General features: G+C 50.1%; 37 protein-coding genes (2 of these 37 cut by a window edge). 4 read left to right on the forward strand and 33 right to left on the reverse strand.

What is annotated here, in order from left to right:
• The 3 genes in view from B153_RS0105940 to B153_RS0105950 are tightly spaced (at most 25 nt apart) and all read left to right on the forward strand, a layout consistent with a single transcriptional unit that may run on beyond the window.
• Nucleotides 1-872, forward strand: the 3' portion of a protein-coding gene (locus tag B153_RS0105940) for an efflux RND transporter periplasmic adaptor subunit (RefSeq protein ID WP_020595767.1). The gene continues 208 nt to the left of window position 1, outside the view; the window shows 872 of its 1,080 coding nt (coding positions 209-1,080); the start codon falls outside the window, past its left edge; it ends in the stop codon at nucleotides 870-872.
• A gap of 25 nt (nucleotides 873-897) precedes the next feature.
• Complete coding sequence (locus B153_RS0105945; protein WP_020595768.1) at nucleotides 898-4,101, forward strand: efflux RND transporter permease subunit; 3,204 nt, start codon at nucleotides 898-900, stop codon at nucleotides 4,099-4,101.
• On the forward strand, nucleotides 4,094-5,527 hold the full coding sequence (locus B153_RS0105950) for a TolC family protein (RefSeq protein ID WP_020595769.1): 1,434 nt from the start codon (nucleotides 4,094-4,096) through the stop codon (nucleotides 5,525-5,527). The genes B153_RS0105945 and B153_RS0105950 overlap by 8 nt, the downstream gene beginning before the upstream one ends.
• 108 nt (nucleotides 5,528-5,635) lie before the next feature.
• On the opposite strand, the gene B153_RS0105955 is transcribed toward B153_RS0105950, so the two are convergent.
• The 23 genes from B153_RS0105955 to B153_RS34730 all read right to left on the reverse strand — a co-directional run bounded on the left by B153_RS0105955 (nucleotide 5,636) and on the right by B153_RS34730 (nucleotide 46,542).
• Complete coding sequence (locus B153_RS0105955) at nucleotides 5,636-7,171, reverse strand: sulfatase family protein (protein ID WP_020595770.1); 1,536 nt, start codon at nucleotides 7,169-7,171, stop codon at nucleotides 5,636-5,638.
• Between the two features lie 82 nt (nucleotides 7,172-7,253).
• Nucleotides 7,254-8,594 carry a Gfo/Idh/MocA family protein gene (locus B153_RS0105960; protein ID WP_020595771.1) on the reverse strand — a complete coding sequence of 447 codons (1,341 nt, stop codon included), beginning with the start codon at nucleotides 8,592-8,594 and terminating at the stop codon, nucleotides 7,254-7,256.
• Nucleotides 8,595-8,774: 180 nt separating this feature from the next.
• Nucleotides 8,775-11,051, reverse strand: a complete 2,277-nt coding sequence (locus B153_RS0105965; RefSeq protein WP_020595772.1) for an alpha-L-rhamnosidase-related protein — start codon at nucleotides 11,049-11,051, stop codon at nucleotides 8,775-8,777.
• 137 nt (nucleotides 11,052-11,188) lie between these two features.
• A complete protein-coding gene (locus B153_RS0105970) occupies nucleotides 11,189-13,486 on the reverse strand; it encodes a DUF7133 domain-containing protein (protein ID WP_020595773.1) in 2,298 nt (765 codons plus the stop codon).
• A gap of 8 nt (nucleotides 13,487-13,494) precedes the next feature.
• On the reverse strand, nucleotides 13,495-14,322 hold the full coding sequence (locus B153_RS0105975) for a ceramidase domain-containing protein (protein ID WP_020595774.1): 828 nt from the start codon (nucleotides 14,320-14,322) through the stop codon (nucleotides 13,495-13,497).
• Between the two features lie 12 nt (nucleotides 14,323-14,334).
• Nucleotides 14,335-15,879, reverse strand: a complete 1,545-nt coding sequence (locus B153_RS0105980; RefSeq protein ID WP_020595775.1) for a hypothetical protein — start codon at nucleotides 15,877-15,879, stop codon at nucleotides 14,335-14,337.
• Between the two features lie 13 nt (nucleotides 15,880-15,892).
• Nucleotides 15,893-17,899 carry an NPCBM/NEW2 domain-containing protein gene (locus B153_RS0105985; protein ID WP_020595776.1) on the reverse strand — a complete coding sequence of 669 codons (2,007 nt, stop codon included), beginning with the start codon at nucleotides 17,897-17,899 and terminating at the stop codon, nucleotides 15,893-15,895.
• 191 nt (nucleotides 17,900-18,090) lie between these two features.
• Nucleotides 18,091-20,337, reverse strand: coding sequence for a DUF7133 domain-containing protein (locus B153_RS0105990; RefSeq protein ID WP_020595777.1), 2,247 nt, complete (start codon nucleotides 20,335-20,337; stop codon nucleotides 18,091-18,093).
• A gap of 14 nt (nucleotides 20,338-20,351) precedes the next feature.
• Nucleotides 20,352-22,358 carry an NPCBM/NEW2 domain-containing protein gene (locus B153_RS0105995; RefSeq protein WP_020595778.1) on the reverse strand — a complete coding sequence of 669 codons (2,007 nt, stop codon included), beginning with the start codon at nucleotides 22,356-22,358 and terminating at the stop codon, nucleotides 20,352-20,354.
• A gap of 151 nt (nucleotides 22,359-22,509) precedes the next feature.
• Complete coding sequence (locus tag B153_RS0106000) at nucleotides 22,510-24,030, reverse strand: alpha/beta hydrolase-fold protein (protein WP_020595779.1); 1,521 nt, start codon at nucleotides 24,028-24,030, stop codon at nucleotides 22,510-22,512.
• 27 nt (nucleotides 24,031-24,057) lie between these two features.
• Nucleotides 24,058-25,533: an alkaline phosphatase D family protein gene (locus tag B153_RS0106005; RefSeq protein WP_020595780.1), complete on the reverse strand. Its 1,476-nt coding sequence runs from the start codon at nucleotides 25,531-25,533 to the stop codon at nucleotides 24,058-24,060.
• 24 nt (nucleotides 25,534-25,557) lie between these two features.
• Nucleotides 25,558-27,147: an arylsulfatase gene (locus tag B153_RS0106010; protein WP_026261938.1), complete on the reverse strand. Its 1,590-nt coding sequence runs from the start codon at nucleotides 27,145-27,147 to the stop codon at nucleotides 25,558-25,560.
• A gap of 32 nt (nucleotides 27,148-27,179) precedes the next feature.
• A complete protein-coding gene (locus B153_RS0106015) occupies nucleotides 27,180-29,510 on the reverse strand; it encodes a GH92 family glycosyl hydrolase (protein ID WP_020595782.1) in 2,331 nt (776 codons plus the stop codon).
• Between the two features lie 187 nt (nucleotides 29,511-29,697).
• Nucleotides 29,698-31,290: a glycoside hydrolase family 28 protein gene (locus B153_RS0106020; protein ID WP_020595783.1), complete on the reverse strand. Its 1,593-nt coding sequence runs from the start codon at nucleotides 31,288-31,290 to the stop codon at nucleotides 29,698-29,700.
• Nucleotides 31,291-31,295: 5 nt separating this feature from the next.
• Nucleotides 31,296-32,996, reverse strand: coding sequence for a hypothetical protein (locus B153_RS0106025; RefSeq protein ID WP_020595784.1), 1,701 nt, complete (start codon nucleotides 32,994-32,996; stop codon nucleotides 31,296-31,298).
• A gap of 99 nt (nucleotides 32,997-33,095) precedes the next feature.
• Complete coding sequence (locus B153_RS0106030; protein ID WP_020595785.1) at nucleotides 33,096-34,610, reverse strand: 3-keto-disaccharide hydrolase; 1,515 nt, start codon at nucleotides 34,608-34,610, stop codon at nucleotides 33,096-33,098.
• Nucleotides 34,611-34,783: 173 nt separating this feature from the next.
• Entirely contained in the window at nucleotides 34,784-36,655 is a 1,872-nt protein-coding gene (locus B153_RS0106035; RefSeq protein WP_020595786.1) for a RagB/SusD family nutrient uptake outer membrane protein, read from the reverse strand.
• A 27-nt stretch (nucleotides 36,656-36,682) separates the two neighbouring features.
• Nucleotides 36,683-40,024, reverse strand: a complete 3,342-nt coding sequence (locus B153_RS0106040; RefSeq protein ID WP_020595787.1) for a TonB-dependent receptor — start codon at nucleotides 40,022-40,024, stop codon at nucleotides 36,683-36,685.
• A 100-nt stretch (nucleotides 40,025-40,124) separates the two neighbouring features.
• On the reverse strand, nucleotides 40,125-41,225 hold the full coding sequence (locus B153_RS34720; protein WP_020595788.1) for a FecR family protein: 1,101 nt from the start codon (nucleotides 41,223-41,225) through the stop codon (nucleotides 40,125-40,127).
• Between the two features lie 41 nt (nucleotides 41,226-41,266).
• The gene (locus B153_RS34725) at nucleotides 41,267-41,986 is read right to left on the reverse strand and encodes an RNA polymerase sigma-70 factor (protein ID WP_157634587.1); all 720 of its coding nucleotides are present in this window, start codon (nucleotides 41,984-41,986) and stop codon (nucleotides 41,267-41,269) included.
• Between the two features lie 499 nt (nucleotides 41,987-42,485).
• Nucleotides 42,486-42,911, reverse strand: a complete 426-nt coding sequence (locus B153_RS0106055; protein WP_020595790.1) for a response regulator — start codon at nucleotides 42,909-42,911, stop codon at nucleotides 42,486-42,488.
• A 115-nt stretch (nucleotides 42,912-43,026) separates the two neighbouring features.
• Nucleotides 43,027-43,509, reverse strand: coding sequence for a response regulator (locus B153_RS0106060; RefSeq protein ID WP_020595791.1), 483 nt, complete (start codon nucleotides 43,507-43,509; stop codon nucleotides 43,027-43,029).
• 303 nt (nucleotides 43,510-43,812) lie between these two features.
• On the reverse strand, nucleotides 43,813-46,542 hold the full coding sequence (locus B153_RS34730) for a PQQ-dependent sugar dehydrogenase (RefSeq protein WP_020595792.1): 2,730 nt from the start codon (nucleotides 46,540-46,542) through the stop codon (nucleotides 43,813-43,815).
• Between the two features lie 380 nt (nucleotides 46,543-46,922).
• On the opposite strand from B153_RS34730, the gene B153_RS0106070 reads away from it, so the two are divergent.
• The gene (locus B153_RS0106070; RefSeq protein ID WP_051097228.1) at nucleotides 46,923-47,609 is read left to right on the forward strand and encodes a CAP domain-containing protein; all 687 of its coding nucleotides are present in this window, start codon (nucleotides 46,923-46,925) and stop codon (nucleotides 47,607-47,609) included.
• Between the two features lie 347 nt (nucleotides 47,610-47,956).
• Here the strand turns inward: B153_RS0106070 and B153_RS38190 are convergent, their stop codons facing one another.
• The 10 genes from B153_RS38190 to B153_RS0106120 form a co-directional block, all read right to left on the reverse strand.
• Nucleotides 47,957-48,271: a hypothetical protein gene (locus B153_RS38190; protein ID WP_020595794.1), complete on the reverse strand. Its 315-nt coding sequence runs from the start codon at nucleotides 48,269-48,271 to the stop codon at nucleotides 47,957-47,959.
• Between the two features lie 284 nt (nucleotides 48,272-48,555).
• Nucleotides 48,556-48,765 (reverse strand): hypothetical protein, encoded by a 210-nt coding sequence (locus tag B153_RS0106080; protein WP_020595795.1) that lies wholly within the window; start codon nucleotides 48,763-48,765, stop codon nucleotides 48,556-48,558.
• A 326-nt stretch (nucleotides 48,766-49,091) separates the two neighbouring features.
• The gene (gene recG / locus B153_RS0106085) at nucleotides 49,092-51,200 is read right to left on the reverse strand and encodes an ATP-dependent DNA helicase RecG (RefSeq protein ID WP_026261941.1); all 2,109 of its coding nucleotides are present in this window, start codon (nucleotides 51,198-51,200) and stop codon (nucleotides 49,092-49,094) included.
• 161 nt (nucleotides 51,201-51,361) lie between these two features.
• Complete coding sequence (locus B153_RS0106090) at nucleotides 51,362-52,789, reverse strand: DUF5723 family protein (protein ID WP_020595797.1); 1,428 nt, start codon at nucleotides 52,787-52,789, stop codon at nucleotides 51,362-51,364.
• Nucleotides 52,790-52,950: 161 nt separating this feature from the next.
• On the reverse strand, nucleotides 52,951-53,553 hold the full coding sequence (locus B153_RS0106095; RefSeq protein ID WP_020595798.1) for a NifU family protein: 603 nt from the start codon (nucleotides 53,551-53,553) through the stop codon (nucleotides 52,951-52,953).
• A 181-nt stretch (nucleotides 53,554-53,734) separates the two neighbouring features.
• A complete protein-coding gene (gene rpmA, locus B153_RS0106100) occupies nucleotides 53,735-54,034 on the reverse strand; it encodes a 50S ribosomal protein L27 (protein ID WP_020595799.1) in 300 nt (99 codons plus the stop codon).
• 74 nt (nucleotides 54,035-54,108) lie between these two features.
• Nucleotides 54,109-54,426, reverse strand: a complete 318-nt coding sequence (gene rplU, locus B153_RS0106105) for a 50S ribosomal protein L21 (RefSeq protein WP_020595800.1) — start codon at nucleotides 54,424-54,426, stop codon at nucleotides 54,109-54,111.
• Between the two features lie 68 nt (nucleotides 54,427-54,494).
• Nucleotides 54,495-55,562 (reverse strand): peptidoglycan DD-metalloendopeptidase family protein, encoded by a 1,068-nt coding sequence (locus B153_RS0106110; RefSeq protein WP_020595801.1) that lies wholly within the window; start codon nucleotides 55,560-55,562, stop codon nucleotides 54,495-54,497.
• 107 nt (nucleotides 55,563-55,669) lie between these two features.
• Nucleotides 55,670-56,635 carry a thioredoxin-disulfide reductase gene (gene trxB, locus B153_RS0106115; RefSeq protein WP_020595802.1) on the reverse strand — a complete coding sequence of 322 codons (966 nt, stop codon included), beginning with the start codon at nucleotides 56,633-56,635 and terminating at the stop codon, nucleotides 55,670-55,672.
• 177 nt (nucleotides 56,636-56,812) lie between these two features.
• A protein-coding gene (locus tag B153_RS0106120; protein WP_026261942.1) for an OmpA family protein crosses the window boundary here: on the reverse strand, nucleotides 56,813-57,671 show its end. It continues 1,139 nt past the right edge of the window; the window shows 859 of its 1,998 coding nt (coding positions 1,140-1,998); its start codon lies off the right edge, out of view; the stop codon is at nucleotides 56,813-56,815.

Here is a 57,671-nt window from a genome sequence, read left to right on the forward strand (position 1 = left end):
TCTTTGTCGATGAAGGGCAGTATGTGAAGAAAGGACAGCTAATGTTCCAGATTCTGCCCATTCAATACCAGGCTGAACTACAAAAAGCCGAAGCAGAAGCCAATTTCGTTGGGGTTGAATTTAAAAATACAAAGGCGCTGGCCGACAGTAACATCGTTTCGAAAAACGAATTGGCACTGGCGAAAGCGAAACTAGACAAGGCAAACGCCGAAGTATCCTTAGCTAAAGTACACCTGGGCTTTACGGAAGTACGAGCGCCTTTCGATGGCATTATGGACCACTTTCAGGTGCGGCTGGGGAGTCTGGTCGATGAAGGGGATCTGCTGACGACCCTATCCGACAACAGCCAGATGTGGGTGTATTTCAATGTGCCGGAAGCTGAGTATCTGAATTATAAAACCCATGCCCAGCAGGAAAACCTGAACCATGTGAATCTGCTCATGGCCAACAATCAGGTGTTCAACCATCCGGGTGTGGTGCAGACCATCGAGGCCGACTTCAACAACGAAACGGGTAATATCGCCTTCCGGGCTACCTTCCCCAATCCCAACAGTCTGTTGCGGCATGGCGAAACAGGGAATATTCAGATGACCTTGCCCCTTCGCAATGCACTGATTATTCCCCAGAAGTCGACCTTCGAAGTGCTTGAAAAGAAATACGTCTATGTGATCGATAAGGAGAACAAAGTTCGCTCACGGGAAATTGAAATAGCCGCCGAACTACCCCACATTTTCGTGGTTAAATCGGGATTGAAAAAAGATGACAAGATTCTTCTGGAAGGCTTACGCCAGGTTCGGGAAAATCAAAAGATAGCATACAAATTCGTTCAGCCTGAGGCCGTTATTTCTCATCTGGAATTATATGCCGAATAACCAGCAACACTAAAAACCAGAAGACATGTTTAGTAAATTCATACGAAGACCCGTATTCGCTATTGTAATATCGGTAATGATCGTCTTCATAGGTGTATTGGCTATTAAGAAATTACCGATTTCTCAGTTTCCGGATATTGCGCCTACCACTGTAAATATATTCATTGCCTACCCTGGGTCTAGTGCCGATGTATTGGTGAAGTCCACGCTGATTACGCTGGAACAGGCCATCAACGGGGTTCAGGACATGCGCTACATCGCAACCGATGCGACCAGCGCCGGTGAAGCTACCCTACGGATCATTTTTGAACCCGGCACCGACCCCAACGACGCCGTTATCCGGGTAAAAACCCGGGTTGACCAGGTCATGCCGCTGCTGCCTGAACTGGTGCAGCGGGAGGGGGTTATCATTACCCCGATCCAGCCGAGTATGTTGATGTACGTCAATCTCTATTCCAAGGAAAAGAGCATGGACGAAAAATTCCTGTTCAACTACGCGACCGTTAAAATGATCCCTGAAATTCAGCGGACCAGAGGGGTGGCTCGGGCGCAGATATTGGGAAGCCGTCGGTATGCCATGCGGGTCTGGTTGAATCCAGAGCGTATGCGGGCTTACAGCATCTCCGTTGAAGAAGTGATGAAGGCCATTGGGGAGCAAAGTATCATTGGGCGACCGGGCCGGATTGGTCAAAGCTCGGGTATTGCCGCTCAGTCGCTGGAATATGTACTTACGTATAAAGGCCGCTATAACAAGCCGGAAGAGTACGAAGGAATTATTATCCGGGCCAACGCACAAGGTGAAAGTATCCACTTACGGGATATTGCCAAGGTGGAGCTGGGTAGTGAATTCTTCGATATTTATTCGAATCTGGATGGCAAGGCCTCTGCCGCTATCGTGTTGCGGCAAAACTACGGTAGTAATGCCAGCGACGTAATTGAAGAGGTGAAGAAGAAACTGGAGATCATGAAAACGTCGTTCCCTCCGGGTATGGATTACCAGATCAGTTACGACGTATCGAACTTCCTGGATGCCTCGATTGAGCAGGTAATTGACACCCTGCGCGATGCGTTTATTCTGGTGGCGCTGGTGGTGTTCATCTTCCTGGGCGACTGGCGTTCTACCCTGATTCCGATTCTGGCGGTTCCCGTATCCCTTGTCGGGGCCTTCTTTGTGATCCAGGCGTTTGGGCTTTCCATTAACCTGATTACGCTCTTCGCACTGGTACTGGCTATCGGTATTGTGGTCGATGATGCCATTGTGGTGGTGGAAGCGGTACACGCCAAGATGGAGGAAAAGCCGCATTTAACTCCCTTTGGGGCCGTCAGGCAAGTATTGGGTGAGATCAGCGGGGCTATTATCGCGATTACGCTGGTGATGGTGTCGGTATTCCTGCCGATCTCCTTCATGTCGGGTCCGGTGGGTACCTTCTACCGACAGTTCTCAATTACGATGGCGAGTTCCATTGTGATTTCGGCCCTGATCGCTCTGACGCTGACGCCCGTGTTGTGCGCCATGCTCCTGAAAAATCATCATGGCCACGCCAAAAAGAAAAACCTGTTTACCCGGGCACTCGACAGCTTCAACAACGGGTTTGAAAAAATGACGGGGCGCTACGTGGGCCTGTTGAAATTGATCGTCAACCGTCGGATCGTTACGTTCCTGGTTCTGGCCGTTTTCTGTTTAGGAATTGCCTACGAAAACCAGATTCTGCCAGCGGGCTTTATTCCAAATGAAGACCAAAGCACGATTTACGGGATCATCCAAACCCCTCCGGGTTCTACTCTGGAAAAAACCAATGAGGTTTCCCGACGACTTCAGAAAATCTGTGAAGAGGTGCCGGGCATCGAATCCGTTTCCTCACTGGCCGGGTATGAGATCATGACCGAAGGGCGGGGTTCCAACGCGGGTACCTGTCTGATCAACCTGAAACCCTGGGGCGATCGCGATAAGAACGTGAAGGAAATCATGGAGGAGCTGGAAGCAAAATCGAAAGGTCTTGGCGCAACCGTCGAGTTCTTTGAACCACCAGCCATTCCAGGTTTCGGTACATCGGGTGGTTTCTCGATGCGTTTGCTGGACAAAAACACCGATACCGACTATCACCTGTTTGATAAAATCCAGAAAGAGTTCATGGATAACCTGGCCAAACGGAAAGAGCTGACCGCTTTGTTTTCCTTCTTTGCCGCCAACTATCCCCAATACGAACTGGAAATCGATAACAACCTGGCTATGCAAAAAGGGGTGTCGATCGGAAAGGCGATGGACAACCTCAACATTATGATCGGTAGTACCTACGAACAGGGCTTTATCAAGTTCAACCAGTTCTTTAAAGTGTACGTACAGGCCGATCCAAGTTTCCGCCGGTTGCCCTCCGATATTTTGAAACTGTTTGTGAAAAACGAAGCAGGCGAAATGGTACCTTACTCGTCGTTCATGACCTTGAAAAAAGGACAGGGGCCCAACGAAATCACCCGGTTCAACCTGTATAATTCGGCGGCTATTCAGGGGCAACCCGCTAAAGGCTATACAACGGCCGAAGCGATTGCGGCCATTCGGGAAGTAGCAGCCAAAACGTTGCCCAAAGGGTATGACATTGCGTTTGAAGGTCTTTCGTACGACGAGTCGATTCGGGGTAACGAAACGCTGTATGTATTCCTGATCGTGGTTGCCTTCGTATATCTGGTACTGGCCGCTCAGTATGAGAGCTTCATCATTCCGCTGGCTGTACTGACCTCATTGCCGGTTGGGATATTTGGATCGTTCTTCCTGCTGAAAGCGATGGGGCTGGAAAACAACATCTATGCCCAGATCGGTCTGATCATGCTTGTGGGTCTGTTGGGTAAAAACGCCGTACTGATTGTGGAGTTTGCCGTTCAGAAACGCCAGCAGGGCGAAACCATCCTGAATGCCGCCATTGAAGGAGCCAAGGTTCGTTTCCGACCAATCCTGATGACCTCCTTCGCCTTTGTGGCTGGTCTGATCCCGCTGATTCTTGCCAAAGGGGCAGGGGCTATTGGTAACCGTACTATTGGTGCATCGGCTATGGGTGGCATGGTATTCGGAACCATTTTCGGGGTTATCATCATCCCTGGGTTGTACTACATCTTTGGTAATCTGGCCGATGGCCGCAAGATGATTAAGGACGAAGAAGACGATTCGTTAACCGAAAATCTGGTTCATTCAGTCGATAAGTTTCCCCAACCTGAAGAAAGCGAAGTCAATGAGTAATAAGCGAATATGGAGTTACGGCGGGATACTACTCTCTATCCTGATCCAGTCGGCCTGTACGGTCCCCCACCTGGTTACGAAAACAGAAAACAAAGCAGTACCTGCGAGCTACAACGGCTCGCAGGATTCCACCAACACGGGCAAGAAACCCTGGAAGGAGTATTTTAGTGATCCGTATTTAACGGCCCTGATCGATTCAGCGCTGTATAACAACCAGGAGCTGAACATCACCTTACAGGAAATTCAGATTGCCAACAATGAAGTACTGGCCCGGGCGGGGGCTTATCGGCCCTTCGTCAGTCTGGGGGGCGGTGCCGGCGCTGACAAAGTGTCCCGCTATACGAGTCAGGGGGCGGCCGATGAGGTTTCGGAGATAAAGCCGGGTGTACCCACGCCAGCCGTTCTGCCAAATTTCTATTTTGGTGCTACGGCCAGTTGGGAAATCGACATCTGGCATAAACTACGGAATGCTAAAAAAGCAGCCGTATCCAATTACCTGGCATCCATCGAAGGGAAGAACTTCCAGGTTACCAACCTGGTGTCTGAAATTGCCAACTCGTATTACGAACTGCTGGCCCTGGATAATCAGCTCGACATCATTCAGCGAAACATCGTTATTCTAAACAATGCGTTGGGCATCACCAAACAGGAAAAAGAAGCGGCTAAGGTGACCGAACTGGCTGTCCGCCGATTTGAGGCTGAGGTAGCCAAAACGGTGAGCCTCCAGTACGAGATTCAGCAGCGGATTGTAGAGACCGAAAACCGGATCAATTTCCTGGTAGGCCGATTCCCTCAACACGTTCAACGAGATCCGCAAACATTCGTCAATCTGACTCCTTCTATAGTGCAGGCTGGGTTGCCTTCGCAGTTGCTAGCCAATCGGCCCGATATTAAGCAGGCGGAATGGAATCTGGAAGCGAATAAACTGAGTGTTGCGGTAGCCAAGGCGAACTTCTATCCATCGCTGACACTTCGGGGTTTTCTGGGGATTATGGCGTATAACCCTCTGTATCTGGTCTATACACCTGAAGCCTTGGTTGCCTCGCTGGTAGGGGATATGGTTGGGCCCATCGTAAATAAGAACGAGATCACAGCCACCTACCGAAGCGCCAATGCCAAGCAGATTCAGTCGGTGTATAACTATGAGAAAACCGTCCTAAATGCCTACATTGAGGTGGTGAATCAGTTGTCGAATATCGATAACCTGCAAAAAAAGTACGACTCGAAGAACAATCAGGTGCAGGCGCTCACGCAGTCGACCAATATCTCGCTCAAACTGTTTACGTCGGCCCGGGCCGATTATATGGAAGTTTTGCTAACGCAACGGGATGTGCTGGAAGCTCGAATGGAGTTGATCGAAACCCGAAAACAGCAGATGAATGCTCAGATCAATGCTTACCGGGCACTGGGTGGTGGCTGGAGATAAAAACCTTAGTCAAGAAAACTAGAAGCTAAAAAAGCCAGTCGACCGAACGTCGACTGGCTTTTTTAGCTTGGTGCCAATCCAAACAGATCCATTGTCAAAAACTTCAGCTTAATGGCTCGTAAGTCTCGTTTTGCTCTGTTTAATGGCCGTCAGCAATTCGGTCAGTTCCCTGACTTTCTCAGGATGCTGCTGGTAAAGATTCGTTGTTTCGAGCTGATCGGTGGCCAGGTTGTAGAGCTGCCCAATGGGTTCGCCGGGTTTAGGCTTAACATCTCTAGGTTCAGTGAAACCGCCGGAGCCTAGCCCTTCGATCAGCTTCCAGTCTCCTTTGCGAATAGCGTAATAACCAATGGATGAGCTATGTACCACGGCGGGCTGGTTGCGAACCTGCTTGGCCTTACCCTGCAAAACAGGTAGTATGCTGTAACTATCTTCAGGCGCAAATTTTGTGTCGGAGCTACCGAGTATATCGGTGCAGGTAGCCATCAGATTGGCGAGTGTTGTGGTGGCTGCACTGACAGTTCCGGGCTTCACTTTGCCGGGCCAACGCACAATAAACGGAATTCGGTGCCCACCCTCGAAAGCGTCGCCCTTCATGCCCCGAAACTCTCCGGCTGCTTTGTGGTTAAACTGCTTCACGAAGTTTTCGCGCCAGTAGGGGCCGTTATCGCTGGCAAAAATGACAATGGTATTGTCGGCCAATCCTGAGGATTCCAATGTGCGTAATACCTCGCCAACAGCCGCATCGACTTGCTGTACGAAAGCACCATACTCGCCCGCTTTCGATTTTCCGGTATATTCCTTTTTGGGTACCCAGGGAGTATGTGGGGCGGCAAAGGGTAGGTACAAAAAGAAGGGTTTGGCCGATGTTTGTCGCTTGAGAAACGCATTGGCTTTCTGAACAAATGTGGGCAATACCTCATAAAAGTCGAAGGACGGCGCCATTTTGCCCTCACGCCAGAACGGTCCTGTGTAGCCCGATTCCAGTTTGTTGCCGTTGGTATAAGCCGTGGGCTGATCGGTTAGCTTCTGGTTTTCGAGGTAGCAGTAGGGCGGCATGTCAAGCGAGGCTGGCAGAATATACGAGTAGTCGAAGCCGATGGTGTTAGGCCCTTGGGTTGGCTTTTGCGAAAAGTCGATAACGGCGGTGTCCATCTCGGTTTTGATGCCGTAATTCTCGGTCGCCAGCAACTGCTCGTTGCCTTTTTTCGGAACCCAATCGAGTCCTAAATGCCACTTACCGATGACTCCGGTTTGATAACCATTCTGTTTCAGAAATGAGGCCACCGTTGGGCGGTTGTTTTCGATCAGAGTCCGGCTGTAGCCACGCAATACGCCAACAGGCAGGCGGCTGCGCCAGGGATAGCGGCCCGTCAGTATCGCGTAACGCGTTGGCGTACAGACTGATGAAGGGGAGTGGGCATCGGTGAAGCGCATACCCTGGGCAGCCAGTTTATCAATATTGGGCGTAGCGACTTGGCCGTCAGGATTATAGGCCGATACATCGCCGTAGCCGAGGTCGTCGGCCAGAATATAGAGAATGTTGGGCCGTTGGGTCTGTTTGGATTTTGTAATTAGAGCGATACAAACAACAAGGCAGGCAAGGGTAGTAAAAGCAAAGCCGAGTCTGGCGAATCTGTTCATTGAATGAGGGTTTCGACACAGTGATGCAGCGCGTACAGGATTTCTTTAGGCTGTACGCGCTGCACCTGTATTCAGTAAATACTTAAATCTTGATGGCCCATTCGTTTTTCATGGGACGGCCAAGTAAGGCGTTGGCTTCGGCATCGCCCTTAAACTGCTCCTTCTTCGGATTCCATTGCAGCGCCCGGTTCAGTCGGTAGGCAATGTTACCAATGTTACAAACCGAAGCGGTCCGGTGACCAACTTCGACGTCGCAGATAGGCTTGCTGCGTTTGCGCATGGCGTCGAGGAAGTCTTTGTAGTGGTTCTCGCTTTTATACACATGCTTTTCACTGTCGCCGATGACTTTGGTTGCCAGCGAAGCAGGCGTTGTTTCAAGCTTTCGACGTTGTACCCGGATTTCGCCTTCAGTACCCGTAAACAAAATGGCGTTGCTCCAGTCCCATTTTTCGTGGGTCATCACAATGCCGTTGTCGTATTTATAGGTCAGGAAGGGATGGTCTTTGCCGTCGGGGGCAATTACCTCAACCGGGCCGCTGTTGTCCATATCCAGCGCCCATTGCACGATGTCGAACATGTGAGCCCCCCAGTCGGTGACCATGCCCCCGCCAAATTCCCGGTAGTTCCGCCAGTTGGGGAATACATCTTTAGACGTCGGTGGGGCCAGTTCGGAGTTAAAGGCTACGGGCTCGTTGGGGCCTAACCAGGCTGGCCAGTCGAGTCCTTCGGGGATGGTTTCGGCGGGAAGGTCGTAGGGTTTTGGCGGAGGGCCCACATTGACTTTTATGCTTTTGATCTGGCCGATGTAGCCGTTGCGCACCAGTTCGGCCGTTTGCCGGAATTCGGGCCATGACCGTTGCATACTGCCCGTCTGGAATACGCGGTTATGCTTGCGGGTAGCATTCACCATTGCCCGGCCTTCTTTCACGGTCAGCGAAAGCGGTTTTTCGCAGTAAATATCCTTCCCGGCTTCGGCGGCCCGAACCGCAACGGCCGCATGCCAGTGGTCGGGCGTCGCAATCACGACGGCATCAATGTCTTTACGGTTCAGCAGTTCCCGGAAATCATTGTACACCGGAATGTCCGAATACTTACCTGCATCCGGGGTCTTTTCGTAATGCGCCTTGATACGGTCCAGTGTCAGTTGCGCCTTGGCTTTATACACTTCGCTGATGGCGATGATCCGGGCCTCGTTGGTGCCCAGAAACGACGATGTCAGGCCACGACCTTGTTTGCCGGTGCCAATAAAGCCGAGGGAAATCATGTCGCTGGGGGCCAGATACTTGGAGCCATCGGGCTTTTTGCCGCCCAGCACAAAACGGGGAACGATCATGAAGCCAGCCGCTGCAGCAGTGGCTTTGCCGAGAAAGTCCCGACGGGTAAGGGGTTGTTTTTCTTCCATAATGGTATTGGGTTTAGTCATTGGATGCTGGTCATTAGGTGGCACAACCGTGGGCTGTGTCCTCACAGCCCACGCGACCATATGGTTTTGGTTTATAGATAGGTGAGCTGTGAGGACACAGCCTACGGTTATAGTTTTTTTCTAATGGGACCAACAACCAATAGCTAGTGACCAATGACCAAATGCCCAATGACGGATATTTTACTTCAGTTCTACTACATGGTTACCAGCACCTACAGCCGGTAACTGGAAAAAGCCATTACCAGCCTGACTCCTAATCGGTTTTCCGTCTAAAAGTAACCGTGTTTTTCCCGCCAATTGTGGCATATAAACCGTAGCCTGGCTACCACCCGGCACATGGATTGACATCGTTTCGGTAGCTGCTGTCTTTTTTATGGCAACCGTCACCGCACCTTTAATCGTCGGAATGGTAGCGGTGGCTTGTGTCAGACGGCCTAATTGGGGTTTTATCTGAAACGTGTCGAAGCCCGGTGTCAGGGGTTCAACGCCCATCAGCTTTCGGACGATCAGATTGGCCGGAGCCGCTCCCCAGGCATGACTAAGATCGAGGTTGGGCTTAAAGGCGATGTCCCAGGCTTCCATCGAGATGGTTGAGCCAACCCGAATCATGTTGTACCAGCTTCGCTGGGTCGTGGCTGTCAGAAGATCGAAGGCGTAATCGCCCATACCCGAGTCGTACAAGGCATCCATTAGAAACTGAGAACCGTACACGCTGCACGCCATCCGGCGGCTTTTGACGAATTCCCGAACAGCTTTTACATCCTCGGTCGGAACCAGCCCAAAGGCCAGTGCAAACATGTTGCTATGCAGCGAGCAATGGCTGGTTTCATCGCCGTCTTTGATCAGGCCCGTTTGGGCATCTCTAAATACACTTCTGAATGCCGAAAAAACCTCCTGCGCCTTCGCTTTATAAAAAGCTGCGTCGTCGGGCTTGTGCAGGGCTTCGGCAATCTGTTGCATCAGTACCAGATTTCGGTAGTAGTAGGCGTTGATGACCGAATTGTAGGTTGTGAAGACAAAACCGTCGGTTTCGCCTTTATGCTCTTTTTCGGGGCTAATGTACTCGCCGTTCTGGGGCCAGTCGACAATATCGTGCAGACCACGCCGACCATCGAAAAGCTTTGTAATATGGATTGAGGTCAGAAAATCGTCGGTTTGTTTGTTGGTTCGGGTACTGATGAGTCCGTTTGGTCCGGCCAGTGGCATCAGGATTTTCTTCTGAAGTTCAGGGTAATAGGTTTGCAGGAGCCGGTCGTCGCCCGTATAGAGGTAATCATTCCAGGCAATCAGCACGTTTTGCAAACTCCATTCGGTGGGCCAGGTCGGGTGGTAGAGCAGGTAGGTCATGCTGCGTCGGGCCATGCTGTACTCGGCATCGACGGCGTAGTGCGAAAGCTGGTTAATGAGCGCGTCGGCCTCGTACGGTATCCGTTCCCGGTCGCCATCGACGTAATAGCCCGTAAAACTGGTAGCCTTTATGGAATATTTACAGAGGTCCCAAATCTGGTTCAGTATCGTGTCGCTGGAAGTGAAACTTGCCGCTGTTTCGTCGAACGGATAATGCACCATCGTCCGCTCCACCGACGACTGATCGAAGGCCCCTTTTACGTTGGAAACCGTTACGTAGCGGAAGGGATACACCTCACCGATGTAGGCGGGCATCAGCACCGGGTCGCGGCTGTTGCGTTTGGCATCGACGGGCCAGTCAATCTGGTAGGTATGAGTTCCCTTTTTTACAGGCAAAGCCGTTTTAAGGTAGCGGATGCGCTGTCCAGCTTTAGGGTTAATGGTGTAGGGGGCGGCTATGGCTTCGCCCACGGCTACCCAAACCGTATCGTCGGCGGGGCTGTTCAGGTGAAGCGTTAACTGGCAGAGCGCGTCTTTGCCAAAATCCAGAAAATATGTGTCTGGGGCTGTTTTGTGAATCAGTTTCGGCTGTTGTGGTTCGGCTACCAGCGGGTAATGCGCAAAACGTTCGGCGGGGTCTGGTTCGCCATGGTAAAACGAAGTGGCTGGCGCAAACGACGTCAATTGCCCTTGAGCGTTCCAAACCTGAACCGTCCAGTAATGGACAGTACCCGCCACCAGCGGCTTACCGGTATATGTTGCTCTGGTCTGTGCCGAAGCCTGCCGGTTCGAGTCCCAGTAATCGGCCTTGCCGGGGATTAGCAGGGCAGGCGAGGAGGCCACTAAAATCCGGTACGCCGACTGTTGTGGTACTTGTTTCGCCAGTTCCCAGCTAAACGAAGGCTGCTTGCTGGTGATGCTGGCAAACTGGTACTGTGTCGACTGTTTAGCGGCCTCTTTTAAGCTTGTTGTTACGGGTAAACCTCGCTGACTGACGGCCTGGGTATTTGCCAGCAGGTCGCACCGCAGGCGTTGGGGCGCAGGCAGGGATTGGCTGTAGGCGAAGTTTATAATACCTGAGATGAAAAAAGAGAATAAGGCTCTAAGCATTTAGTATAAGTTATTTAGCACATTTTGTCATCCCGACGCCAGGAGGGATCTCACTGGTTTCTACCTTGGAATAGCCTAAGATCCCTCCTGATGTCGGGATGACAAAGCAAGGTAGTATCAGCATATTTTCTTACTACTCATTTGACTGCCGTTGGGGGTGGAATGAGCGACTTCTCCAGTTCGTCAATCGTCCAGGCTTCCCGACCGGAAGCATACATAGCCCTGACTTTTTTGACATCGTCGGGCTGAACCACCGCCGACTGCCGCCCTTTAATGCCCCGCGACGAGGTGCCGACAAATTCGTAGCGGATGTAGCTCAAGACGGAGGCAATCCATTCGTCGGAGTTATCTTTCATCGACGCCATTTCGCTGGGAAAGGTTTTGCCGTCAATCGGCCCTTTCAGGCCGTGTAGCAAAATCCGAATGGCAAAATCCCGGTCGTTATTGACGTGTTTGGCACCGCGCAGGGCCGGAGCCGCATTGGTGGGCAGTCCGTTGCCATCGCCACCATGACAGGGCGAGCACATACCTTTGTAAATCTCGCTGCCAGCCAAAATTAGCTTACGGTCTGGAGCCGGAAAGCTCCCCAGTTTCATGCCGTATATTTTGGAGTCTTCGTTGCGGTCGATGCTATTTTTGACCCGCTTTATCATCTCATTGTCAGGGTTTCGGGTCAGAATTTCCTGGGCAATCTGCTGAGCCTGCGGGTGCTTATTAGACCCTGTCGACAAGAGTAACTGGGTTCGGACGTCGTAATTTTCGTCGTCGATCAACTTTCCGACGTGGGTCAGCATGTCGGTGTCATTTTGTTTAAGATACCGTTCGCTGATCCAGATGGCGGCTCTGCGTATTTGGGCGTCGGTATCGTTGAGGGCAGTATTGATGAGGTCTTTGTCAACGGCGTCGAGTCCTTCGAGTGTCCAGAGGGCATGGAGTCGACCCAGAGCAGGGGCATTTTTCTTGCCAGTAGCCATTGCCCGCAACTCAGGAATAACCGATTTGTCGCCAAGAAGAATAATCTGTTTCTGGGCGTTGTCGCGCCACCAGCCATTCGGATGGGCCAGGTACTTCACCAGATCGACCGCCGGGATATCGAGCATTTTAGGTTTGGGGCCGGGCTTGAAGTCATCGTGTACCAGTCGCCAGATTCGTCCACGCTGATTGATTTTGGCCAGGCCGTAATAGTCGATTTTGTTCCGCAGAAACGTGCCTTTCTGTGTCCAGTTCGACTCCTGAATAATACCCCGGTTCATATCAATGATGTAAAGCAGTCCGTCGGGGCCGGTGTACGTATTTACAGGCCGGAAAAAGAAGTCTGTGCTGGCAATAAATTCCTTGTGGTTGTAGACGTTTTCGAGGTAAGTCTTCCCGGCCCGATTAACCACCTTCGCCCGCCGGATAATACGTGCTACGGGTTCATTGATTAGATAATCGCCCACTAAATCAGCGGGTAAGCGGTCGCCCCGAAATATGGACTGCCCATTGCCTGATGTGAAGTGATTGAGCGTGCTATCGGGCCGTAAACGCATAGGGCCTCCCTGTACTTCGGGGTTGGAAATCCGCGACCAGACGGGGCTGAACGTGGCTTCGTCGTAGGCATCGGCAAACTCCAACGCTCCATATTTTGGATTGATCTGAAAGCCCGAACCGGCGTTTTCACCCCCTCCGCGACTAAAAAACAGTCGTCCGTAATTGTCGTAGGTTAGTCCCCACTGTCCGTTGGAGCCGCTATGCAATGAGTCGGGCTTCAGCACGCCATTGACGTACCGAAACCGGATCGGGTCTACCGTCTGGTAAATGTAATTGTCGAGGTTCCAGACCAGGCCACTGCGTTGGTGTTCCAGATTGCCGGGGGCTACTTTGCCCACGACGTAAACGGGGCGTTTCTGGTCGGCCACACCGTCGCCGTTGGTGTCTTTGTAGCTAAAAATGTCGTAGGTATCGGTTTCGTTGACCAACAGTTCATGATTGACGCACAGGAGCATACGGGGCAACAGCATGTCTTTGATAAACACGGTGCTTTTGTCCATTTTGCCATCGTTGTTGGTATCTTCCAGCAACATGACCCGGCTCTTTTTGTCCTTTGTACCCGTGCCATCGGCATCCTGCGTGTAGGTTTCCATCTGAGCCACATACATACGGGCGTTGCCATCCCAGGCAATGGCTACGGGTTCGGTAATCATCGGCTCGCTGGCTACCAGTTCCATGTGATAGCCAGGTGGCAAAACAAACGCTCGCTGGCTTTGCTCGGGGGTAAGCGGAGCAATCGAAAAAGGGGCCAACGGCTGGGTGGTGTCACTATCAGCGTTTTGCCTGGCAACCTGGCTTATGGTTGTGTTGGTGCTGGCCGGAGTTCTGGCGTTCATCTGCACTTTACAGGCATAAATCAGTGCGGATAAGGCCAGAGTGCCGAGGAGTAATGAGTTGGTTTTCATGTCGGAATTCAGGAATCAGATCTTGTAAAACGAAAGAACGCATAACTACAAAAGCTACTCAGCCCCGTTAATAAATGCCAGATGGCATGGCCCTGTACCAGTGAATGGGGGTTACAGCCAAACTTGTGCACATCCAGTGTGCGAATCTTTATGGCAACGACAATCAGGATAAAACTAGCAATGGCAACCCAGCCGTAGCGTTCCTTTCGGAACTGGAAATAGTTGATTCCGGTCAACAGCAGCAAACTGAGAATCAGGGCGGGGAGCAGAATGCCGCTTGGAATCAGCAACGAAATTTTTAAGAACAGAATAATCAAAACCACTAGCACAACCAGCGACCACTGTTTGGCCGACTCGCTGAAACGGACTTTATGCAGCACCTGATAAAGAGCGATACCTACCAGCGTGAGGGTAAGGCCATACGTGCCGTTCATATCGACGCGCTGACCGATGTACGTAAGTGATGCATGAAAAAAGGCACTCCCAAAGCTTAAATAAATAAAACAAATACCTGCCAGGGCCGATAACAGGGGAAAGCTCTTCAGTCGGTTACGTGATTGTAAATCCCGCTTTTTGTAATCGCTGACGGCAATTTGCAGCACCAGTATACCCAGGAAGAAATAGGCCAGATTCGAGTACGTATTCATCGGCTGATGAAAAAAGCGGTCCGTATGGTTAAACTCGCAATACTCAACCGTCAATGCCGATTTGCTTACCTGCATACCCGCCCAAACGTCACCTTTCAATAATGTGTTTAAATTAATCCAGCCAGCAAACATCCAAAAAGTTGCAGTAGCAGAGCGGAGAAGCATTCGGGTCATGAGCGGCAGGGGCATAGTCGTGGAGGATTAATTGGAGGGAGAAATTTCCAATAAAGGCTTCGTTTGATCCCAGTCGGCTGGTATTTCGTATCGTACTCTAATAATAGTCGGGTAAGCCTCGGCTACCGCCAAATCTTTCTGGATCGATTTGGGGTCTACCTGTTCAACAGCTATTCGTTTCAAGGTAGTTTGGGGGCGTAGCATCATTGGCGAGAGAGTCCACGACGCTTCCGAAAATGCTCCAATTGCTGCGTTGGGGGCATACACATACAGGTCAAGGGTAGTCGCTTTGGGGTCGGCACGATACACCGACAGAGTCGTTACGTTGACCTTAACATTCGTCTGACCGTTGCCGGGAACCAGCAGCCAGCCGATGTCGCCGTTGGCGGTTTTCCAATGGATGGTGCCCGTTTTAATCTGATTCCACACCCGCCGGTTACCCCAGATACCCCCCATCATCCAGTCGCGGTTGATTAGGGCCGTTACTTGTTTAAGGGTATCACCCACGTAGTTGTTGGGTACTTTTTGGCTAATGAGGTGCGAATTCGTAAAAACTTTAAGGGCTGCCAGATCGGCCTTGGGAATCGATAACCCCAGATTGAAAATGGGCGCGAGGTTACCCATTTCGCCGTATTTCGGAGCTTCGGTAGTTGGTGGGATAGGGGCCTGCTTTTCGTTGTCGACCGCAATCGCAATCCAGATGCCCATGATCGACAGGTACTTGCGCATGTCCATGCCATAGCCCCGAAAATAAGGGCCTACCATGTTTTTGAGGTTCGGGTTATAGGATGTAGTCGCTTCGTGCCAGAATTCGCGTTCGAGAATTTGGCCCATTTGCTTCAATTCGGGCGAAAAAGCCAGTTCGCGCCATAGCGCAATCGCAACCAGGGTAACGCCGTAATAGGTCGGCGAATTGTATTCGCTAAAGGTATGGTGCCGCTGATACAGGTTGAAAATGTCGTGCGCTTTTTTGAGGCCTGCCTGCCTTAATTCATCGATTTGAAATTCTGTGCCGACGTATTCCATCAAAAACGAACTCATGATCGAGATGTTGGTGTAGTCGGGCGCGACGTTGCGTTTCAGGGCACCTTTGGCCGCATGAGTTAGGCCAACTTCGATTTCCTTCCGAATGTCGTCGGGCAGTAAATGGCTGTATTTTTTGCGGATAATGATCAGGTCGCAGCCGATAAACTCCCGCCAGTTCTGGTCGAGGTTGTCGCCGTCGATAGAGGTTTTCCAGATGCCGTAAATCTTGGTGCTTTCGTCGCGGTACTGATTTTTTAGAATCCAGCTCAGAATTTCAGCCGCATTCTCTTTGTCGCCGGAGTGGTTGCGGAACAAAAGAGCCTCGGCCAGCCGGGTTTTATTGCGTAGGCTGGCGCGGTTGGTCAGCACATCGGCCACTTTTTTGCCCGCCGGGATTTCATCGGCCAGAAAGTCATCAAACAACTGTTTCTGGTACGGTGAAAGGGTTTCGTAGGTGTATTTTTGGGTATGAAGTGCTTCCGTCTGGGCCAGCAACGGGCTTACGCCGATTGTGAACAGGAATAGGGTTAAGGCGAGGGTTTTCATGGTTTTCAGCGGTTTATTTCGCTATCCGTAACAGCACTACCCCGTGATGCCAAATCTCGGTTTTAAACGAGCCATCGAAGGTGCCGAGGTCCTTTTGCCGCCAGACATCGCGGAGCTTGTACTTGCCTTTCAGACCGATGCTGGCGAAGTCGAAGGTATAGGCGTTGGGTTTTTCATTGTCCCAATGAAAATAGGATGCCGGGGTTTTGCCGTAGTCCGCTGTGTTGAACAGGCCGACCGCATAGGAGCCATCTTCCAACGGTTTTACCCAGATTTCGACGCCGTTTTGCTGGTGTTTCAGCCGGGCCGCTTTGCCCAGCGGGTCCTGGTTGATGGCAATGACCTCGTCGTTGGTGAGCAGGTTCAGCGTGAAGTCGTCCAACTGTTCCAGGGGGCAACCAATGAGCATAGGGGCCGGTAGCAAACTGAAAATACTCACGTGGCTGTATTGTTCGTCGGGCGTCAGACGAGTGTCGTGCATGACCGGGCCGATAGACACTTTGCCCAGAATCATCATGTCGGGGTCACCCCAATGGCCGGGGCCGGTGTAGGGTGCCCATTTGTCCAGCGTGAAGGAAGTCCAGTAGAGGCTCGTCCAACTGTCTTTGATGTCGGGGCCGGTTCGGTAGAGTTGCGACAACCGTGCCCAATCCGTCACTTTCTCGAACGGGGCGTTGTTGGATAGGCTAAAGACAATATCCCGGCCCGACTGCTTCAGGGCGGTCGACATGCGCTCGGTTGAGTTCACGTCGATACGCCAGTCGTATTTCAGGAAGTCGAAACCCCATTCGGCCATTTGTTTGGCGTCTTCAGTCTCGAACCGATACTTGCCGATGTGATTGAACGCCCGACGATTCACCATGATGGTCTCGTGGGTTTCTCCGCCCTGTGCCGAATCCGACGAAGCCCCTACGTAACCGCCATAACTCGAGATGTACGGCGTGGAATAAAGCCCTGCTTTGAGGCCCAGCGAGTGGATGTAATCGACCATTTCTTTGAAGCGGGGAAATTTGGCATTGGGTTGCAGGGCGTTGAGCGTTCCGCCCCGCTTGCCCTGCCAGGCATCGTCGATGTTGATGTACACCCAGCCATGATCGCGCAGTCCTTTTTTGACCATCGCATCGGCGGAGGCAATCACCTTTTCGCGGTCAATATGGGCCTCCCAGGAATTCCAGCCGTTCCAGCCAATGGGGGGCGTCAGGGCGATGGTATCACCAATTTTGATGGTTAGTTTTTGGGTGGCGGTCCCCAGTGCATTTTTCGCGGTAAGTGTTACGGGATAGGTGCCGCGTTGGACGACTTTGCCCGTGATGATGCCTGTTTTAGGATCGAGCGAGAGGCCCGCCGGTAGCGGATCGGCGGAATAGGTCATGGGTCGCTTGCCGGTGGCCGCGATGTAATACAGGAATGGGTTGCCGGGCGTAACGCCGATCACTTTGGCCGAGTTGATTTTGGGGGTTGGCTTCGGGGCTGGCGTCAGCAGGTAGGGCTTATCGGGATTCTGGATGTGTTCGGGCATGGCGCTGCCGAGCATCTCCAGCCGCGCATCAATCCAGTTGCAGTACGTCCGCTTGTTGCCGACCCCGCCCACTTTATCGGTGACCAGCAACCCAAGCCGTTGAATGCCTGTCAGATCGACGTCGACGGGTACGGGAGCGTCGCCTATACTCATTTCCCGGCTTTCAAAAAGCACCTTACCATCGCCCAGGACGTAGAAAGTCAGCGCAATATCTTTATTGCCCATATCGTCGGGGCCAACCAGGGCTGTGAACCGTTTGGCCTGTTTATTCAGCGCAAACGCCAGTACGCAGGGCGATTGGGCACCTAATCCCCGCGAATACCTGACGCCTTTGGTCCGTAGGGTATCATCCTGGTAGTTGTGTTTGGCTTTCACCGGGCGAAGGCCCTCGGAGTAGGTCTGAATTTCCAGATCGTCCAGCCAAACGGTGTTGGTGGTTTGGGCAAAAGTGCTGTTTGTAAGTAGTAAAAGGAAAAGGAAGACAGTAAAGGGCTTAGGCATTTGGTAAAAGTTATCGTTTGGGTTTAGGAATCGTGTCAGTAACCTCACCCCCGGCTCCTCTCCTGAAACCAGGAGAGGGGAGTTGACAACGCCAGCCTTGCTTAATTAAAGGGCGCTTTGAGGTGATTAGTTAGTCTAGTAAGCACCCCTCTCCTGAAACCAGGAGAGGGGCTGGGGGTGAGGTCGTACACTTAGTTTTCAAAGTCAGTTTCCAGCAGTTGTTTTTCGGTGAAAACACCACTGCCGGCCGGTTTTTTGTCTCTCATCTTTTTGACATCATTGTTCGAAATACCTTTCCCCTGTTTGGCAAAAGCGTTCTGCGTAAATCGGATGATGTCGGCAATGTCCTGGTCGCTAATGTCCTTATTGTTGAGCAGCGCGGGCATTTCGTTATTCAGTTGATATAATTTCCCGTCCACATGAATCGGTCCGCTAACCCCGTGTAAAATGATTGCAGCCAGCCGCTTCATGGAGCCGTCGATGTATTCAGAGCCTTTGAGGGGGGGCGCTAAATCCTGAATGCCTTTGCCGTCGGCACCGTGGCAGGTTGCACAAATGGTCCTGAACAGTTTTAGGCCCCTTGTCCGGTTATCGACCTCATTCTTTTCGACAACATAAATGGAGTTCATCTCTTTCCGTTGTCGCTTGCCGATGGTATTTGTCAGGCTGTTTTTCAGCAGGTCGGATGGGTTCATTGAGGCCAGATATTGTTCTTCTTTTCCATCGAGTGCGCTGGTAATGGCCTCCTGAACAACGCGTTGCGTCGCGTATTTTTTCTCAATGGCCGATAAGATGGGCATGAACGTAGCGTCGGACAGGTTGAGCCAGCCTGTTAACGAAGCCGCCAGATAGAGATCAATCGTTTCGTTGTTTTGCGCAGTCAAGTTGTCCGCAATCGCTTTCATGCTGGCTACCCGCTCTTTTGTAGCAAAACGCTCCAAAAGCCCTACGGCATGGGCGATGGTTTCGGGCTGCTTCGATTCGGCGATGATGTTATTCAGGCGTTCAAACGTCAGGGCGTTGAGTCCGTCGAGTACATAAAGCGCGTGAATAGCCGTTAAAAACTCATTCTTGCCTTTGGCCAGCGTAATCAGTTGATTGACAATCGTAAGGTCTTTTCGCTGAATCAGCAGTTGCTGCGAACGGTCTCGTAACCAGCCGTTTGGACTACTGAGTAAAGTCACAAGGTCTTTGGTGGTCGCCTTCGATAAGTCGGGTACGGGAGTTGCTTTTGCAGTAGTGCTGGTCACTTTCAGAATGCGCCCGGCATGTTGTAAGGTATCCAGTTTTTTGTTGGCAAGCTGCTCGGTCAGGTACTGCGAAATATAGGCTTTGTGCTGAATGATACCCCGGTGCATATCGACCACATACATGGCCCCGTCCGGCCCAACAAACAGATTTACAGGGCGGAACCCTTCGTCGGTAGAGGCTATAAACTCTTTGTTCGGTACAGCCTGACGGGCACTGGTCTGAAACGGTTTAAATTCCAGCACGTTTCGTTTAATCAGGTTGGCTTCGGGGACGCAGACAAACGCATTTAGATTGTACGCTTCGGGGAAAGCACCACCCCGATACACCAAGGGGCCACAGGCTGCTGTCACATCTTTCAGTAGCCCTTTCTCATCCAGAACGCCCGGTTGATAACCCCGATTGACCGACGTCTGGTGGATTGGGTACACTCGGTTGTTGCCTAAACGCTGATGCTCGGCAGCGAGAGGCTTGAAATACTTATTCTGAATGACCTTGTTCGGCAGCACAAAATCGCCCTGTAGGTTGGTCGAATTGTTGTTGTAGTAGAGCCGCCCAAAGTTGTCGTGGGTGACGCCCCACTGCCCCCGGTCGGTAGTTGGTTCTTTAATCCATTTACCGTTTCGGCGCTGATACCGGAAATTATAATTGGCATTGTAAATCCAGTTGTCGACGTTCATCATCAGGCCGTTGGACGAATGTTCGACATTGCCCCCTTCGGCATAGACCGGATCAACCAGGGTTTTCTTGCCGGGTTTATCGTTGACGATTTCGACAAACCAGAGTTTGGGCCCATCTACGTATAACAACCCGCCGTAGACATGCGCCAACCCTCTTGGTAGTACGAGTTTATCTAAAAAGATTTTAGCCTGGTCGGCCACGCCATCCTTGTTGCGGTCTTCCAGAATAACGATCCGGCCGTTGGGCTCCTCCTCGCCGATGCCTTCCAGATTGGGCATATAGCCAATCATTTCGACCACCCACATCCGGCCTTTGTTGTCGAAATCCATGCTTACGGGCGCGTTCAGTAACGGCTCCGAAGCAATTAAACTCAATTTGAAGCCCTCTTCAACCTGATAGTCGTTGAGTGAAAATCTAGGTTCGTTGAGCGATAGGTTTTGAAACCCTGCCATGAAGGCAGCAAGCACTACGAGTACAGTAATAGCTAATTTGAATGGTCTTTTAGCCATGTTTGTTTTTGATTTTATTTGCCCGGAAACATTCGGAGCATCACCAACCCATGATGGCGGATAGCCGTTTTGAATGCTCCCGTAAAGTTACCAAGGTCTTTTTGTCGCCACACATCCCGTAGATTAAAACGGCCATGAAGACCAACTTTAGTAAAGTCAAACGTGAATGTTTTTTCCGTTTCATCACCCCACCGAAAATACGATTTGGGCGTTTTGCCAAAGTCACCGACATTGAACAGCCCCACGGCATAGGAACCGTCTTCGAGTGGTTTCAGCCAAATCTGCACCCCGTCGGTTTCCTGCACCAGCCGGGCTGACTTACCGAGTGGGTCCTGGTCGATGGCAATGACCTCGTCGTTGGTGAGCAGGTTCAGCGTAAACGGATCGAGTTGTTCAATCGGGCAGCCGATCAATAAGGGAGCAGCCAGTAAGCTAAACAAACTCACGTGGCTGTATTGTTCGTCGGGTGTCAGGCGGGTGGGGTGTAGTTGCGTTCCGGTGGTTACGTTGCCGACGATCATCATATCGGGGTCGTTCCAGTGGCCGGGGCCGCCAAAGGGTGCCCATTTGTCGAGCGTGAAAGCCGACACAAACAGCGAGTTCCAGCTATCGCGAATGTCGGGGCCGGTGCGGTAGCTGTTGGTGAGCCGCGCCCAGTCCCGGACGTTGGTAAAAGGGGCTGAATTGGAAATACTGTAGTGAATATCCCGTCCCGACTGCCTGAGCGCCACCGCCATACGTTCGGTAGAGGGCACTTCGATGCGCCAGTCGTATTTGAGGTAGTCGATGCCCCACTCGGCAAACTGCTTAGCGTCGTTTGCCTCAAATCGGTATTTGCCCACGTACCGATACGACCGTTTGTTGGCAATAATCTCGTCGGTAATATGCCCATCTTCAAAATCCGACGAGCCCCCCACGTAACCGGCGTAACTGGTAATCATGGGCGTAGAGTAGATGCCGGTTTTCAGCCCCAGGGCGTGAATGTAGTCTACCATTTCCTTGAAACGCGGAAATTTCTCATTCGGCTGAATGGCGTTGAGCGGCCCTCCGCGTTTGCCCTGCCAGGCATCGTCGATGTTGATGTAGGTCCAGCCGTGGTCACGCAGGCCCATCTTCACGAGCGCATCAGCGGAGGCTATCACTTTTTCCTGATCGATGTTGCGCGCCCACGAATTCCAGCCATTCCAGCCGATGGGGGGCGTCAGTGAAATGGTATCACCAATCTTGATTTTCAGGATTTTGGTCGCGGTGCCGAGCGCGTTTTTAGCCGTAACGGTTGCCTGATACGTGCCGCGTTGGGGTAGGCTGCCCGTAATTCGGCCCGTTTTACTATCCAGCGATAGTCCCTTGGGCAAACCCTTAGCCGAAAACGTCATGGGGCGGTCGCCGGTGGCGGCAATGGTGTACAGGAACGGATTGCCGGGTCTGGCTCCGAAAATGCCGGGCGAGTTGATGCGGGGCGTTTTCGGGGGCGTTGGCGTCAGAATATACCGTTCGTCAGTGTTGGGAATGTTTTGGGGCAGGTGGTTGTCGAGCATCAGCAGTTGCGCGTTGGCCCAGTTAGAATACACTTTGGTCCGACCCGCATCGTCTACTTTCACGAGCAGGCCGAGTCGTTTGATGCCCGTCAGGTTCACCTTCACAGGTTTGGGGGCATCGCCCAGGCGCATTTCGCCACTGTCGAACAGTATTTTACGGTCGCCGATGACGTAGAACGTATGCGGCAGGTCGCGGTTGCCTTTATCGTCGACCCCAACCAGAGCTGAGAACTCCGTAGCCTTGCCGTCCAGAAAAAACGCCAGAATGCTGGTGGCGTTGACCCCCACACCATGCGTAAAATAGTGTCCCTTAATCAGCATGGAATCGCCAGCCGCGTTGGTTTTGCCCAATACTGCCGGAATGCCCTCCGAAAAGGATTTGATGTTGATCTCATCCAGCCAGATGGCGCGGGTTTGCTGCGCGTAGGTGGCTGAGGTCAGTCCGCAGATTCCTGCCAGTAAAAGTTGGGTTAAACGCTTCATTTATTTACCAGAAACTCGTTCAGTAATCATCTATTTCCGTGGTCTGTGTCCTCACAGACCACATATTTCATCTCGGTCGGTGGTCTGTGTCCTCACAGACCACGGAAAAGAAAAGTCTATGAGGACACGGACCACGGAAAAGGTCAAGGCTTCATTTTATTTTCTGTGCAACTCGTTCAGCAATCATCGTCAATACGGCTTTGTCGCTCCATTCCTGCCCATGCCCCGCCATGGCCGTAAACCGGACGGTCGCGTCGGACTTTGGATTTTCGGTTTTGTCGAGAAACTTTTGCAGGAACCGGGTAGCTACGTTGGAATACAGGCCGTCCATGTCGCCCATCCAGATATAGATTTTGCCCTGTAATTTCGGGCCGAGGGTGGTCCAGTTGTGTTCCAACACCTTTTTGAGGTCGTACTTTTCCCACTGTTTGGCAATGGTGTGGTCAATCTCACCCGTAACCGGGTCGAACATCAGGGAGGGCAGGCCATCCTTTCCTTTTGGCCCGAAAACGGCATTGTAGGCCCCAAACTGCCCGCCCGAAATGAGGTAATTGCCCGTGCGACTAGCCAGATTCTCGCCCGCAATCCAGTCTTTCATCGAGAACGTTGGCTCCCCGTAAATCGTCCGGCGACCGGGTTGTAAGTAGCCGTACCGATTGTAGAAAATGGTTTTGTCTTCGTAGATGTTGATAAGCCCGTAATGTTCAAAATCGACCGGGTCGGGGCTGTACGACCAGGTGCCATCAAAAAAGTCGGGATAGAAAACCTGTAAGCCCAGTGATACCCAACCGCCCGTCGAATTGCCCGTCAGGAAGCGCATTTTTGACGCGGATTTGTAGCCAACTTGTCGTTCAATTTCGGGAATCAGTTCTTCGGTCAACGCCCGACCACAAGGCCCGTTATTCTCCGAATCGACCTGGTAGGTGTCGCCATACGGGCCCTGCGAATCCAGAAAAACGTAAATCACCTGCGGAGCCGTTTTGCTAAACCACCAGTCGGCAAACTCCTTGTTACCCAACACCGTATTCACTGCCGTGTAGCGCCCGTTCAGACCCGGAATCCGGTAGCAAATGGGATAGGTTTTGCCCGGATTGTCGAAGTAGCCCGATGGTAGGAGCACAGCCGCTTTCAGGTAACGCGGCCGACCCGAAAATGCCGAGAGCAATTGACTTTTGATTTCGACGGTTTTAACAAACTTATTGCTGACGATGGTCCAGGGCGGAATCAGGGTGTTGAGCGTCAGGTTCAGGCTGACGTTGGCCGAAAACTGTACGGAGTCGATGTTGCTGTACAGATTCCCCGGTACATTTTCCTGAGCATCGTCGGGGTTCTGCTTGTAGCCAACCTGGAAATAATACATACCCGACGGGTTTTCGCCCAGCTTATCCAGACCCACCGACAGGGCTTCTTTGGCTTGCGTATCCAGCAAAAAGGCGTTGTTGCCATCCCAGTTTTGTGGGGTAATGCCCACTGTAATTTCGGAGCGGGTGCGGGGCTCGCGTTCCTTCTGTTTGGTCACGTGTAGCAGCAACCGCCCACCTTTCAGAAATGACTGCCGGAGGGCCGGAGCGACCGAAACCCGGACTTTCCAGGACACTGGAATCTGAGCCTGTATGCCGTTTGCGACCAGCCAGCAGGCAAGCAGCAAAAAGGTGAATTGTTTATTTTTCATGGTTGTAGTGGGTAAAAGATATTGTCATCAAACGGAGCGTTCGGTTTGCCATTCGTACACAATTTTGCCCATGACATCGTGGTGATGAAACGTAATCTGGCTTTTGCCTCCGAGCCGCTTAACATCCACCGACATAAAACCACCTTTGACCAGATGAAAGTGGTGATAGGCTTTGTCTTCGCCGGGGGAGCCGCTTGCGTGTTCGTCGCTGGCTGGGCCAATGCTGAATTCGTGCAGGCCGGTTTTAGGGTGTACCGAATGATATTGCCAGTGACGATCTCCGCAAATGACAAAGAAATTGTCCGGTACATTCGCTTTCAGCCAGTTTCGGATTTCGTCGCCCTCGTGCGTAAAGCCGGTGTTGGCGTGGTTGTCGTTTTTCTTGCCACGATCGGGGCCAACCAGCGGTGTCGGGCTAATTAGGATTTTCCAGGTGGCCGTGCTCTCACTCACGGTTTTCCTGAACCAGGCTTTTTGTTCGTTCCCCCAGATGGTTTTGTCGGGGCCATCGGGCATGTCGTTGTCGGAGCGGAAATCCCGGCCATCGGTCAGCCAAATTTGCAGGTCTTTGCCCCAACGGACTGTCCGGTAGCTAAGGCCGGCGGTCATGGGGGCTTGCTGGTGAAAAATGCGCTGGCCTTCGGCAAAGGTAAATTCGCCCATTGTGCCGCCGGGGCTGGAATCGTTGTCGAGCGTGTCGTGATCGTCTTTGAGCCAGTACGTGCCCACATGGCGGTTGAATTCGACCAGCCGGGGCAGGCTGAACATACGCTCCCAGTGGTAGCGGGCCAACCGGGGGGTATAGGCCCGTGGCATATCGTTGTCGTAATAAACCAGATCGCCGGTAAGGCAGGCAAAATCGGGGTTAAGGGCCTGCATGGCTGGGTAAATGTTGTGGCCGTCTTTATGGTCGCGGTCGGGGTAGCCCTGGCAGGTCATCAGGCAGAAACGTACCTCACGGGTCGAGTCGGGTAGGGGGGCGGTTCTGAATTTGCCGTTTGCCGTTGTAATGGGTTGTTTGCCCTTTTGTGCGGTCGATTCGCTGGCGTAGTAGTAGGTAGTGCCTGGTTTTAAGTCGTTTAATGAAAATTGATGGATAAAATCGGTGCTTTCGGCTACGCTGGCCCAATCGGTTGTTTTGGCCTTGACCAATGCGGCATCCGTACCGTAACGAAGCCTTACAAAACCACTGGCACCAGGGCAGGCTCCTTCTAACTGCTCTACCGGCACTTTGACTTCAGGCAGGTTGCCGTCTTTATAGTTCTGTGCCCTACCGGGAATTACCACGCCCGCATTGTTGCGGGTTTTGTTGGCTGTGAGCCGTGTCCAGACAATGGCCGAATGGTCGGTAACATCGCCCACCCGCGTGCCCATTGCCTGATACGCAGCGGTTTCGGTCGCTTGAAAGAGCCAATCAGAAACGGAAGCTGCACTCAGAGCCAGCGAGGCACTCTTCCTGACGAAGGAACGGCGGCTTTCGGGTGAAGGGTGAGTTAGGTTCATGGTTCAGGAATGTCTTGATAGTCTTTATTCACTTTTACCAGCGGGACGTTCCCGAACGCCAACCTGTTGGGCCCAACGGTCGTACTCGGCTCGTAGTTCGGCTGCTAACTGCGGTTGTTTCTGGGCCAGATTGGTCATTTCGCAGGGGTCGGCTTTCAGGTTGTAAAGTTCCCAATCAGCATCTTCGGTGTCTTTCTCCAGCTTCCAGTCCGCTTTCCGAATAGCTTTGTTGCCTTCGTGTTCCCAGCAATAGGTGCGCGAAACGGCTCTGTTTTTACCCCAGAGGTACGACAAACTTTTTCCCGGCAACTCCTTATTCGATAAGCCTGCCAGTTCAAGGCTGGTCGGCACCAGGTCCATGATGTGCCCGATACCTTCGACGTAGCCAGCCTGAGGGCGGATGCCGCGTGGCCATTGCATGATGCAGGGCGTAATCATCCCTCCCTCGTGAACAAAGCGTTTATATTTTCGGAAGGGCGTGTTCGAGACGTTGGCCCAGGGCGTATCGTAGGTAACGTATGAGCCTTTCTCGCCAATTTTCTTGTTGGGGTCGTTGAGTTTGCGACCCTCTACATTTTCGTTCGAGCTACCATTGTCTGACATAAACACGATGAGCGTATTTTCGTACTGCCCGTTGGCTTTCAGGGTTTTAATCAGTCGGCCAATGTTTTGATCCATCCGGTCGATCATGGCCGCATATACCGCCATCTTACGAACCCATTGGGCTTTGTCGGTCACGCTGTTCCAGTCGGGGATATCGGCTGGGCGTGGCGTAAGCGGATAGCGTTTGTCGGCATAGCCCAGTTTTTGCATCCGTTTATAACGGTTGGCCCGAATCACATCCCAGCCTTGTGCATACAGCTTTTCATACTTGGCAACATCGGACTCGTAGGCATGAAGCGGGAAGTGCGGAGCCGTGTAGGCCACATACAGAAAAAAAGGATTGTCGGCTCGTTGTTGCTTTTGCTCGTTTAGGTAATTTATGGCGTGGTCGGTAAAGGCGTCGGTCATGTAAAAACCGTCGGTAGGTGGGGTAAACTCTTTGTCGTCTTCAACGATAAATCGCTTCCCTTTTTCGGCAGGGATGATTTCGTAATAGCTCGATGCCCCGGAAATCAGCCCAAAGTAGCGGTCGAAGCCGCGAGTCAACGGCCAATGCTGCCGACGCTCGCCCACATGCCACTTGCCGACTATGTAGGTGCTGTAGCCCGCCGGTTTCAGCCGTTCGGCAATGGTTGGGTAACGCTCGTCCAGAAAACCCTGATAACTTCCCGGCTGAATGGGCACGTTGGGCATCGTCACCATTTGGCCCATCCCGGCTGTGTGTGGGTATTGCCCCGTAAGCAAGGATGCACGCGTGGGACAGCAGCGGGCGTTGTTGTAAAAGCTACGGAGCTTGATGCCGTTGGCCGCCAACTGATCCAGATTGGGCGTGCTGACTTCACCCCCATAGCAACCTATATCCGAAAACCCCATATCGTCGGCCAGAATGAAGATCATATTGGGTCGTTGCTCGGCGACTTTCCGGGGTTGAAAGGAAAGGAGAGTGCTCAGTATCAGTAACCCAATAAATAGGGAGACCACTGTGAGTCGGTTGTTAAGAATGCGTTTCATGTTTTATCGCGTTGACCTCACCAGCAGCTAGTTTACTGACCGCCCCATGCCTTATTCGGTTGCGGACCCATCTGAAGCGTTAGCTTACCACCGTTGACAACCGTTTCGTGTTTCACCCAGGGGCTGTTGTGCGCTTTACCGTTCAGCGTGGCCGATTGGATGTAGACGTTGCCGGTTGAGTTGTTGGTAGTCTCAATTACAAACTGCTTGCCTTTGTAATACTTCGGGTTGAGCCTGAATGTAATTTTGTTGAAAATCGGGCTGCTCAGTTCATAATACGGCTCCGGCGATGTGCCACCGTTGGTCGAGAAAATGCCCGTTTTGAGCAATACGGCCAGACTGCCCATGAGTCCCTGATCTTCGTCGCCACTATAGCCAAAGTCGGGCGAGATACCGCTGTACACCTTGTCGATGATTTGCCGGGTCCAGTATTGGGTTAGCCAGGGCGAACCCGCGTAGTTGAAGAGGTGGGCCGTTTGAATGCTGGGCTGATTGCCGTAGTTGAGGAACACCCGGCGGTATTGCTCCTGTGTCTCTTTGTCGTGCGATTTGCCCGATACGAAATCATGGTTACGGGCTTTCTCAAACGAACTGTTCAGCTTGGCGGTAAAGGCCTCTTTGCTCCCCATCAGCTTGATTAAGCCCGGCACATCGTGCGGTACAAACCAGGTGTATTGAGCCGCGTTGCCCTCTTCCCAACCGTTGTCGTAGCGCAGAATGTCCACAGGTTCAGCCCATTTGCCGTCGAGAGTGCGGTTCCACATCCAGCCAATGTCGGGATTCCAGATGTTTTTGTAGTTCTCCGACCGCTTCATAAACAGGGTATAATCGTCGGTTTTGCCCAGGGCTTTGGCCATCTGCGCCAGGGTGTAGTCCTGGTAGGCGTATTCCAGCGTTTGAGTGGAGCCGTCCTGGTGGAAACCGTAGCGGGTTTTGCTGAGCGGATGCGGGATATAGCCCCGTTCGATATAGTATTCGATGCCACCGCCTTTGAAGGTATTGTGCTCATAACCAGCCTTGCTCATCATGCCGCCGGGGAAGTGATTCTTGCGTAGACCCTCGTAGGCTTTTTCAATGTCGAAGCCCCGGATGCCTTTCAGATAGGCGCTCACGATGAAGGGCGTCGTTGCGGCCCCGGTCATGACGTAGGTGTAGTTGCCCCCCGCAGGTCCACGCGGAATCAGCCCGCCATCCTGATACATCATCACCATCGAATTGACAAACGACTCCGTTACCTCCGGGTAAACCAGATGCCAGAGCGTATTAATCGTCCATTGCGCTCCCCAAAACGAGTCGGAGTTGTGGTGGTTGAATTTGGGCTTACCGTTAGCATCCAGTGGAATCTGGCGGATTCGGCGTTCGGGGCCAGTCATGTCCGAATACTTGCCGTTGACGTCAGAGATAATCCGGCGACCTTGCAGGGCGTGCCACAGATCGGTGTAAAAGCGGCTGCGGACGGTGTCGGAACCACCTTCAACTTCTATCCGGCTGAGCCAGTTGTTCCAGTCGGTGCGGCTGTCCTGTACCGTTTTGTCAAAATCCCAGTGCGGTAGTTCAGTTTTGAGGTTCAACCGGGCCTGCTCTTCGCTGACGTATGAAATAGCGACTTTCATCTTCCGTACCTCGCCCGTTTTGGTCTTGAAGCTGACATACGCGCCGATGCGTTCACCTTCAATCTGGTTGTCTACCTTTTCGAGTTGGCCTTTTCGCCAGCCATTGAACGAGTCGAAGGGTTTGTCGAAAACGGCTACAAAATAAACGGGTAGAATTTTGGGTCGACGAACGGTGGGGGCCATGATGGCGTAGCCTTCAATCTCCTGATTGCTGACCTTTTTGACGAGACCTTTTTGGGTATCCGACGGCCCCAGAAACGTGCTAAAGTCGAACAGGATATGGCTTTGGTCGGAGGCTGGGAAGGTGTATTTATGGAAGCCAACGCGGGTGGTCGACGTCAGTTCAGAGGTGATGTTGTAGGCATCCAGAACAACTTTGTGATAACCCGCTTTGATAATCTCTTTATCATGCGAAAACCGTGACCCGTATTGGTCGGCTCCCAGATGGCCATTGAAAGGCCCGGTTGTTGGGAGTACAGGTACGCCCGACAATTGCCAGCCGTGAACGTGGCTAAAGCACTTGATGCTGTCGAGGTGGTAGCGGTAGCCCGCGCCCCAGTCGGCATTAACGGCATTGTCGGGGCTGAGGTTGACCATACCAAACGGGCGACTGGCCGAGTTGAAAAAGAACCAGCGCGAGTTGGCCGCATCGACAATCGGATTCACCAGATCGACGGGCTGCTTTTGGGCGTTCACCTGTAGCGCCAGTCCGGTAAGGCAGAGGGTTATATAATGGGAAACAATGTTCATAGCGGCAGTTGCATTCCTTGGCTCAAAACCTGTTTAAACTTTTGTGTTACAGGCGTTTTTGTCATTGCGACGAAGGAGCAATCTTCGGAATAGATCATTTTTTATGCGTAGCCGAAGATTGCTCCTTCGTCGCAATGACAAAAAATATACTTGATATGGCTCAATTTCAGGAAGTCTAAATTGCCTCTCAATGATAACTCGTCTTCTGTACTCCTTTAGCCTCATCGACAGGTAGTTTCAGATGCTGAGTCGTAATGTTGCTGGTGTTGTTCAGCAGAACAACAGGCATCTCTTTGGCCGTTGGAATCTGTACATCCGTTAGGGTTGTATTTCGTACATCATCAAAGACTAAAGCTGGGCGGAAATCTTCGTCTACGTAGCGCAATCGTACATTTTTAAATTGAATACCCTCGGCATGACGCATGTAAAACCCCCAGGCGGGTAATTCGCCAAACATCGAAAAATCGGGGTAATTGGCTTCGTTTTCGGGCACCGACGTAACCTTGTCGAGCGGAATCTGGGCAATGGATTTGTTGGCCCGCCCACCATAACTAATGGCGATGTCTTCGAGTACGACATCCTGAACCGGGTAACCGGGTACACCGACAATGGACGAGGGAATCAGGTTATAAGGCAACCACGGATGCCCGTAAATATGGAAGCTGGACGGGCGCTTGGGCATCTTGTCTTCGCCGGGGCGCAGGTGGTCGGGTGGACCTTCAATCGGGTAGCCCTGGTCGGGTTTGTGGAGGGGTGTTTCGACCGTAACGTGCGCGATGTATACGCCTTTTAGCGTACCCACCTTCGCCGTATTGTTGCGGTGGCCACGGCGGATAAAAATGGCGTTGCCAGTATTTTTGGCGTTGACGTACTGGATGTCGATGCCTTCGAGTACGCCCCCATCGACCGACTCCAGCGCAATGGCCGAACGGTAGGTATCAAAAACGGTCAGGTTGCGGACTTTAATATTCCGAAAACCACCGTGTGAGGCCGTTCCCAGCTTAAACCCGTTGGCACTAGACCGAAGAATGCAACTGTCGATGGTGATATTTTCGCATATAGCGGCTGGGTCTTCTGATTTCAGGCAAATGGCATCGTCGGATGCATTAATGAAGCAGTTGGTTATCCGAACGTTCCGGCTGTCGGTAATGTCGAGTCCGTCGTTGTTCCAGTAGGCGGTGCTTTGAACAGTAATCCGGTCGATGGTCACGTTGGTACACTGGCGATAATCCTGCACCCATTCCGACGAATTTTTGAGGCTGATCCCTGAAATCCTGACGTCCCTACAACCCAGCATAAACACCAGAAACACCCGGTCGTTAGGGCGTTTTACCCGCCATATTGTGTCCTGTTTCATCTCGCCACTGCGCAGCAGCCTAAAAATATCGAGCATCAGTTCCTGCCCCTGCCCATCAATGACGCCCTTGCCCATAATGGCTACATTGGTTTGGTTTAGGGCCGAAATCAGGGCTGGCCGACTGGGTTTATTGCTGTAGTCGTTGCGTTTGGGCGAGCCCAGCAGTCGCCCGCCTTTCTCGATATGCAGTTCGACACCGGATTTAAGATAAAGAGAACCCGTCATGAAATTCCCGGCGGGTACAATTACACGGCCACCGCCCGTTGCCGAAACCTTATCGATGAGTTTCTGGATAGCAGCCGCGTTGTTGGTCTCGCCATCAGCTACGGCCCCGTAAGCGGTGATCCGGTAGTCTTTGCGCTGGCCAAAACCGTTGAAGGCATACAGCAAAAAAGCGAGTAGTAATAGAGAATGAGATTTCATAGAAGCTAGCTCAAATGAATGCGGTGGGTAAAGGGCGTATAACCCGTCAGGTAAACCGTGGGTGCGTCCATTGCCGGTAAAGCTCCCCGCAACTGAACCCCCTTATGCTCAGCTTTGCCGGGGCCGAACTGGATGGTATCGGGGCCAACTGTATAGGAAGCAGACTCACCCGAAAGCAGGTAGGCATTGTCTTTTTTCGGGTACTTGACTACGCCCGACAGGGTTCCGCCGGGTCGGAAAATCAGTTCCAGAGCAACCGGAACATGGTCAGTGCCGGTAAGGCTGATGTCGATGTCCAGGCCGTTGGTTGTTTCGGTGACCCTGACCGTTGTATCGAGTTTCTGCACTTCACTTTGTTGACGGCCTTCGCGGGGCATTTTATTCCAATCCCCGTCGGCGGCAATTTTATCGGCAGCATGGGGTTGGTAATAAGGGCCTTCCAGCGATTTGCGGAGAATCCAGCTATTGCCTTCCTGCTCAATTTTTTCGGTCTGGAATTGCCCTTTTCCGAAAAACGAAGCCGCCACGCGCATACCCTGCAACACCGCGTTGCCCTTGTGGAAGGTAAGCCAGGTGGCATTGTTGGATAGGAGAGTGCTGTCCCAGTTGCCGCGCCGGATGCGTACCAGGCCCGAATACGGGAAAGCTTTCGCATAGCTGGTGGGCAGCGGTTTGCTGGCGGGCAGGTCTTTCCAGAGCATGGGGTCTTCCAGAAAATAATCGAGGTAGCCCGCCAGTTGCTCCTTCGGGCAGGTTTGTTCGATTAGGCGGCACATGGCGGCCATTTCGCCGTTGTTGTCGCGCAGAGCCATATACCGATAGCAGTAGTAGTACCGCGACATGTTACCGATAGTGCCCTTATCCTGTCGGTTGGATGCCTCCGTTACGACTTCGCCATTCGGATGTACGTAATAGAGTGTCATCATCAGGTTTCGTCGGACGGGTTCAAACAGTTCTGGTTTGTTCAGCCCACGGGCCATAATAATTAGCGAACGGTCCACAATGGGCGAGTACGTATTGGTACTTTTTTCATTGAACTGTCCATCGGGATCAAGGTCGATGTGCTCGGCCAACCACTGATGAATACGGTTGATATAGCGCGGGTCGGGGAATAGTTCGTTGAGTTTAGTCAGTGCTGCCGACACCACCCAGCGGTGATTGGGCGTATGAATGCCCCCGACACTCAGTGCATTTCCAGCTTTTGTCAGAAATGTTTTAATCGCTTCGGTCGCAGACTCTGTCCCCTTGAAGGGTTTTAGAAACTTGTAAGTCGGAACAATATTCTCCAGTACGAAAGCCGTGTCGGGTGTCGAGTGAAAATTGGTGTCCAGCAAGTCGATTGTACCGTCGTCGTGCTGCATGGTCAGCAGGGCGCGGGCCGCAGCTTCAATTTCCTGTACCAGTTCTTTTGAGCCATAATGAGTCGATTCGGGCGTAGCGAACAACATACTGGCCTTCATCAGGAACCCACTGGTTGTATGCGGGTTGGGCATCTCGGAGTCGTTCATATACCCACCCACAAATCGATTGGCTGGGTCCGTCACTTTCAGCGGTTTGTAATTCGCCAGTTGCTGGTCATTGATGCGAACCCAGTCGAGAAGCCAGGCTGGTTTAGTTGGTCCTGTACGAGCAAAGCCCTTGAAACCCAGCATGGGCGTGATGATCAGTGAGGCTGTACTACCAGCTATAAAATTTCGTCGATTCATGAAATACGCGCTTTTTTGTCATCCCGACGCAGGAGGGATCTCAAGCCTTTCGATGGTATTCAGTAATGAGATCCCTCCTGCGTCGGGATGACAAAAATGTTACAACTCTCTAATCTTGATACTCCGAAACTGCACCTCATCGCCGTGATCCTGCAGGAGGATATGCCCGGCTGGGGCCTGCGCGAAGTTGGGGTAGGTGTTGTATTTACTCTTGGCCACCAGATTCCGAAAGATCTGAGAATGCCGATCATACTCCACCATTTTGAGGTTATTGAGCCAATGCTCCACATGGCCGTCCTTCGCTACAATGCGCAGCTTGTTCCACTTGCCAGGCACATTCATGCGCTTGTCGGTGCCACCTTCCGAAAGATTTTCAGCCGTAATGAGGTCATAAAGTGAACCCGTCGTGCGGTTCCCGTTGACGCCTTCTTTGGCATCAGGATGTACTTTGTCGTCCAGAATCTGATATTCAGGGCCTGCTCCGGTGCCAGGGCGCTTTTTCGGGTCATCGACCACAAAATATTTTATCCCGCTATTGGCTCCGGTTGTGAGCTTAAAGTCGAGTTCCAGTTCAAAATTGGCAAACTCCCGGACGGTTTCGATGTCACCGCCTTTACGGACACTGTCTTTTTTAGACCCCAATACTTTCAGTACGCCGTCCTGCATCGCCCAGCCAGCCGTAGGGAAGTTATCGGCATTGGCCAGTTTCCAGCCCGTCGCCGTTTTGCCGTCCCACAAAAGTTTCCAGCCAAGTTTTTTCTCGCGTTCGGTCAACTGATTTTGCAGGTAACTAACCTCCTGAATGTCGTCGCCACCTTTCAATACAGCGCTTTGCAGATTTTCGGTAGCAATTCGGATGTTTCGCCACTGAACCGTCAGGCCATTCTGTTCGGGCCGTTTAATCTGGTGTACCTGTAGTGCGATGAACCCGCGAGCCGTCTGGTTGTCCCACACATCGGCGCAGGGTATGCCGTTGATCCAGGTTTTGAGGTGAGGACCAATGGCTTCGATATGGTAGCGGTTCCAATCCCCGCTTTTGAAGGCTTTTTGTCCTTTCGGGTTGATCGACAGCGGATACAACCAGCCGCTGCGGGCTTCGTCGTAAACGCCCCCGCTCCAGGCCCGGTTGCCGGGGTCGATCTCGACCTGATAGCCGTGTACACGCCCGTTGTTTACGCTGGGCTCGCTGAGGCTGCGGATTTGAATGCCCGAATTAAGTCCCTTTTCGACTTTAACGTCCATTTCGAGCACAAAATCCCCGTAGGTTTCTTCGGTGCACAGGAATGTATTGGGCGTGTTAAGCTGGGATACACCAACAATCGTTTTGTCGATGATCTTGTATTCGGCATTGCCATTGCGTTTGACCCAGCCGTTGAGGTCTGTTCCATTAAACAGGGCTTTCCACTTGGCCTGCCCAAAGCCAGGTATGGCAGAAAGTATACACAGAAAAATAAGCAGACGATGCTTCAGCATAGTGATTACACGGACGGTAAAAAATGACAGTTGCAAAAGGTAGAGCAAAAAAGGGGAAGAAGAAGCCTGCTCTTCCCCTTTCTGAATCATTCGTGACGGCTGGATTTCGAATAACTTATTCCAGCCCTTCCGAATCGTCATTGTGCACGCAAAAGCGGATTGAAATCAGATGGATAGGGAATTGTCTGATTTAGGAAGATTTGAGTGGGGGAACTGAGTGAAGGGTATCGTCCACAGAGGTCCAGAGCTATGACACTCAACCAACCTTTTACATAGGCTCTGTACCTCTGGGGACAATACGATAAGACGGCTGCCTAGTACCCTTCGTTTTGGGTCATTGGCGGATACGATAAGTCAATTTCGCCCTGCGGAATAGGTCGTAGATAATGTTTGTCGGTGATAGACGCACTTTTAGCGGCCCAGGGGTTGTATTTTTTGACCCGTTCGACCAGTTTTCCCGTCCGCTTCAGATCGAACCAGCGATTGTATTCGCCCATCAGTTCGCGGGCGCGTTCGTCCAGAATCAGGTCGATACTGATGTTGGCAGGAGTAGCCCGGTACGAAACCGTTTCCAGCGATTTCAGGTTCTCCGGTGATTTGGCACACTGAGGATCGATTCCTTTTTTGGTTAAAGCCCGATCCAGTACTTTGTTGTAATACACATCAGCAGTGCCCAGTTTCCCGTTTTTCGCTCCTTTTACAATGGCTTCAGCAGCAATTAAATACGCTTCGGCCGACCGGAAAATGATTTCGTTGAGTGTACCATAGGCATCGCCATACGGAATACCCGGTTGCCAGAATTTCCACATCATGGGATAGTCGCCGGGGAAACCACTGACGTTTACCGCACTACCGTTGATAAACCCGTAACCACCCCCGTATTCTTCGAGGTTGACAACCGAATAGTTCTTTTTGCCGCCATAATCGACACCCCGTTCGGCCAGCGTCAGGGCAGGTTTGTTCCAGGGGCGGAAATATACCACCGTGTCACCAGCCTTAATATCGACTTTGAGGTTTGCGTTAGTCGTAGGCAGGGGTTTGAAGCCCGCTACAGCCTGCAAAGCATATCCGACTTCAACGAAGTTCCAGTCGTAACGAGAGTCGTTGTCTGGGTCGAAGAAACGATAGGCAGCGGGATTGGTGACGTGGAAGGGCTGATGCCGATTGTAGTCGGACGTCCTGCCTTTCGTACCCGGATAGCCTTCGCCACTGCCACCGAACACCGAATGGAGGTTACTGCCCCCAGCGGCATCCTGGGTAAAGGAGGGATCGGTTTTATTGGTCAGTACGTCGGGGTTGTATTGTACGGCAAAGACAATCTCTGCATTTTTATCATTCTGAGTCCCTGTGTATTGCTTCAGCGGATTCTCCGAATGTTGTGGGAACAGTGCGCTATAGGTAGCTGCCAATGGATAGGCATCGATGATCTTATCGGCATACTGCAGGGCCAGGTCAAAATCAGCGGCTGTACCGCCCAGTGCATTTTTGAAGTTCCAGCCACGGGTTAGATACACACGGGCCAGCAAAAACTGAGCGGCTCCTTTCGTTGCCCGTCCGTAGTTCGATGCTGTTACGGGGAGTTTGGTTTCGGCATCCAGTAAGTCGCTAAGAATCTGTTTGTAAATATCGGCTGATGCTGCCCGTTTTGCTTCTTTACTGGCGGTAGTTTGTTCGGTTAAGGGCATAGGCACATCACCCCACTGCTGAACCAGGTAGAAATAGCATAAGGCACGCAGGAATTTTGCTTCACCAATTCGGGCGTCTTTGGTCGCCTGGGCCATTGTCGTAATTCCATCGGCCCGACTTAAAACCGTGTTCGTCCGGGCAATCTCGGCGTAGAGTAGCGTCCAGAGGGTTTGTAAATCGGCCAGGCTCGCATTCAACCGAACGTCGTAATGTTCCAGCGGGCTGGTGGAGAGCGTAGCGAATTTGGGGTCGCTAAAACCCGATTGCGAGAAAATATCGGTACCGTTCAGCACCAGTGTCCGGGCCTGATGGATATTTCGGAGTAACGGATAACAGGATCGGACCAAATCTTCAAATCCGGCTTCCGTAGCATAATATACGTCGGTTGTTAGGGTGGTGACGGGTTTTTCGTCCAGAAAGTCCTCTTTGCAACCTGCCAGAATTGTACACACCAGGGCAAGGGCGAAAGAGGTAAACCGTTTATTGATTAATGATTTCATCGCTCTATTCGAAGATTAAGTACAAGGTTAGAAACTGAAGTTTACGCCCAGTGTATAGACTGCCGAAGGAACGTCGTCCTGATAAATGGCTGAATTGAATTCGGGATCAAAACCTGTGAATTTGGTAACGACAATTGGGTTCAACACTTGCGTATAAATACGGGCGTTCGAGATTTTCCAGCGATCGACCAACGTTCTGGGCAGTGTGAAGCCAAGGGTGATATCCGAGATGCGCAGGAAACTGGCATCCTGATAGTTGATGGCGCTCCGGTACGGGTTGGCCGCTACTACGCCAAAATACGTATTTGAGGGGTTATCGCTGCGCCAGTAATCGAGGGAAGCCAGTTTATTGTATCGGGTATTGTTCATTTCCCCGAAGGTTCCCGACAGGGTGCTGTTGTTATACTGGACTCCGTTTCGATAGTAGGTAAAGAACGAAAAATCGAAATTCCTGTATTTGAATCGGTTGGTTACGCCCAGAATCCAGTTGGGGAGCTGCGTGCCTAAAATAACCCGGTCGTCGATGGCATCGGTCGAAGAAATCTGTCCATCGTTGTTCTGGTCAACTACCCGTACCGAACCTGGCTCTTGCTTGTATTTCAGGGCCAGATCTTTGTCGGCCGTTTGCCAGATGCCCGCAAACTGGTAGTCAAAATTGGACTTGATCGGATAGCCCACAAAAAGTTTGTTCCCTTTATCAACGGTTTGTCCATCGCCATACAACGACAACAGTTTATTCCGGTTCAGGGTGAAAGCAAAGGTGCTGTTCCAGTTGAAGTTCTGCTTATTGATGTTTACGGTGTTGAGCGTCAGTTCGATCCCCTTGTTTTCGATGACGCCCACGTTGGTCACTACCTGATTAAAGCCTGTAACGGTCGGGATTTTTTGATTGAGGATCAGGTCGACCGTTTTGCGGTGGTAAAGTTCGAGCGAGGCTGCAATTCGGTTTTTGAAAAAGCCAAAGTCGATCCCCAGATTGAACTCTTTACTACGTTCCCATTTCAGGTTTTTATTGGCCAGATTGGCGGGTGCAAAGCCATAAGCCGCCGTGCCATCAAAATCATAGCCTGTGTTGATCAGACTGGCCTGGGTGCTGTAAGGGGCTACCGTCGAGTTCCCTACCTGGCCATAGCTCACCCGCATTTTCAAATTCGAAAAGACATTAAGGTTACTGATGAATGGTTCATCACCCAAACGCCAGCCCAGCGCTACGGATGGAAAAAACGCCCACTTATTGCCTTCGGCCAGTTGTGACGCACCATCCGAACGGCCCGTTACGGTCAGTAAATACTTGTCGTTGAAGGTATAGTTGATCCGTCCCATAAACGAGAGCAGCGACCGCTCGGTAAGGGAACTGGCATAGGACGTAACGGTTCCTGTCGACAAGGCATACCAGTCCGACACATAAGGTAGGTCTTTGGCTGCAATCGTATAGGTTTCATTGCGCTGATAAAATGCGCTCTGCAAGCCTGTTACGGTTAGTTTATGCTTCCCTAGTTCCAGGTTATAATTGACGATGTTGTCGAGTGTGTAATTACCCATCGTCCGGTTGTCATACTGTGCTCTGGGTTTAGAACCGATTTGCGATTTTGACCATTGACCACGGAAATCACCAATTTTAGTGGCGCTATACGATGCGGAAAGTGACGACCGGAAGGTTAATCCTTTCACAATTGATACTTCCGCATAGGCATTGCCCAGGGCATTGAGGATCGTCGTTTGTAATTTGGAATTGGCGGGTTCGACATCCACCAGTGGATTGGGAACCTGTTTGTCATTGATGCCCATCCAGTAGGCATAGCCGTCGATGTTAAAATCTGAATTTTCAGAAGGGTTGGCCAGGTCCGAAAAATAAACTGTTCCGGTCGGGCGAGCGCGGTAGGCTCCTCGCAGCGACTCTTGAGACCCCACGTCCTGGTTGCTATAGGTAAGATAGGAGGTGAATCCGACTTTCACCCGTTCGCCCAGTTTACTATCCAGACCCGCGTTCAGATTGTATCGCTTAAACCCCGTGTAGAGTACGTTTCCGTTTTCGTTCAGATACCCGCCCGAAAAGCGATAGGTTGTTTTTTCACTCCCCCCCGATACGCTCAGATTCTGGCTTGTCTGGAGGGCGGGATGCGTAATCAGAGCCACCCAATCGGTAGTACGCCCACTTTTGATATTGTCCAGTTCGGCAGCCGTAAATGTGGCTCCTGTAGCGCCTTCCAGAACCCGGTCGGTATACGTCGCTTTGTAAAATTCCTGGGCATTCATCAGCCGTGGAATGTGGGCAGGCGTCTTTACGCCTATATAGCTGTCGTAACTCACGCGGGGCTTTCCAGATAATCCTTTTTTGGTCGTAACGATCACCACGCCGTTGGCTCCTCTGGCTCCGTAAATAGCTGTGGATGAGGCATCTTTCAGGACGTCCATCGACTGAATGTCGTTGGGGTTGAGGTTATTCAAGTCTCCTCCAATCAGTCCGTCAATGACTACGAGTGGTTCTGTCGAGTTGTTGATCGTGTTTTCGCCCCGTATGGTAATGCTATACCCGGCACCGGGTTTATTACTTGATTTGGTTACGGTAGCACCGGCTACCTGACCCTGAATAGCACGCGCTGCTACAACCGGATTGGCCCGAACAATATCTTTCGACTGGATCGACGCGACGGCCCCTGTCAAATCCGTTTTTTTGATTTCGCCGTAACCAACGACAACAATTTCGGTCAGTTGTTTTAAATCGTTCTTTAAGACAATATCAAACAAGGTCCGATTGCCTACCTCAATACTTTGAGTTTCATAGCCAATAAAGCTAATAATCAACGCTGCACTTTTGTCGGCAACTGAAAGCGAAAATTTACCATCCGAATCGGTTGTTGTGCCTCTCGTTGAGCCTTTCACGATCACACTGGCCCCAACAATTGGCTCACCTTTTTCATCTCTGACACTTCCTTTTAGGGGTATATCAGCCGCATTGTCGACGGATATACCAGACGGTTGTTGCGGAATAAGGCTCGTTTTAGGTTCAGATCGATTCAATACAATTTGTTTGCCTAAAACTCTATAGTCCAGTTGCAAAGGTTTAAGCAAACTTTCCAGGATCGTTCCTAACGTCGTGTTATCGAGATTGAGCGTTATTTTACGTTCAGAACGAATGAGGCTTGAACTATAAATAAAGCGGATCTCGGCTGATTTTTCGATTTCGCTAAGTACTTTTTTAATAGACTGGTTCTCAACTTTTAAGCTGATTCGCTTATTCAGTAATTCCTGGCCATAGCCATCATGAGCCACGGATATACCAAAGAAGAGCATTGAAAGAACTAACTGAGTCAGAAAGACCTGAAACAATCTGGGAGGAACCCTAAATAATTGTACATAATTTTTCATAGGTTATACACGGGTTTATTGGGGGTAGGAGTAAATACAGTTACAAATCAATTGCTTTCCCGTAGCGTGATACGTCACGGTAAAATCGGTTCTGTAGCGTTCAGGGACAGCCTTTAACCTGAAGGATTATTTTGTTGTCTACTTCTTTATACGTGGCCTCGAGGGCAGCACAAATCAACTCTAGTTTTTCCATGAGTGGCTCATCCGATAAATGCGCAGTTAATTTGCAGTTGGTGAGCTTGTTTTTCTCAAAAACTATATCAATGCCGTATGCTTTTTCCAGTTCTGTAAGTACATCAACAGCGGGCGTTTCGTCAAAATTGAAAGTAAGTTTTTGTATCGGCAAGCTGAGTGATTCCTGGTCAATTCGGGTAGGTTTTTTAATACTAAACTCAGCCCCATTTACTTGTACGCGTTCATTCGCATTTAGGACTAGTCCGGTAAGCGAAGTATTCGTTAATTTTTTTAACTTATTGGCGTCATGTTGTAAAAAAACCGCTACTCTCCCTGTTTTAACAATAACCTCCATATCTGTATTTGTAGGCTGACTTTTAATGAAAAAGCTTGTGCCTAATACTTTGGTTACCAGTTCGTTGGCGTAGACAAAGAACGGTTTCTGTCGATTTTTCTGGACTTCGAAAAAGGCTTCTCCCGAAAGGATTACTTCTCGTTTTGACTGGTTGTATTGCTTTGGAGAATAACAGATTTTGCTGTTTGGCTGTAAAATGACAGAACTTTTATCGGGCAGATTGATCAGAATAGGTTGTTTCGTTAGATTAACTTTTTCGTAAATCTCTCCCGTTGAATTTTTTGTCAATTTGACCAGTTTTTCGTAGGTAACAGGTTTCGGCTTTTTGAGCTGATTCCAACTGAACCAACCTGCTACCAAAATAACCAGCGCTGCCGATACCCAACGGCCAATTCGGTAAAAATCCGATGAATTAAGTACGCGTATAGAAGGCGATTCGGCAGGTACGTCAATTATAGGCTGATCTAGTTGTTGATGTACTTTTGATAATCCAGTTTCTATATCAAAAACGTATTGCGGGTGTTGCTGTTCCCATTCATCAAGATACTGATAATAGAGTTCATTATTTTGTGGAATTTCGAGCCACTCTTCAACCATTTTACGTTGAATAGATGAGCTTTTTCCATCAAAATAATCGAATAGGACTTTCTTTTCCAGTGATTTAGTATCCATAAGGATCTTTTGTAAAGAATCGCTTTATTACAGGATTTTTTCTAGCTAAAATAAATCAGAAAGAGAGATAGAATATAGTGGGTCTTCAGCTCTTCCCGAATTTTAGCTAAAGCTCTGCTGATAAGACGCTCCACAGCACTTACTGTCAGCCCCATTTCACTGGCGACCTCTGCATATTTTTTACCTTCCAGTCGGTTTAATTGAAAGGCTTTTTTAGCTTGTTGTGGTAAGCCCTGTATGGCCATATCCAATTTTTGACTTAGCTCATGAAATTGGGTGATTTCATCAGGCCTTAAAACGGTTGTATTATTAAAGTTCTGCAAGTCAATGGTGCTGGTTTCAAAAGCCACATTTCGGTTCAATTCAAGTTTCAAACAGTTATGTGCCCGATTTCTGACCGAGATGTATAAATAAGCGCGATACGACATGGTGATTTGTTCGTAGGCTTTGTTCTTCCAGAAATTGGTAAATACTTCGGCTACGATATCCTCAGCGAGTTCTTTTGAGTAAACGTAACGAATGGCATGGTTGCAGAGATTGGTGTAGTATTTTCGGAAGAGCAGCTCAAACCCTTCTCCAGGCGATTTTTCAAAGCAATTCTTTATGAAATATTCGTCCGAAATAATCTTGGCGTCGGGTAAGTCGTTTGAAACCCGAACGTACGGCCTTCCAACAGCAAAATCATCGCTTTCCTGATTCGCCTGTATCATGAGTAAGTGGGTAAGCTCAGTGGTCAATAAAAAGGTTTTTTGCTCAATCAACTGTTCATTGGTAAGGTCATAAACCCGAAATCGGCTGATAACCCTTCAGTACCGTATGGCCCTTAAGCCAATCGTATGCATCGACTGAAAACAGACGTGTTGCCGAGACGTTCGGCGTTGATGCCTCAACTGCCCGGGTCGGTTCGTTATCAGTGTGCGTTTGAATACGGTTTGAAATGTTCTAATTCAAAGACAAAGTTTTACTATTTCACCCCACATTGTGGGCGAATATTTTTTTATCTCTTTGAAAAAGGCTCTAGGTGATGATATCAGGTCTGGTTTTTTGCTCCCAGCCCTATTAAGCTCGATCAGCTTTTAGTGGTTGTGAAGGCTCAGGAGGGGCCTGAATGATCGCTATATGGATTCTATGAAAGGCAGTGAATTCTGGATAGTGTAAATGGCGCCAGATGGCTATCTGTTGATCTATAATTAGTTTTGAGCAGCCTATTCAATATTGATTTATGGAGCTTACGAAATGTGTTTAGCGAATACCTAACGTTTATGAGGCTGGTAATGTGTTTATGTCGTACCAATACGATTTTAATGTGTCCATGTATAGTTTCCAGTCTTGCAAGGTAGCCGGCTTGGTGGTAAATGCAGTGGCCCCGGTAGCATAAGACTGCCAGACATGCTGCGGATTTTCCGAATTGGTAAGCATAATGATAGGCACCTGCCCATTGAAACGGGTGCGTAATTCTGATAATAAGGTAAAGCCATCTACATCACTGCCTAGCGCGATGTCTAACAGAATCAGTTTGGGTGACTTGCTGGGGTGGGTATTCAGATAATCGAACGTGCTTGAGGGCGAGGTCGTACTGATAAAAGTTGCCTCTGGAAATTGTTGAGCTGCAAGCCGTTGTAAAAGCTCAAAGGTTGGTTGATCGTCCTCGACAACTAAGACATCAAAGTTCTGTTGAGTAAACATGATTTCCTTTTGTTTAAATATAAACGTGAAAGCAGTAAACAAAATTAAAAAAGTTTATGCGCTTATGTAAAACTTTCTGACAATAATCAGCATGCCAGGAGTTTGAGCTTAGCGTCTACCCATTGTAATTCACGTTTGGTAAATGTACGGTCTCCCACCAGTACTGGCGTAAATGGGCGAAAACCCTGGACCACTGTTGGGGATTATCCGGTTTGATCATGTAGGCGGACGCACCTGCCTGATAAGCAGCCTGTATGTCGGTTCGTGCCCCCGATACGCTGAAGATGACTACTGGAATTGAACTTATGGCAGGCTCCATGGCCTTAATTTGCCGTAATAAATTAAGGCCAATTGACTGGATAGGCAGATACAATTCCAATAGTATCAATTTTGGAAGGCCCCATCCCTGCGTACTCCACTGGTTGATCTGGGCTAATGTATCTTGCGCACAGGTAATACGCTCGGTAACTACTTCGTCCAGCGAAGACTGTAGAGCGTGCTGAATCAATTCCCAATGGTTGTCATCGTTTTCGATGACCAGTAACTTGGCATTATTAAAATTTGTAGCGAGATGGAGTTGGCCTTGAATCGGTTTCATGTCGGCTAAAAACGGATGTTAACCAACCTAACTGAATGATTAGTAAGTTGGTTATCAGTTTTTAGCTAACCTGGTAACCTGGGCGAATATGGAAAAGGTTTTATTTGCACTTAATGCAAATAGGAGAGTACTTTATTCGTGATTGGCCGGAAAGGTGCTCTATGATCTAAACAGCTATAAACCACAGAATAGCTGACTTCGGTAGAATTATGAGGCTGATGCGATGCCCTTTTTCGCAGAGCGCTATATACAAGAACAAAAAAACGCACAGGCAGCTTGTTTGAGGCTGCCTGTGCGCTCGGGTCAATTAAAAAGTTGAACCGTGATCGGAACAAATAAAGGAAGCTTTCCGGCTTTTTCGTTCTTGAAAACAAAGTATAAGTCATGCATCCCGTTTGTAGGCGTCAGGGTTGCCTTGACCATACTGGGTTTGAAAGCATCGTTGATATTCTTGGCCTCGGTTGTATTGGGAAGGATTTCCGTTGTCTGGCCTATTAATTGTCCGGTGGGTGAATCCACGTGCACCTCAATTCGGCCACCAGCCGCATTCAGTCCTTGTTTAGGAGCCGCCACCGAAAACTCCATTGCTTTGATGCCAGTCAGGTCAAGCTGCTTAAACTGTACATAGGTATCCGCAGCCAGAACGATAACCAACGGCATCTGGCCCATTTTATACATCATCGTTCCTTTCGACTGACTATCGCTAACGCCCATCGACAAGAGTGGGTTTCGAAGCACAAGTACCTGCTCTGCCGATTGGGGAGGCAATCCGTTTGCGCCTTTGTCTTTGTAAGCTGCCTGCAATACCAGATTCCCTTTCTGCCCTTTTTCGGGTGTGAGGGTGCCTTTAGTGGGGAGCAATGGGGCAACCGTCGGCTTTTCGGACAGTGTAAGAATGTATTTAACGATCTCACCCGCATCGGCGTTGCTGAGTTGTGGATGAGCGGTCATACTGGCATCTCCCCAAACACCACCACCCCCTTTGATAATTTTATTCGACAAACTGGCTACCGCAGTGGCATCCCCTTTGTAACGCTTCGCTACATCGACAAACGCTGGGCCAACGGATTTTTTATCAACAAAATGACAGGATTTACAATCGCTTTTTTCCAGTAATGTTTTCCCCGTACCGAGATACGTGGCTTCTGAAAATTTATGACCAGCAGCTTCGCCAGACGTAAGGGGTGAGGAAGATTCATCCTGATACGTAGCTCGAACCTGCACCTTGCCGGGCTGAATTTTACCAGCGGACAGGCTTCCGTCTTCCTTATCCTGAACATTGACCTGATAGGCAATAGGTTCACCGGGAAAATAAAAGCTCTTATTACCCCGAGTGAGATCAAGGGTCACAACGGGTGGCTGGTTACCGGCTACGAGTGCCACCTCCCGCGAATCACTCAATCCTTTGTCGTCCTTAACGGTCAGAATAGCTTTGTATTGACCGGGCTTGTGAAAAGTAAACGAAGGGTTGGGCCCATCAAGCACCGTAGGTACTCCACCGGCTTTCGCGTAAATTTTCCATTGATAGGTCAGCGCATCATTATCAAAATCTTTTGTCCCTTCTGCCGAAAAAGCTACCTTCATGGGTACCGCTCCGGCTGTCTGGCTGGCGGTTGCCTGAACCAGGGGTTTGCGGTTCCCGGCGTTATACTCAATCCGAACTAACCTGGAGTCGTCGTTTTGAACAAACCAGCCCGTACCGTATTCGAGAACATACAGATCCCCATTTGGCCCAAATGCCATGTCGATGGGGTGACTAAAGGGCATATTGGGTAAAAAACGCTCGACATGGGTCATATCACCCTTGTCGTTGAAACTGGCTGACAGGATCAGGTCTCGCATCCATTCGAAGAGGAAAACCTTTCCACTGTAATAGTCGGGGAAAGGGCGTTTCGCGTTTGTGAAGTCTTCCTTATAATAAGCTGGACCGGCCATAGCACTTCGCCCACCTGTACCCATAACTGGAAACTTCTTGCTTTCGGCGGCTGGGTAAAAAATCAGGGCAGGCTGCGCTGGTGGCAGATCACGCAGACCCGTGTTGTTAGGAGAGTCGTTGACGGGATGGGCTGGATCGAATTTTTCGCCTTTTTTACCTGTCGCAAAATCAACATCGTTGTACGCCTTGTTGTCGCCCACGAAATAAGGCCAGCCAAAATTTCCGGGTTTGCGAGCCTGATTGTACTCATCTTCTGCTGTTGGGCCAACCCCGGCCGAATCTACCCCCGCATCTGGCCCTACATCGCCCCAGTAGAGATAACCTGTGTGTTTGTCTACCGAGATTCGGTAAGGGTTACGATGCCCCATGGTGTAGATTTCAGGACGGGTTTTGGGCGTTCCTTTTGGAAACAGGTTACCTTCTGGGATGGTATAGGAACCATCCGCTTCAGGGTGAATTCGGAGAATTTTTCCGCGTAGATCGTTGGTATTGCCTGACGATTTCTGAGCATCCCACGGACTTCGGCCTTCCCGCTCATCAATGGGGGCATACAGAGTCGCCCGTGGGCTTGTATTATCGCCGGTAGAAAGATACAGATTGCCTTCCAGATCCCAGTCAATGGAGCCTCCTGTATGGCAGCATTGTTCGCGCTGGGTAGCTACTTCCAGAATCACTTTTTTGCTGGACAGTACGAGTTCATTGCCCCTTAGTTCATAGCGCGTTAGGATATTTCGAGAGGCACCAGAGTCCGAATAGTATAGATAAACCCAGTGATTTTGAGCGAAGTTTGGATCAATATTAACCCCCAACAACCCATCTTCAGCTTCCGTTTCGTTGCCTTCTTTGTCTTTATACTTCGTACTGACGGGTAGGGTCGTAATGGTTTTTAGCTGTTTGGTTATGGGCGAATAGATACGGACCGCACCGTGTCGTTCAACAAGCAGCACCCGCTCGTCGGGCAGAATAACAATTTCGAGTGGTTCGTTAAGCTTTTCGGCAAGCACAACTTTAGTAAAGCGATTTTCATCAGGCGGAGATGTACTCGCTCGGTCGCTGATGTCTTGAAGGGGTCTGGCGGAGTAAGACCATAGGCCCATAGCTAGTGCTGAGAGCACTAGAACTGGCCGGTATGGTTGACGGAGTAAACGAAATAGTGGCATTAGGTTGGTGATTTCCAGAGAGTCTACTCATGCAATAGTACAGTTTTTATGTGTATATAATACACAATGAATAGTTTTTTTTATGATTTTTCCCAAAGTATGTCAAAACGAATTTGGTTAATCCACGCCTGTTGATCAAAACCAGATTGCCAGACTGATTGATCGGTTTAAGAGAGGAACTGGTGGGAATACTGCGGGCTTTTGTCTTGACCGGAAGAGGTTTTTGTTTACCAAGATGGGTATAAGCAAAATTTAAAAATGATCATTTTCTTTAGTAACTTAGGATCAGCATACTACACACTATACGTTTCTTGCTTGTGAACTGGTGGATCGTTTACCAAATCGGGTTGACCCTCGCCCAACTCAACAGCCCTCCTGAAGGCTACTTACTTAGTGATGAAGCCTTTTTCGCGCAGCCACTTGCGCAAAAAGTAATCGTTTTAGAACGTCCAGACACCGTCTTGTTGAATCTGGCCTTGTTTCAGGCAACGAATGAAGCGCGTCGGTTGGCAGGCTTACCCGCTTGTCGGTACGATCGGTCGCTTTATCAGGCCGCCCGAAACCATGCCGAGTCGATGATGCGTAATGACTATACCAGCCATGAAGATCTTTACAATCTGGAAACCATGACGTTGCTCAAGCGCGTGCAAAAACAAACCAGGCGATTTAATTGGATGGCAGAAAATATCGGTTTGTACCAGACGATTGATACGCCCGAATGGTATGGAGTCCGTTACAGCAAACCGGCCCGTCGATACGAATATGTGGATAGTGATACGAAGAAAGTGTATCAGCCTTACAGTTATGCCAGCTATGCCCGATATGCTGTAAAACAGTGGCTGGAATCACCTCATCACCGGGCCAATCTTCTGAACCCATCCTTTACCCATGTGGGTTGTGCAGCGCTCTTATCGACCCATCCTTATGAACAACGAAGGGCACCATTCGGACGTCTGGTGCAGAATTTCGGGGCTGAGCGGGGAAGTGCACAAGCGCTTCGATAAGAGTGGGTTAATTCGTTGAGTTTATGAGAATGGAGTGTTTTTCTGACGCACCGTAAATACATCCAGTGGATTAGGTGTATTATGTCTTTTAGCCTTGTTTGCTGAAGTTATGAACGGATTCTTATCAATAGGGGTAAGGGAGAAACAGTCTGTTTTATAATGAGATAGGGTACGCTTACGAACTAAAATCTACTTACCGTATACGGAGTTTTTGGATTAAAATATGTACTTTGGTGGTTGACGTACGGGTATCCACTCCCATTGATAGAGTGAAGACTGCTAATGCAGTGTTGTCATAAAAGTGGGTAATTCATAAAGCCCGGCTACCCTGTGGCCGGTTTTTTTATTTAATTCAAAACGATTTGGTGCCTTTTCGTGTGTTGTGTGATTAAGGGAACCAGTTCTTGCCAGAAATCAAATAAAAACCAGTGCAGATTAATATAGGGTTCATTTAGTGCATGAAACCTGGCAAGCATCAATTGATTGGTTTCGGAGTTCGCTCTATGCATAAGTAGAAAGAGGCTATAATAAATTGCCTGTAGTTCGGCTCTGCTAAACTCGTGACCGTATTGACGCGGAAAAACGTCAGGGAAGACATTATCAATAGCTACTAAGGTTTTTATATACTGTTTTAAAAGCTCAAAACTAGGGTAAACAGCCATAAAGGTGTATTACAGTAGAAATTTTGATAAAAAATACGCTGGTATCTAGTATTGAAAAACTATACGTTCAGTTGTATATGGATTATTGTATGGATAGAAATATAAGCATGAAGCAGACACTGCATCATGTCAAAATTAATCAGGATTTAGAAATATGCTATAGAAGCTGGCTAATTCTATAAAATACTTCGAAACGATTTCGGGTTAAAATAAAATACTAAATCCATATAATTTGTTAATTTGTCGGATAAGGGGTTGAATATCAGTTTTTTTGGTTTTTGTAACTAGCTTTTCAATAAGCCTTCGTCTTTTAGAACGGGAAGGAATACAGCTTGTGATTTTTTTGTAAGCGGTGACCAAAGTGCGTGGGCAGGGAGCTGTTCTTCGGTAATAATTTCCCAACCTTTGCCATTGTTGCGTTGGTAGTAAACACCATCGATGCGTAAAAAAAGATGCGTGTTAGATCGGAAAAACAGGTCTTGATTGGCTTCCATTATCCTTGAAAATATGGGTTAGATTAATCGGGTAGGCCATCGGAAAAATACACGATGGCCTGAGTAACTTTATTTGGTTGTAAACTAATAACCAACAGGTTAGGTCTAATAATTGATTATACGGCATCAGCCGGAAGATAGGCTTAAAACCAATAGGTATAAACGCAAAAGCAAACGTTTTTAGCCACTGGCAATAGTACTGAAAAAACGGTAGGCATCACGCTTCTATAAATCGTCAGATCGGCAACGAGAAGGAGAAACAAAGGCAATGAATGGTTTAGCCATTTAGCCAGACCAATGATGGGGGCTAACCAAACAAGTAGAATTCAGGAAATTCGGCCCCAGTTACTATCAGTTTGTTTGATCCCATCCAGGTGATTACGGATCGGCGCGTGTTGGGGTAGGAGTAACTCGGGGTCTTCGGTCAGGATAGCCTGAGCTGAATCCCGGGCGGCTGTCAGGATAGGGCCGTCTTTGGCCAGATCGGCAATCATCAGGTCCATAACACCACTTTGCTGGGTACCTGTCAGATCGCCGGGACCGCGCAGTTGCAGGTCAACGTCGGCAATTTCAAAGCCGTTATTGGTACGTACCATCGTTTCGAGCCGCGTACGGGTGTCACTGCTGAGTTTGTAGCCGGTCATCAGAATGCAGTAGGATTGTTCGGCTCCCCGTCCGACACGGCCACGTAGCTGATGGAGCTGCGAGAGACCAAACCGCTCGGCGCTCTCAATAACCATAACGCTGGCGTTCGGGACGTTGACACCTACCTCGATAACGGTGGTAGCGACCAGAATCTGGGTTTCATTTTTGAGAAACCGTTTCATCTCGTCGTCTTTTTCATAAGGCAGCATCTTACCGTGTAAAATTCCGATCTCATACGTTGGTCGGGGAAAGGCCCGTTGCATGCTTTCAAAGCCATCCATAAGGTCTTTATAGTCGAGCTTTTCCGATTCCTCGATCAATGGATAGACCACATACACCTGGCGGCCAAGTTCAATCTGCTGACGGATGAAGCCAAATACTTCCGACCGATGTTTATCGAACTTGTGTACCGTTTTGATGGGCTTACGGCCTTTAGGTAGTTCATCGATCACCGACACATCCAGATTTCCATAAAGTGTCATGGCTAGTGTTCGTGGAATGGGCGTGGCCGTCATAACAAGAATATGCGGAGGAACTACCTCATTTTTTCGCCAGAGTTTCGCCCGTTGTGCCACTCCAAATCGATGTTGTTCATCAATAATACAGAGGCCGAGATTTTTGTACTGGACAGCGTCTTCGAGTAGGGCATGGGTGCCGACCAGGATGTGCATTTTGCCCGACTGGAGTTCGTCGTGAAGCACCACACGACGTTTTTTATTAGTCGAGCCTGTAAGGATACCGATGTTGAGGCCCATCGAATCGGCAAAAGGCTTCAGCCCATTGAAATGCTGATCGGCCAGAATCTCAGTAGGAGCCATGATGCAGGCTTGCGCTCCGTTGCCGATGGCCAGCAGGCAGGCAATGAAGGCTACAATGGTTTTCCCGCTGCCCACATCACCCTGCAACAGTCGGTTCATTTGTTTGCCCGTCAGAAAATCGGCATAGATTTCCTTGATTACCCGCTGTTGGGCATTTGTCAACTCAAAGGGGAGGAGTTCTTTGTAAAAGTGCTTCATCAGCGAAGTATCCCGGAAAATTTGTCCTGGAAACTCCTCTTTCTGAATCAGTTTATTTTTGATTAGCCGAAGCTGGTTATAGAATAACTCTTCAAATTTTAACCGCCGTTGGGCTTGCTTGAGCCAGGCCTGATTTTGTGGCAAATGGATGTTCCACATGGCATCCCGTTTACTGATCAGACGAAACTGCTGAATCAGGGATTCGGGTAGCGTTTCGCGAATATGGGGCCACGATTGCTCCAGTAATATTCGCATCACTTTGCCGATTGCCTTGCTGTCAAGATGGCGTTTGCGGAGTTTTTCGGTGAGGGTATAGACGGGAAAAAAACCTGCTTCGTGCTCCGCAGCGGTGGCGGTATTTTCCAATTCTGGATGAACGATGCTAAACTGACCGTTGAACGATTGCGGTTTGCCGTACACGATGTATTCACCATCGCGTCGGAGGCTTTTTTCCAGGTACGTAATGGCCTGAAACCAGACCAGCGTCATGGACCCCGTACCATCCTGAAAGGTAGCAACCAACCGCTTTTTGGGCCCTTCGCCCTCCAGATACCACTCGCGTATGCGTCCTCGTATCTGGGCTGAGGGCATCGAATCCATTAACTCACTGATGGTATAAAAGCGGGTTCGATCGTCGTAACGAAAGGGGTAATACTGGATCAGGTCGCCAAAGGTGAACAGATTCAACTCTTTGTTGAGTAGTTCAGTCCGTTGAGGGCCTAATCCTTTCAGATAAAGCAGGGGTGTATCAAAAAAAGCAACTCGTTCGGTCATAGCTGACCCCATTTTGGGCGTATGCTGCACCAGTCTGGATGGATCAAAAATACAAAAAAGTCATAAGTTGTCATAAATGAGCCTGGTGGTCATTTGTGGTCACGAATCGACATTCTTTGGTTTTCAGAAGGTTTCCCGTTTTGAATACGATAAACAAGGTTCTATTCTTCGTCTGCTTTCCCGAGTCCAAATGCAATGCCAGCATATATATCCAGCCCTCTCGGTTGAATGCCGTTTGTACTATTGCCCAATAAACCCAGCAAATTATCGGTGCCCAGCCAGCCTGGACCTACTCGAACGGAGCCACCAGCAGTAACACCACCATTCAGGTACGCGATGGGAACGGATACACTTAACCAGCGTGAGTCGTATCGGGGGGTAACCGCGATTAAGGTAGGCTGATGTGTGGCGGTCGATGACGTTGACCGTACATCCTGTAAATAAGTCAGATTAAGGCCAAGGCCACCTGGAAGCTGGTAATCCATAAATAGATTGAGGGAGGTAGGCAGTCCAACCCTAAACGTATTGGATTCGGGAGCACGGCCGGTGGTCAGTTTGCTTTGAATCACTTCAACAATAGAACCTGTTCCATTGAGGTCATTGAAATCTTTGGTACTGAACCGTACAGGGTTCGATCCAAGGTCAGAATACGTGTATTCCTGGCCTTTATAGGTCAGACCGCCAATATCAGTAAGGGCAATGCCAAGTCGTAAAGCCGGGCTGTCGACGTCATACTGATCGACATACGTGAAGCCTAGATCCAGTCCGAAACCTCGGCCAGGCGAAGAAGGACTAAAGAGTACGGCTGGCGTCAAACTGCGATTCTGTAGAAACGTAGTATAAGCGAGGGTGGCATCTAACTTACTTACTTCCAACAGGTTTGTGTTCGGTATGGCAGGGTCCTGGACAATTCGGTAACTCATGCCCCGATTGATGAGCCGTTGGGCATGGTAGCCGAGCAGGAATTTGGCTGTTGTCCCAAACAGAATTTTTCGTCCGTCAGCCTCTACCAATGGCAAGCCATAGGTTATACCCAGTTCAGCATAGGTATTGGTGCTGGCTCCAAACTTATTATCCGTTGTAGGGATACTGTAGATGCCTCCTGTGTTCAGGCTGGCCCGAAAAGCCGACAAGAGCCCTTCAGACGCCCCAATCACTTGGCCGATTGCCCGAAACCGGGTTGTAAAGGCCAGGGCTGCTCCGCGCTCACCTACTTGCATCAGAAACGAAGGGCCGCGTACTTCACCCCAAATAGTGCCATTTTTGGGCTTACCATCCAGGGTTTCTCGCGTGTAATCCGTTTCAAAACGTATGGAGCCGTCTGCCGATTTGTATTGAGCAGGAACATTACCCGTGATGAGTCTTAGCAAGGAAAATGGAGCCTGATAGCGAACATAATTATTATCCACATGACCATTGCCTGTTAAGACGTTTAGGTAAAACCTGGAAGGAGAGTCGGCGGCTAGTGCAGGATTAATATAGAGCCGGTTGGTTCCGCCGAATCGGCTGGTTGAAATGCCGAGGAGATTTTGTGAAAAACTGGCACTAGAAATCTGTAAAAGCAGTCCCAGTGAGAGTAAATACTTCATGTAGTGAATCAGTAATGCAATCGAGTCTGCAAAAGAAACGCAAAACCGTCATTAGGGTTAACTAATGACGGTTATATTTTTGACTTCTTAGTCAACGGTTAACCGGGGTTGGTCACCCGCCCTACGCAACTGGCAGGCAATACGCCCCAAATAGTTGTACTCTATACTCCTTCTGCCTCTACCGTTTTTACTTCCGGGACCAGACGGGTGAGTAAATTCTCGATGCCTGCTTTCAGGGTAAGCGTCGACGAGGGACAACCGCTGCATGAACCCTGTAGTAAGACTTTGACAGTCCCTGCAGCTTCATCAAATGTATGGAAACTGATCGCTCCACCATCTGACTCAACGGCCGGACGAATGTACTGATCCAGTACGGCCTTTATTTTTTGAACGGTTTCTGAATCTATATCCAGCTTTGTGGTATTTGCCTCCATCGTGCGTTGGGCAAATACGGGCTTTTGCTCCGTGAAATACTCTTTCAGGAAGAGTTTCACTTCAAAGAGCACATCGTCCCACTCCGTTTCTTCATCTTTGGTAACGGTCACAAAGTTGCCAGAAATAAACACCCGGCGGACAAACTCGAAACCAAATAAGGCTACCGCTAGTGGTGATGCTTTTCCGTCAAGCAGCGCATCGCCCGGTGTTGCATAATCGAAAGTAAGACCGCTAGGTACAAGTTCGAAACTGACCACGAACTTCATCGAGTTCGGATTGGGACTGCCTTCCGTAAAAATAGATACGGGACGGCTTAGCGTAGAGTTCATAGAGAGCGTATGATTTTGGTTTACCAGATACGGGTAAGGCCCAGCTTTGTGTAACCGAAAGGAATTAAACACCTTTTCGTCTCTTGGCTAACACCGACATCTTTTTTTTAGTTTTTACCCATTAAAAAACCCGCAAGACATTTGCCGTGCGGGTCTATTAATTCAGAGCAGTAAAGGATACTTAGGCCGCTGCTTCAGCTACTGGAGCCACTTCAACGGCTGATGGGCCTGCTGGAATGATATCGACATACGAACGGCTGTCGCGACCAGGACGGAATTTAACCACGCCATCAACCAGAGCGAACAGCGTATAGTCTTTACCCAGCCCTACGTTTTTACCAGGATGGTGTTTCGTGCCACGCTGACGCACGATAATATTGCCGGCAATAGCCGACTGACCGCCGAACAACTTCACGCCCAGACGTTTGCTGATCGAGTCGCGGCCGTTTTTGGAACTACCTACACCTTTCTTGTGTGCCATTTTCTTCTTGGAAGTTAGGAGCGAGGAGTTAGGAGCGAGACTTAGGATGGCTTCATCAACTCCTCTCTACTGTTTTACAGAGTTATGTCTTCGATCAGGACCTTCGTCAGATATTGACGGTGGCCATTTTTCTTCTTGTATCCTTTCCGGCGTTTTTTCTTGAAGACGATAACTTTCTCGCCTTTCAAGTGCTCGACAATTTTAGCCGATACTGTCGCTCCAGCGACAGTCGGGGCACCGACGGAAATGCTCCCTTCGTTGTCAACAAGGAGAACCTTCACCTTGTCGGAGGCAAGTGCAGCGTCCACATCGCCCTCTAACCGGTGGGTATAGATAGAACGACCCTTCTGGATCTTGAATTGCTGCCCTGCGATCTCTACGATTGCGTACATGTGTTGTGTATGAAATTGGAAATGAGGGTGCAAAGGTAGTGTTTTTTTTACACAATCCAATACGTCAACTAGTGTACGCGAATTTTTTGCCCCGCCCGAAGCCGGGAGCCTGAAATATGATTTTTTCGCTTTAGTGCCGACACCGACATGCCATACCGATCGGCTATTGAGCTTAGGGTATCACCAGAACGTACTTTGTGAAGCACGGTTCGTTTGAAGCGGGGCTTAGAGCGAGACTCCGACGAGTTTGAGCGTCCACCACGCAGGTAATCCCATACGGAACCAGTCAACAGGAAATGGTCGGAGAGAATGGTATTTTCTGGAAATGCGTAGATGTTGAGGGGGCTGAATGGATTGCCTTCATAACGCGTTTCGAAGTGCAGGTGTGGGCCCGAACTTCGCCCTGTACTACCGCCCAGCCCAATCTGATCTCCCGCTTTGATGAGCTGTCCCGTTTCAACGGTCTGTTTGGAAAGGTGGCCGTATAAGGTTTCAAGGCCATTGTAATGCCGAATCAGCACATAGCGGCCATACCCATTTCCATCCCAGCCTACTACCCGTACAATCCCATCAAAGGCAGCATAAACTGGATTTCCGGTTTCCAGGTCGAGGTCGGTACCCGTATGCCAGCGCCCCCAGCGAAACCCAAAATTGGAGGTCATTTTGCCTTCGTTCAGCGGGGCAGACCAATAGCGGTTAGCAGGCGGATCATACAACTTAATGTCGATCGTTTCGTCGAATTCGAGCGGATCGATGTTGTATGGATCAATGGTGCGAGAATCCCAAACCGCATAATAATCAGCGATTTTGACCCATTCGTTGCCAACCAGTACTGAATCGATCACTTCTACGACACTCGTCTCGCCCTGATCAATCTGACTGGTGTCTTCACTAACAACGGGGTTTAATTCTTTCTTGGGCTCAAACTGGTTGTTGAAGCGCAGTTGAGTAGTTTCTTGCTCAAACGGGTCGTCCGCTTTTTGCGGCTGTTCGACGACGGGTGCGTTTGGAGTTGCCCCATTTTTGGGCGTAATACGCAGGTTATTTTTAAATCGCCCGCGCTCCTGGGCCTGTGCGGTCAGGGTTATGCACAGGCACCCAATGGCCAAAAGCCACTGTGTAGCGGTTCTTCTCATCGAAAAAGGGATGAGTTTTCGGTTTTGAGGATAAGGCTGGCTGATAAAAATGATGCTGCATCAGCCAGCCTTATCCTCAAAACCGAAAACCTGGTTTTGTTAATGAATTAAATTTCTTCTGGCTGCATTTCCAGGGTAACCAGATAACGCTCTGCGTCGAGGGCGGCCATACAGCCGGTACCAGCCGCCGTAACGGCCTGACGGTAGATGTTATCCTGTGCGTCGCCACAGGCAAATACGCCGGGTATATTGGTTCGGGTGCTTCCCTTTTCGGTCAAAATGTAGCCATTGTCGTCCAAATCGATAAACTCCCGGAAAATGTCAGTATTGGGTTTGTGACCGATGGCCACGAAAAAGCCCGTAACATTCAGAATAGACTCTTCACCTGTTTCGCTATTTTTAATACGAACTCCCTCCACATCTTCATCACCCAGAATTTCTTCGGTTACTGAATTGTAGAGGACCTCGATGTTGTGTGCGGTTTTTACCCGTTGTTGCATGAACTTAGACGCCCGCATTTCATCGCGCCGAACCAGCATGTACACCTTGCGGCACAAATTGGCCAGATAGCTTGCTTCTTCGGCGGCCGTGTCGCCCGCTCCAACGATGGCTACGTCCTGCCCCCGGAAAAAGAACCCGTCGCAGACGGCACAGGCGGATACGCCCCGGCCATTAAGCCGCATTTCGGAGGGTAATCCGAGCCATTTGGCGGTAGCCCCGGTTGAAATAATAACTGAATCGGCCGTAAGCTCATATTTATCATCGACCGTAACGCGATGTGGGTTGCCCGGACTAGGCTGCTCCATGAACTCGACTTTGGTTACCATGCCGTAGCGAATGTCGGTGCCAAACCGACGAGCCTGTGCTTCCAAATCCTGCATCATCTGAGGACCTTGTACGCCATTGGGGTATCCTGGGAAATTATCGACTTCGGTAGTGATGGTAAGTTGGCCGCCAGGTTGAGCACCCTGAAACAGAACAGGTTGCAGATTTGCTCGAGATGCATAAATAGCTGCCGTATAACCGGCTGGACCAGAACCTATGATTAAGCACTTAACGTGTTCAGGTGTCATTGTAGTGGGAATGTATTGTCTGGTAACTAAAAATACCCCCTCCCAAAAGTGGGGGTATCTGGACAACATACACAAAATTGAAAAAAATCCCGCAGGAAAGCAAAGTATGTGAAGGTTGTAGGATGTGGCTGGCACAAGTTCAATACATTCAATATCCTATCTCATACATCCTACATTTTACAACACTTTCCATTCAATACGTCGGTTGAGTTGCCGGTTCTCGTCGGAAGTGTTCGGAACGAGCGGTCGGGTCTTGCCATAGCCTACGGCTCGAATCCGACTGGTGTCGATACCTGCCCCCGTCAGATAGGTCACAACGGCTTGCGCCCGTTTTTGCGAAAGGGTCAGGTTGGCGGCAGGGTCACCTTTATCATCGGTATGGCCCGAGATTTCAATTTTTACGCCTGGGTTGGCTTGCAAAAATGCCGCCAGCCGAGCGAGTTCCGTTCGTGATTTATCGGCCAGATCGTACCGGCCTGATTCAAAAAACAAGTTGTTCAGCGTTTCATTGGCGGTCGCTCCGGTGGAAACGGGCTCTAGGGGAACCGCCATTGACAACCCTTCGCCTTTTGTTTTTTGGGTAAAATCGAACGATAGGCTTTTGAACAGATAGCCCGACTGACTCACATACAGAGCATACTCACCCCCACTTGGCAGCACAGCCGTATATTGACCAGTTTGGGCATCGGCCTGCACGCGTGAGACTACCTGATTCGTTTTCAGATCAATCAGTTCGACGGTAGCGGCCAGTGGTTTTTTCGTTTTTGCATCAGCAATTGTTCCTTTTAAATAGCTGACGGGTTTGATCCGTTCGCGCAGGGATTCGGGCAATTCGAAGGTGTACAGACGGGATTTTTGGGAAACCCCATCTTTCTGCTCTTCAAAGGAATAATAAGCGCGGGTACCATTGGCCGAAACAAAGAGGGAAGCCTGATCTTCCGAATTATTGATTGGATAACCCAGGTTGGTAGGGGCAGACCAGCCAGAAGGACCGTTGTCGGACACAAACAGGTCGTAACCACCCAAACCTACATGC

It is taken from the genome of Spirosoma panaciterrae DSM 21099, from assembly GCF_000374025.1.
Lineage (GTDB): Bacteria > Bacteroidota > Bacteroidia > Cytophagales > Spirosomataceae > Spirosoma > Spirosoma panaciterrae.

Bases quoted from the DNA above. Each gene is read 5' to 3' on its own strand.
- B153_RS0106020 (WP_020595783.1), bottom strand. From the start codon at position 31,290: ATGAAATCTCATTCTCTATTACTACTCGCTTTTTTGCTGTATGCCTTC.
- B153_RS0105965 (WP_020595772.1), bottom strand. From the start codon at position 11,051: ATGCTTAGAGCCTTATTCTCTTTTTTCATCTCAGGTATTATAAACTTC.
- B153_RS0106090 (WP_020595797.1), bottom strand. From the start codon at position 52,789: ATGAAGTATTTACTCTCACTGGGACTGCTTTTACAGATTTCTAGTGCC.
- B153_RS0106005 (WP_020595780.1), bottom strand. From the start codon at position 25,533: ATGAACCTAACTCACCCTTCACCCGAAAGCCGCCGTTCCTTCGTCAGG.
- B153_RS0105955 (WP_020595770.1), bottom strand. From the start codon at position 7,171: ATGAACAGATTCGCCAGACTCGGCTTTGCTTTTACTACCCTTGCCTGC.
- rplU (WP_020595800.1), bottom strand. From the start codon at position 54,426: ATGTACGCAATCGTAGAGATCGCAGGGCAGCAATTCAAGATCCAGAAG.
- B153_RS34730 (WP_020595792.1), bottom strand. From the start codon at position 46,542: ATGGGCCTATGGTCTTACTCCGCCAGACCCCTTCAAGACATCAGCGAC.
- B153_RS0106095 (WP_020595798.1), bottom strand. From the start codon at position 53,553: ATGAACTCTACGCTAAGCCGTCCCGTATCTATTTTTACGGAAGGCAGT.
- B153_RS0106060 (WP_020595791.1), bottom strand. From the start codon at position 43,509: ATGAAACCGATTCAAGGCCAACTCCATCTCGCTACAAATTTTAATAAT.
- B153_RS0106055 (WP_020595790.1), bottom strand. From the start codon at position 42,911: ATGTTTACTCAACAGAACTTTGATGTCTTAGTTGTCGAGGACGATCAA.
- B153_RS0105960 (WP_020595771.1), bottom strand. From the start codon at position 8,594: ATGACTAAACCCAATACCATTATGGAAGAAAAACAACCCCTTACCCGT.
- B153_RS0105945 (WP_020595768.1), top strand. From the start codon at position 898: ATGTTTAGTAAATTCATACGAAGACCCGTATTCGCTATTGTAATATCG.
- B153_RS0105970 (WP_020595773.1), bottom strand. From the start codon at position 13,486: ATGAAAACCAACTCATTACTCCTCGGCACTCTGGCCTTATCCGCACTG.
- recG (WP_026261941.1), bottom strand. From the start codon at position 51,200: ATGACCGAACGAGTTGCTTTTTTTGATACACCCCTGCTTTATCTGAAA.
- B153_RS0105975 (WP_020595774.1), bottom strand. From the start codon at position 14,322: ATGCCCCTGCCGCTCATGACCCGAATGCTTCTCCGCTCTGCTACTGCA.
- B153_RS0106000 (WP_020595779.1), bottom strand. From the start codon at position 24,030: ATGAAAAATAAACAATTCACCTTTTTGCTGCTTGCCTGCTGGCTGGTC.
- B153_RS0105990 (WP_020595777.1), bottom strand. From the start codon at position 20,337: ATGGCTAAAAGACCATTCAAATTAGCTATTACTGTACTCGTAGTGCTT.
- rpmA (WP_020595799.1), bottom strand. From the start codon at position 54,034: ATGGCACACAAGAAAGGTGTAGGTAGTTCCAAAAACGGCCGCGACTCG.
- B153_RS0106040 (WP_020595787.1), bottom strand. From the start codon at position 40,024: ATGAAAAATTATGTACAATTATTTAGGGTTCCTCCCAGATTGTTTCAG.
- trxB (WP_020595802.1), bottom strand. From the start codon at position 56,635: ATGACACCTGAACACGTTAAGTGCTTAATCATAGGTTCTGGTCCAGCC.
- B153_RS0105950 (WP_020595769.1), top strand. From the start codon at position 4,094: ATGAGTAATAAGCGAATATGGAGTTACGGCGGGATACTACTCTCTATC.
- B153_RS38190 (WP_020595794.1), bottom strand. From the start codon at position 48,271: ATGGCTGTTTACCCTAGTTTTGAGCTTTTAAAACAGTATATAAAAACC.
- B153_RS0105985 (WP_020595776.1), bottom strand. From the start codon at position 17,899: ATGCCTAAGCCCTTTACTGTCTTCCTTTTCCTTTTACTACTTACAAAC.
- B153_RS0106035 (WP_020595786.1), bottom strand. From the start codon at position 36,655: ATGAAATCATTAATCAATAAACGGTTTACCTCTTTCGCCCTTGCCCTG.
- B153_RS0106080 (WP_020595795.1), bottom strand. From the start codon at position 48,765: ATGGAAGCCAATCAAGACCTGTTTTTCCGATCTAACACGCATCTTTTT.
- B153_RS34720 (WP_020595788.1), bottom strand. From the start codon at position 41,225: ATGGATACTAAATCACTGGAAAAGAAAGTCCTATTCGATTATTTTGAT.
- B153_RS0106030 (WP_020595785.1), bottom strand. From the start codon at position 34,610: ATGACGATTCGGAAGGGCTGGAATAAGTTATTCGAAATCCAGCCGTCA.
- B153_RS0106015 (WP_020595782.1), bottom strand. From the start codon at position 29,510: ATGAACATTGTTTCCCATTATATAACCCTCTGCCTTACCGGACTGGCG.
- B153_RS0106010 (WP_026261938.1), bottom strand. From the start codon at position 27,147: ATGAAACGCATTCTTAACAACCGACTCACAGTGGTCTCCCTATTTATT.
- B153_RS0105995 (WP_020595778.1), bottom strand. From the start codon at position 22,358: ATGAAGCGTTTAACCCAACTTTTACTGGCAGGAATCTGCGGACTGACC.
- B153_RS0105980 (WP_020595775.1), bottom strand. From the start codon at position 15,879: ATGAAAACCCTCGCCTTAACCCTATTCCTGTTCACAATCGGCGTAAGC.
- B153_RS0106025 (WP_020595784.1), bottom strand. From the start codon at position 32,996: ATGAATCGACGAAATTTTATAGCTGGTAGTACAGCCTCACTGATCATC.
- B153_RS0106110 (WP_020595801.1), bottom strand. From the start codon at position 55,562: ATGAGAAGAACCGCTACACAGTGGCTTTTGGCCATTGGGTGCCTGTGC.